The following is a 53,137-nucleotide window of genomic DNA, read 5'->3' on the forward strand; positions in this document are numbered from 1 at the left end:
AAGGCACGGCAGATCATCCTCGACTTCGGGCAGGATATCGGGCGCATGACGGTGCTCAAGACGCTGCGGAGCCGACTGCGTTATCCACGAGGAACGCCATGCTGACCGTCAATCGGCGACACTCTATCCACAAGCAGTTCCAAGCGACACGCGATCGCCAGATATGTCGTGCCTGGCGGGTGGAAAGGCATGACAAAACGGGCCGTCAGCACCGATCAGCACGGTGGGTTTTGGCAATAATGGGCTTGCGAAAGCCAACTTGCACGGGGCGAATGGTCAAAAAATGCTCGCTGGCGGTGATAGGGGGAGTGTCGGCGCCGGCTTCACGGATTCAGGAAGAAGCCCGCCGCGAACAGCCCGAAGGAGAAGCTGTTGGCATAGGCGGCGAATTCGTCCACGAAATGCTGTCGCTGGCGAAGGGTCACGAACAGGATCGGCAACACCGTCAGGCTGACCATCAGCTGCCAGGCCCCGTCGAACACGTAGGCATCCAGCAGGGCGTCCTGCTCGCGGATCAGCGAAGCCAGCAGAAACCCGAACATCAGCAGGCTGATGTTGGGCAGGATGCGGATCACCAGCCGGCTATAGAGCAGCAGAGCGGCGGCGAGAGCCAACAGGGTGGTCTGGGTCAGCTCGGTGAAGCTGAGCTCGGAGAAGCGCGAATCCGGGAAATGGAGGGCCTCGTAGAAGACCCCCTGGGCGAGGCCCGCCACCAGCAGGATATAGAGCGTGGCACGCAGGCAGGTAGCACGGAAGCTGATGGGCCAGGCAGGCGGAGGCAGAGACTTATGTGACATGGCGAAATTCGGATATACGAGTAAGAGTTGAGAGGTATTTTAACCGGTCCGCCGGGGGGTAGCTAACCTTGTCGCTTAATTGTTTGCAAACTATTGAATTTTAGGGGTCTACACCATTAGTCGCGTTTTTATGCCGGCCCTATTGCCGAAGCAGGATCCTTTCTCTAGCTTACGTTAACGTAAAGCCTGGAAATAACGACAACAGTACCAAGGCGGGTCGAATAGCGACCCCAAGAGGAAGATTCATGACCCAGGAGTTCATACTGGAAACTCGCGGGTTGACCAAGGAGTTTCGTGGCTTTACCGCCGTGGACGACGTCAACCTCAAGGTCCGGGAAGGGCACATCCACGCCCTGATCGGCCCCAACGGGGCCGGCAAGACGACGGTCTTCAACCTGCTTACCAAGTTTCTGCCGCCGACCCGCGGCGAGATTCTCTATCGCGGCAAGCCCATTACGCGCATGAAGGCCAACGAGATCGCGCGTCTCGGCCTGGTGCGCTCCTTCCAGATCTCCGCAGTGTTCGGCCATATGACCGCCCTGGAAAACGTGCGGGTGGCGCTGCAGCGCAAGTTGGGTACGTCATTCCATTTCTGGAAACCCGAACGCAGCCTCGATCATCTCAACGACCGCGCCATGGAGCTGCTCGATGAGGTTGGCCTCGCCGAGTACGCTGATGTGCTCACCGTGGAGATGCCCTATGGCCGCAAGCGGGCCCTGGAGGTGGCCACCACCCTGGCCCTGGAGCCGACGATGATGCTGCTCGATGAGCCCACCCAGGGGATGGGTGCCGAGGATGTCGACCGTATCGTCGAGCTTATACGCCGGGTCTCCAGGGGGCGCACCGTGCTGATGGTAGAACATAACCTCAGCGTGGTGAGCCGGCTGTGCGATCGCATTACCGTACTGGCCCGCGGTGCCGTGCTCGCCGAGGGGAGCTATCAGGAAGTGTCGCGCAATCCTCAGGTCCGCGAGGCCTACATGGGCAGCGACGCCGCGGAAGAGGAGGCCAGCGCATGAGTCAGACAGCCGAAGCGCAGCAGGATCCCGTGCATCAGTATCAGGATCTCGACGGCGCCGAGATGCTCAGGGTCAGCGACCTGCACGCCTTCTATGGCGAGTCGCACATCCTTCATGGCGTCGACTTCAACGTGAAGCGCGGGGAGCTGGTCACCCTGCTGGGGCGCAATGGCGCCGGGCGCAGCACCACCCTCAAGGCGGTCATGAACATGGTGGGCCGGCGTACCGGTTCGATCATGGTCAATGGCAATGAGGCCATGGGGATGAAGTCCCATCATATCCCGCGACTGGGTATCGGCTATTGCCCCGAGGAACGCGGGATCTTCTCCAGTCTCGACGTCGAGGAGAATCTCCTGCTGCCGCCGACGGTGCGCTCCGGCGGCATGTCCATCGACGAGATCTATGCGATGTTTCCCAATCTCCACGAGCGCCGGCGCAGCCAGGGGACCCGACTCTCCGGCGGCGAGCAGCAGATGCTCGCCATGGCGCGAATCCTGCGCACCGGAGCACGCCTGCTGCTGCTCGACGAGATCACCGAGGGCCTGGCACCGGTCATCGTCCAGGCGCTCGGCGAGGTACTGATCAAGCTCAAGGAGCGGGGCATGACCATCGTGCTGGTGGAGCAGAACTTCCGCTTCGCCGCGCCCCTGGCCGACCGTCACTTCGTGATGGAGCACGGCCGCATCATCGAGGAGATCACTGCCGCCGAACTGCCGTCGCGGCGCGATCACCTCAACGGCCTGCTGGGCGTTTGACGGTACGCTCATTATTCGGCCACTTCCCTACCGTCAACCGTATCGACAACAACAAACCGCCCTGCGTGGGCGACGGAGTCAAGCATGACCTTCAACCGCAAGATTCTCGCTTCCAGCGTTGCCTTTGCCGCCGCGACCCTGATGGCCACCGGCGCCCAGGCCGAGATGAGTGACGATGCCGTGCGCATCGGCTATCTCGCCGACATGTCCGGCACCTATCGTGATCTGGCCGGCCCGGGTGGCCTCGAAGCCCTGCAGATGGCGATCGAGGACTTCGGGGGCGAGGTCAATGGTACGCCGATCGAAGTATTGAGTGCCGACGACCGTAACAGCGCCGACGTGGGTGCCAATACGGTGCGCGAGTGGTTCGATACGCAGAACGTCGACCTGGTGTCCGGGCTGGTCGCATCCTCGGTGGCCATTGCCGCCACCAAGGTGGTCGAGGAGAACAATGGCCTGGCCATCGTCTCCGGTTCCGCCGCCTCCAGCATTACCAACGAGCACTGTGCTCCGACCCATATCCACTGGGTCTATGATACCTATCCCATGGCCAACGCCACGGCCAAGGCCGTTGTCGACCAGGGGGGAGACAGCTGGTTCCTGCTCACCGCCGATTACGCCTTCGGTCATGCGATGGAGAAGGACGTGACCGAGGTCGTGGAAGAGAGTGGTGGCACCGTCGTCGACAGCGTGCGTCATCCCTTCCCCACCACCGACTTCTCCTCCTATATCCTCCAGGCACAAGGCTCCGGTGCCAAGGTCGTCGGACTTGCCAATGCCGGCGGCGATACCGTCAACGCCATCAAGACCGCCAGCCAGTTCGGCCTGACCCAGTCCGGCCAGCAGCTCGCCGGCCTTATCGTCTTCCTCAATGATATCTATGCCATGGGGCTGGAAGCGACCCAGGGCCTGCTGCTGACTACCGGCTGGTACTGGAACATGGATGACGAAAGCCGCGAGTGGGCCGAGCGCTACTACGAGCGTGTCGGCAGCATGCCGGGCATGGTGCATGCCGGTATCTATTCCAGCACCACGCACTATCTGAATACCGTGGAGGAGATCGGCAGCGACGATCCCGAGGCGGTACGTGCGGCAATGGCCGAGAAGCCGATCGACGACTTCTTCTCCCGCAATGGCCGCATTCGCGAGGATGGTCGCATGATCCACGACATGTACCTGGTCCAGGTGAACGCTCCGGAAGATGCCACCCACGACTGGGACCTCTACGAGGTGCTGTCCACCATCCCCGCCGAGCAGGCCTACCGTCCGCTTTCCGAAAGCCAGTGTGACCTGGTCAACAACTGATCGGATGCAGAACCGGCGGCGGCTGCGGCCGCCGCCACCTGCCGGGAGGCTTGATACATGACGATGATTTTCGGAGTGCCGTTGATGGTGTTCATGGGCCAGCTGATGCTGGGCCTGATCAACGGCGCCTTCTATGCCCTTCTCAGCCTCGGGCTGGCGGTGATCTTCGGCCTGCTGAAGATCATCAACTTCGCGCATGGTGCGATGTACATGCTGGGTGCCTTCGCGGCGCTGCTGGGGCTGCAGTACCTGGGGCTCAACTACTGGGCGGCCCTGCTGGTGGTACCGCTGGTGGTAGGCGGTCTGGGCATGCTGATCGAGCGCTTCATCCTGCGCCGCATCGCCCATCTCGACCATCTCTACGGGTTGCTGCTGACCTTCGGCCTGGCGCTGATCTTCGAAGGCTCGCTGACCAACTTCTTCGGTGTCTCGGGGTCGAGTTATCCCACACCCGAGGCCCTGCAGGGTGGTGTCAACCTGGGCTTCATGTTCCTGCCCATCTATCGTGGCTGGGTGCTGATTGCCGCTCTGGCCGTCTGTCTGGCGACCTGGTTCATCATCGAGCGGACGCGCCTGGGGGCCTATCTGCGCGCCGGCACCGAGAATCCGGCGCTGATGCAGGCCTTCGGCGTCAACGTCCCCCAGCTGATCACCCTGACCTACGGCTTCGGCGTGGCGCTGGCCGCCTTCGCCGGTGTGCTGGCCGCACCGCTCTATCCGGTCTCGCCCACCATGGGCTCGAGTCTGCTGATCGTGGTCTTTGCCGTGGTGGTGATCGGTGGCATGGGGTCGATCATCGGCGCGGTCATCACCGGCCTGGCCATGGGTCTGATCGAAGGCCTGACCAAGGTCTATTATCCGGAAGCCGCCAATACCGTGATCTTCGTGGTGATGGTGGTGGTCCTTATGCTGCGTCCCGCGGGACTCTTCGGCAAGGAGGCTTGACGTCATGTCGGCAACTCGGACCCTGACGCCCGCAATGAAACTTCGCCGCAAGGCCAAGGTGCGTCGCAATATTCTCTATCTGGTGCTACTGGCCATCGCCCTGGTGGCCCCCTTCGTGGCCTATCCAGTCTTTCTCATGAAGCTGCTGTGCTTCGCGTTGTTCGCCTGCGCCTTCAACCTGCTGCTCGGCTATGCGGGCCTGCTCTCCTTCGGGCATGCCGCCTTCCTGGCCACCGGTGGCTACTTTACCGGCATCATGCTGGCCAGCTACCCGGGGCTGACGCCGGAACTGGGGATCCTCATCGGTACCCTCGCCTCCGTGGTGCTGGGTACCCTGTTCGGCGCCCTGGCGATTCGCCGCCAGGGCATCTACTTCGCCATGGTGACCCTGGCGCTGTCACAGATGATGTTCTTCTTCTTCATCCAGGCGCCCTTCACCGGCGGCGAGGATGGCCTGCACGGCGTACCACGTGGCGAGTTGTTCGGGATCATCAGTCTCGACAACAACATCAACATGTACTATTTCGTGCTGGCGGTATTTTTGATCGGCTTCGCGATCATCCGGCGTGCCGTTCACTCGCCCTACGGCCAGGTACTCAGGGCGATCCGCGAGAATGAGCCGCGCGCCGTCTCGCTCGGCTACAACGTCGACGCCTACAAGCTGGTGGCCTTCGTGCTCTCCGCCGGCCTGGCGGGCCTGGCGGGCTCCACCAAGACCGTGGTCTTCCAGCTCGCCTCGTTGACCGATGCCCATTGGCACATGTCCGGCGAGGTGATCCTGATGACCCTGCTGGGCGGGGTGGGGACGCTGTTCGGCCCCCTGGTGGGAGCCGGCGTGGTGGTCAGCCTGCAGACCCAGCTCGCCCAGTCGCCGCTCGGCAACTGGGTCAGCGTGATCCTCGGCGCCATCTTCGTGATCTGCGTGCTGAGTTTCCGCAGTGGGATCGTCGGCGAGATCCAGAAGGTCGTGAAGAAGAACTTCAAGTGAGTCCCGTCTTGCCATGCAAACTCGAGGCGCCCCGCGGGGCGCCTTTTCAATGGACGGAAGGCAGGCTTTTCGGCAGGTGTTCGACCAGGTGGTCGAGGAAGCGGTGCAGCTTGGGGGAGCGCTGTCGGTGACGCGGGAACACCGCCCACACGGCGTTATCGTCGTGGCGGTAGGCGTCGAGCACCGAGACCAGGTCGCCGTTGGCCAGGTGCTCCTTCACGTAATAGTCGGGTAGCTGGGCCAGCCCCAGGCCCTTCAGGGCGGCATCGAGCAGGGCGGGTCCCGAGTTGGCGCGCCAGGGGCCGTCGACGCGCACCTCACGGCGGACGCCGTCCACGGCGAAGCGCCAGTGGTCGCGTGAGCCCACCAGGCAGCGGTGTCGGGAGAGCTCGGCCAGGGCATGGGGTTGGGAAATATGGGCAAAATACGCCGGGGCGCCGACAACGTATTCGCGGCGCTCGCACAGGCGCCTGGCGACCAGGCTCGAATCCTCCAGGCGGCCCATGCGGACCGCCACGTCAAAGCCCTCATCGATGATATCCACCTGGCGGTTGGTAAAGTGCATGCGCACCTCCAGCTGTGGATGTTCGAGCTGGAAGTCGTTGACCAGAGGCGCGATGAAGCGCTCACCGAAGGTGGTGGCCGACGTCAGGGAGAGCCGTCCCTGGGGACGGTCCTGAAGGTCACCGATGGCGGACTCGGCCTCGCGGAAACCATCGAACAGGTGGCGGCAGTGGCGGTAATAGAGTGCCCCGGCGTCGGTCAGGTGGATCTGGCGAGTGGTGCGGTAGAGCAGGGCACTGCCCAGCTGCTGCTCCAGCTGGGCCACCAGTCGGCTGACGTGGGAGGGGGATACCGACAGCTCGCGCGCCGCGGCGACGAAGGTACCCAGCCGTATGACCTCCACGAAGGCCTCGATACGATCCCAGCGTTGCATGGACTCTCCCTCGCAGGATTCAGGATTATTGCTGTGTAGCAATAATGTTGTGCTTTTAGTGCGGTTTATCTCGAGTGACGCTTTTGACTAGACTGGGCAACAGAACGTTCACACCCGGCACCACCGCTACGGTGTTGAGCGAGGGGCCTTCGACTCATCGTGGGTCGACCCCGGGCGGCCTCGGTTGGCCGCACAGAGACTTTCATCCAAGCGAGGAGAACGAACATGAAATCACGTGCCGCCGTTGCCCTGGAAGTGGGCAAGCCCCTTGAACTGGTCGAGATCGACGTCGAGGGCCCCAAGGCCGGTGAAGTGCTGGTGAAGATGGCCGCCACCAGCGTCTGTCATACCGATGCCTTTACCCTCTCGGGTGCCGACCCCGAAGGGCTGTTCCCCTCGGTGCTGGGCCACGAGGGGGCCGGCATCGTCCAGGAGGTGGGCGAGGGCGTTACCAGCCTGCGCCCCGGTGACCATGTCATCCCGCTGTATACCGCCGAGTGTGGCCAGTGCAAGTTCTGCCTCTCCGGCAAGACCAACCTGTGCAGCTCGGTACGCGCCACCCAGGGCAAGGGCGTCATGCCCGATGGTACGTCGCGCTTCTCGCTGGATGGCCAGCCGCTGCACCACTATATGGGCTGCTCCACCTTCAGCGAGTATACCGTAGTCCCCGAGGTGTCCCTGGCGGTGGTCTCCAAGGAGGCGCCCCTGGACAAGATCTGCCTGCTGGGATGTGGCGTGACCACCGGCATCGGCGCGGTGATGAATACCGCCAAGGTCGAGCCGGGCTCCACCGTCGCCGTGTTCGGCATGGGCGCCATCGGCCTGGCGGTGATCCAGGGCGCCGTCATGGCCAAGGCCAGCCGCATCATCGCCATCGACGTCAATCCCGAGAAGTTCAAGCTCGCCGAGCAGTTCGGCGCCACCGACTTCGTCAACCCCAAGGATCACGCCGCCAGCATCCAGGAGGTGATCGTCGACATGACCGATGGCGGCGTCGACTACTCCTTCGAGTGCATCGGCAACGTGAATGTCATGCGCTCGGCCCTGGAATGCTGTCACAAGGGCTGGGGCGAGTCGGTGATCATCGGCGTGGCCGGCGCCGGCGAGGAGATCAGCACCCGCCCGTTCCAGCTGGTGACCGGCCGGGTCTGGAAGGGCTCTGCCTTCGGCGGCGTGAAGGGTCGCTCGCAACTGCCGGGTTACGTGGAGCAGTACATGAACGGCGAGATCAATATCGACGACTTCATCACCCATGACATGCCGTTCGAGAAGATCAACGAGGCCTTCGAGCTGCTGCACAAGGGCGAAAGCATTCGTACCGTGCTGCATTATTGATGCGCGCCTGCCAGGAGAGATACCCATGACCATGACCGAGAACCTCGAGCTGGTATCGGCCAACAAGAGTTTTGGTGGCTGGCACAAGCGCTACCGCCATCGCTCCCGGACGCTGGACTGCGAGATGGTCTTCGCCATCTATCTGCCGCCCCAGGCCGAGACCGAGCGAGTGCCGCTGTTATGGTGGCTCTCCGGCCTGACCTGCAACGACGAGAACTTCATGCAGAAGGCCGGTGCGCATCGCATGGCCGCGGAGCTGGGCATCGCCATCATCTGCCCGGATACCAGTCCGCGTGGCACCGACCTGCCCGGCGAGCACGACAGTTATGACTTCGGTTCCGGCGCCGGCTTCTACGTCAACGCCACCCGGGAGCCCTGGAAGCGCCACTACCGCATGTATGACTATGTGACCGAAGAGCTGCCCTCGGTGGTGCGCCAGCACTTTCCGGTCAATGGCCGGGAGTCGATCAGTGGCCACTCCATGGGCGGTCACGGTGCCCTGGTAATGGCGCTGCGCCGGCCCGGTCATTATCGCTCGGTGTCGGCCTTCGCCCCGGTTGTCAATCCTGCCGAGTGTCCCTGGGGGCAGCAGGCCTTCACCGGCTATCTCGGCGAGGACCGTGGCAAGTGGACCCAGTACGATGCCTGTGAGCTGGTGGCGCGTGGCGCCTCCAGTCAGCCGCTGTTTATCGACCAGGGCGAGGCGGATGACTTCCTCGAGGAGCAGCTCAAGCCCGAGCGGCTCGAGGCGGTGTGCGCCCAGCACGACCATCCGCTGACCCTGCGTCGCCAGCCGGGCTATGATCACAGCTACTACTTCATCGCCTCCTTTATCGAGGAGCACCTGCGCTACCACGCCAAGCATCTGCACAAGACGCGCTGATACGAGGCGCTGGCGTCGAATCTCTCCCCGTGCGGCGTGCCGGGCCCTTATACTGCCATCATATAAAGGGCCGGTTTGGCACAAGGGGAGAGAGATGATGCGCAGAGGTTCGCCATGATCGGGGCGCTGCTGGGCAAGTTGCGAGGATGGCTATGGCGTGCCGTCCTGGGCTTCGTGGTGCTGTCGGTGCTGCTGGTGCTGTTGTTCCGTCAGGCACCGGTATTCGGCTCCATGGTGATGGTCGAGCGCAAGGTGCACTCCTGGATCGTCCGGGAGCCCATCGATATTCAGCATCGCTGGCGCTCCTGGGAGGCACTCTCCGACCATGCCAAGCTGGCGGTGATCGCCGCCGAGGACCAACGCTTCCCGGTGCACCACGGCTTCGACCTGGTGGAGATTCGGCGTGCCTGGGAGGCGAGCCGCAACGGCGGACGGCTGCGAGGGGCCAGCACCCTCAGCCAGCAGACCGCCAAGAACCTCTTCCTGTGGAGCGGGCGCAGCTGGGTGCGCAAGGGCTTCGAGGCGTGGTTCACCCTGCTGATCGAGGTGATCTGGCCCAAGCAGCGCATCCTCGAGGTCTATCTGAATATCGCCGAATGGGACACCGGCGTGTTCGGCCTGGAGGCCGCCGCCCAGCATTACTTCGGGGTCTCCGCCGATCGGTTGGGGCCGGTGCAGGCCAGCCGGTTAGCGGCGATCCTGCCCGACCCGCGGGGCCGGGATGCCGCGCGACCCTCTTCCGATGTGGTCCAGCGTAGCGCCTGGATCCGCCGGCAGATGGGCAATCTCGGCGGTGCGGCCTATCTGGATCGATTGTGAGGAGGTGCCTGTTTCCCGAGGCGCTCCATCAGATGCTGCCGCATTGCCGTCGCCGCCGGTGACAGACTGACATCGACCTGGCAGATCAGCCCGATCTGGCGCTCCACGTAAGGTTCCGACAGCGGTACGAAGCGCAGCCTGGCGCACTCCTCGGGAAATGCCAGCCGGGGCAGGGTGGTGATGCCGATACCCGCCTCCAGCATGGCATTCAGCGAAATCATGTTGGAGATATCGAAAGCGCTCTGCGCCAGCAGCGGCTCGGCGTCGGTTCCCGACAGCAGCCGCGAGGTGCCGTTGCGGATCAATACCTCCCCCTGCAGCTCTTGCCAGCTCAGCGCTTCGCGGTCGGCGAAGCGATGATCCTCGCGGCATACCACGCCGACGGCATCCCGCATCAAGGGATAAAACTCCAGTTCCTCGCTGGCCTGCCACAGGCTGGAGATGCCGAGGTCGACCTCGCCACTCGCCACTAGCCGGCCCACGAAATCGGCGTTGCCGTCGTGGAGGCTGACCCTGAGATCCGGGTAGCGTTGGATGAAGTCGCTGAGCAGGTGCGGCATCAGCCGACTGGCCACCGAGGGGACGGCCGCCATGTCGATATGCCCGGCGCGCTTCTCCACCCGGGCCGCCAGGTCTCGACTCAGGCGATCATGATGTGTCACGAGCTCGCGAAAGCGCGGCAGGCAGTAGGCGCCGAAGGGCGTGAGTGTTGCCTTGCCCCCCTTCTCGAACAGCGGCTCGCCGAGCCTCTGTTCGAGTTCACGCACCGCCATGGAAAGCGCCGGCTGAGTGCGGTGAAGATGGCGGGCGGCGGCATGAAAGCCACCCTCATCGACGATGGCCAGCACATAGCGGAGGGGCTGTGTCTTGAGTTCGGGGAGCATGGCAACCTCGCGCTTTCTCTGGGAGGTAGTAAGATAAGGCGAGTTTATCATTTTATCTTTATTACTGATTATCTCTTATCTTCGAATATCGCCTAGAGTGGCGTGGATCATCTCTAGGAGGTTTCCATGTCCCACGTTCACTCTCTCTACATCAACGGCACCTGGGTCGAGGGTCAGGGCAGCATCACCAACATTAATCCCTCGGACACGAGTGATATCGTCGGCGAATATGCCCAGGCCAGTGTCGCCCAGGTGGAGGAGGCCATCGGTGCCGCCAAGCAGGGCCAGAAACAGTGGGCCAAAACCGGCCTCGAGCACCGCTATGGCGTGCTGATGGCCATTGGTGATGAGCTGATCGCGCGCAAGGCCGAGCTGGGTGAACTGCTGGCCCGTGAAGAGGGCAAGACCCTGGCCGAGGGCATGGGCGAAGTCCATCGCTCGGGCCAGTTCTTCCACTACTACGGCGCCGAAGTGCTGCGTCAGATCGACGAGCGCGCCGAGTCCGTGCGCCCGGGCGTGGAGGTCGATATCCGCCGCGAGCCGGTGGGCGTGGTCGGCATCATCAGCCCGTGGAACTTCCCCATGGCCACCGCGGTGTGGAAGATCGCCCCGGCGCTGGCCTTCGGCAATGCCGTGGTGTTCAAGCCCGCGAATCTGGTGCCCGGCAGCGCCTGGGCGCTGAGCGAAATCATCAGCCGCCAGGACATGCCCGCCGGCACCTATAACTTGGTCATGGGATCCGGCGGCTCGATCGGCGATGCACTGATCTCGAGCCCCGATATCCAGGCGCTGTCGTTCACCGGTTCGCTGGAAGTGGGCCGCCGCGTGGCCGCCGCCACCGCCGCCAACCTGGTCAAGTGCCAGCTGGAGATGGGGTCCAAGAACGCCCTGATCGTGGCCGACGACGCCGACCTGGACCTGGCCGTGGAGGCCGCCTTCAACGGGGCCTACTCCGGCACCGGCCAGAAGTGCACCGCGTCCTCGCGGCTGATCGTCACCGAGAAGGTCCACGACGCCTTCGTCGACAAGCTGATCAAGCGGCTCGAGCAGGTCAGGGTCGGTCATGCCCTGGAAGAGGGCGTGAGCTTCGGTCCGGCCGCCGATGCCCGTCAGCTGGAATCCAACCTGGCCTGGGTCGAACGCGCCCAGAAAGAAGGCGCCAAACTGGCCTTCGGCGGCGAGCGCCTCGAGCGCGATACCGATGGCTACTTCATGGCGCCGACGCTGTTCGTCGATACCACCAACGACATGCCGATCAATCGCGAAGAGGTCTTCGGGCCCATCGCCTGCGTGATCAAGGTGGCCGACGCCGATGAGGCCATCGAGGCGCTCAACGACACCCACTTCGGCCTGACCGCCGGCATCATCACCGACTCCCTGGCGCTTGCCAGCGAGTTCAAGGCCCGCGCCGAAACCGGCTGCGTCATGGTCAATCTGGCCACCGCGGGCACCGATTACCATGTGCCCTTCGGCGGGCGCAAGAACTCGAGCTTCGGGCCGCGTGAACAAGGCCGCTATGCCCGCGAGTTCTACACCGTGGTCAAGACCTGCTACGTCAAGGCCAGCTGAGCCAGGGCTCGCCACGTCAACGCCTGAGAGGAGCCGACGCCATGTCCAACGCGATGCTGACGGTCGATGGTCTGCAGTATTCCAACTGGTCGCGTGAGATCTTCGAGCAGATGCGCGAGGGCGGCGTCGACGCCGTCCACGCCACCCTGGTCTACCATGAGACTATCCGCGAGACGCTCTCGCGGATGGGCGAGTGGAATCGCCGCTTCGAGGAACACGCCGACCTGATCATGCCGGTGCGTCAGCCCGGCGATATCCGGCGCGCCCGGCAACAGGGGCGCATTGGCATCTTCCTGGGTGCCCAGAATTGCTCGCCCATCGAAGACGATATCGACATGGTCGAGATCATGCGCGACCTGGGCTTGCTGATCATGCAGCTCACCTATAACAACCAGAGCCTGCTGGCCTGCGGTTGTTACGAGGCCGAGGACAGCGGCATCACCCGCTTCGGACGCCAGGTGATTCGCGAGATGAACCGCGTCGGCATGGTCATCGACATGTCACACAGCGGCGAGCGCTCGACCCTGGAGGCCATCGAGCTGTCCAGCCGGCCGGTGATCATCTCGCATGCCAACCCGGCGAGCTTTCATCCGGCCAAGCGCAACAAGTCCGACAAGGTACTCAGGGCCATCGCCGAGTGCGACGGCCTGCTGGGGTTCTCGGCCTATCCGTTCCACCTGAAAAACGGCCCGGACTGCACGCTGGCCGAGTACTGCGAAATGATCGCGCGCACCGCCGACCTGATGGGCGTGGAGCACCTGGGAATGGGCACCGACCTGTGCCAGAACCAGCCCACCTCGGTGCTTGAATGGATGCGCAACGGCCGCTGGTCGAAGGACATGGACTACGGCGAAGGCAGTGCCACCAATGCCGGCTGGCCCGCACCGCTGCCCTGGCTGCGCGACAGCCGCGACTTCCCCAGTTTGATCGGCGGCCTGCGTGACGTCGGTTTCAGCGAAAGGGAGGTCGCCGGAATCATGGGGCAGAACTGGGTGGCCCTGCTGGAGCGTACCGCCACGCCCCGGCAATGCCTGAACCAGGCCGCCTGAACGGACAGCATCACCCGTTACAACCATAAGAATGACACACAGAGGCCTCGTTCCTATCCGGTGTTCGGGGTCCTCTCGGGAGCTTCGAGATGATCGACCGTGTTTCTCCGCTCGAGGAGAGTCTGCGCCTGCGTGCCCCGGAGCGGGTCATGGACCTGGAGCGCCTGGGCAGCCTGCACCCCAGCCGCCTGAGCTTCGTGCGCAGCCTGATGCGTCAGATGGCGCGTCAGCGCTGGCAGATCAGCACCACGCGTTTCGATCTCGATGATGATGGCCATGGCACGGCCATCTATCGTCTGCAGACACCGCGCGGGCGTTATCATGGCGTGATCTTCTCCCAGCCGCTGCCCGACACGGCGCGCTCGGACCGCGTCATCGCCGAGGCCTGGGACGTCACCTTCGGCGTGGTCGAGGGCGATGTGGACGCCGCCCTGCTCGAGCAGATGGCGGCCAACGTGCCGCTGCAGGAGGCCGGCCGCCAGCACCCGCGCCTGCTGGTGCTATCCCGGGCCAACCGCAGCCTGCGCAACTTCGCGGCCTTCACCGAGGCGCTCGGTGCCGGCCGCCAGCCTGACCCGCAATGGATCACCCGGGTCGGCTACCTGTATCGCACCACGGCGGTCTATGGTAACGGCAAGTTCGGCATCGCCGACTTCGACCGCCTGCGTGACAACCCGGACTTCCAGCGACCCTTCTCGGCTCAGATGCTGGGGGTCTACCTGCTGCGCCACTTCTCCATCGAACAGATCGAGCACATCGCCAGGCGCCGGCCACCGCCATCGGCCTGGCCGCCTCGCTGAAACGCTATCTGGGCATCGGTAACTCCACCGGACTCGGCATGGCCCCGTTTCTGATCAACCATCCTCAGTTGATCGAACAATGGGTCGAGAGCCGCGAGCAGGCGCTGGCCCAGATCAGTGCCCAGCAGCCCGATGAGGCACAGCGTGCCGCGCTGATGGCACTGATCAGCCGGGCCCAGCGCCACCTGGAGCAGACCGTCACTGAAGACGAGGAGCAGAGCGCGCGCAACGTCGAAACGGCGGCGGCCCTGCCCGAGGTGCGCATCTGGCTCGAGCAGGTACCGCTGACCGACGATCTCTGGCAGGAGCTGATCGAGTGGGGGCACCGAAGCCTGTCGCTGGAGACCCAGGAGCTGATCAATACCCTGCTGCTGGAGATCTATCCGGACATCGTCGAACCCTTCGAGGATCGCATGGGCGTCGATGAGCGTCTGGAGTTGACGCCGGAAATGCCGCTGGTGCGCCTCAAGCAGCTGATCGAGACCCACTATGACTGGGCGCTTTCCTACGACTTCGATGATCCCGAGAATCGCTACTGGTTCTGGTACCGCTCCGTCGAGAAGGAGGAGCCGCGGCTCGGGGTGCGCGGCAGCGAACCCGGTGCCGACCGCGAGCTCAAGCTGGCCATCGCCCCGCGGGTCGCGGACACCCATCGGGTCATCACCGATTATCTGAGCGATCACCCCCGTGCCACGACGGTGGATTTCCTGATCCAGCATTCGCGCCACAAGGACATCGTGCGTCGCATTCAGACCATGGTCGAAACGCCTTTCGGCGAGATTCGCGCCAACCTCTGGGCCCGCGACATGAAGCCCATGCATCTGTTGCGTACCAAGTTGTCATTCTTCGGCGCCAGCCGCTTCGATCCCAAGTCGGATCGTTGGGTACGCATCACGCTGTTCCAGGGCGCACCGCTGATCGAGGAGCTCAACGCCGAGCCCGAGGATCTGCGTGCCTTCGACGACTGGAGCTTTCCGCTCGAACCATCGACAAGCCACGCCGAGGACATACCCACCACCATTACCACCGGAGTCGTGACATGAAGGTCTCCTACAACGAGCTGCAGGGGCTGTGCCGCAAGGCCTTTCTGGGCATGGGCTTCGAGGACGGCGACGCCAGCGACGCGGCCGACATGGTCGCCTGGATGCAGCTTCACGAGCTTGACGGGCTGGAGGCCCTCAACCGCGGCCTCGATTACCTGCTGGCCGAGCAGCATGCCCAGGAGCAGGCGCCGGTGCAGCTCTATGCCGATGGTGATCTCGCGGTACTCGATGGCCAGGGGCACAGCGTCCTCAGGAGCTCGAGCCTGGCGCTGGAGCTCGGTTTCGCCAAGGCACGCGCCCGGGGATTTTCGGTGATCAAGATCCGGCGCTGTCACAATCGCCAGCTGATCATGGGCTATCTGGCCCGTATCGCCGGGCGGGGCATGAACGTTACCGCCTTCTGGCGCAACGCCCAGGCCCCGCAAGGCGACGGCAACGGAGAGCCACCGCTCACCGAGCAGGTCGTCGGCTTTCGCGCCAACAGCTCGGTGCCCGAGATCCGTGTCTACGCGGTGACCCAGGTGCCCGAGGAAAACGAGCTCAATGACGGCATCACGCTGGTCTTTGCCAACCACGTGAACCTGCTGCCCTCGATGCGCTCCGAGTTCGACTACGACCTGTTGGCCCGCCACGAGGAGTCGACGCTGCTGGCCTGCCGCGAGCGGGCCATGCTGGATGGTATTCCCATCAATGATGGCGTGTGGAACCGACTCAAGGATCTGGCAGCACGCATTCTGGTCGAGTCCACCGATGCCTCTCGCGGCGGCGCCGGGGCCGGAACCACCGACAACGATTGAGCGGTCATCATTTAGAGGCGCATGTCACTGCTCGGAGATTGTCCAGGCTTGGGGCAAGTGCCACTATGATAGGGATGATGCACACCGGCATCCGAGATGCGGGAAGCTGCCGATACTCGAGGCCCCATAACAACCATGACAATGAGCTCGTTATGACCGTGGAAAACTCTCAAGCGAAGCGTCGCCGCGGCAGAACCCGCGGCCGGGAGCTGGCCCCGTTGGCGCTTGCCGGGCTGCGTAGTCTGCTGGGCGACGAGCGCAGTGATTCTAGCCTGCGGCGTCGCGATCGGTTGATCGAGCACCTGCATGCCATTCAGGATGCCCAGGGGCATCTGGCCATGGCCGAGCTGCGGGCGCTGGCCGCCTACATGAACCTGCCCATGGCGGCCATCTACGAGACCGCGACCTTCTATGCCCACTTCGACGTGGTCCACGATGATCAGGCATCGCCGCCCGAGGTGACGGTGCGGGTCTGCGACTCCCTCGCCTGCCAGCTGGCCGGCGCGGCGGGACTGAAGGCCGAGCTGGAGGCCGGCGCCGACCCCGCAAGCGTGCGCGTGGTGCGGGCCCCCTGCATGGGGCGCTGTGACAGCGCCCCGGTGGTGGAGGTGGGGCATCATCATGTGCGCTATGCCACGGCGGCGGGCGTCGAGGCGGTGGTAGATACCGGTCACTTCCATCCCGAGACGATCCTCTGGCAGCGCCTGGCCGACTATCGCGAGGCCGGCGGCCATCGTCTGCTGAGTGCCTGCCGCGACGGCGAGGTGAGCGTCGAGTCGCTCAGCCAAGCGTTCGAGCATGCCGGGCTGCGTGGCCTGGGCGGCGCCGGCTTTCCGTTGTATCGGAAGTGGCAGGCGGTCCGCGCCGAGCCCGGCCCCCGCTATGCGGTGGTCAACGCCGACGAGGGCGAGCCCGGTACCCTCAAGGACCGCGTCTATCTCGAGCGTGAGCCCCATCGCTTCCTGGAGGGGGCCCTGGTCGGCGCCTGGGTGGTGGAGGCCGAGGCGCTCTATATCTATCTGCGCGACGAATATCCCGGCCTGCACCGGGTGTTGGCCGAGGCGATCGAGGAGCTGGAGACCGCCGGACTGGTGGCGCCGGGCTATATCGTGCTGCGTCGCGGCGCCGGCGCCTATATCTGCGGCGAGGAATCGGCGCTGATCGAGTCCCTGGAGGGCAAGCCCGGCAAGCCCCGTCATCGTCCGCCCTTCGTGGCCCAGAAGGGGCTCTTCGACCGTCCGACCCTGGTCAACAACGTCGAGACCGTCTATTGGGTCCCGCGAATCTGGGAGCAGGGGGCCGAGTGGTTCGCCGCCCAGGGCCGCCACGGCCGGAGTGGGCTACGCAGCTTTTCGGTCTCCGGGCGAGTCAGGCGCCCCGGGGTGCATCTGGCCCCGGCGGGCATCACCCTGAGCGAGCTGCTGGAGGAATATTGCGGCGGCATGACCGAGGGGCATCGCCTGCTGGGCTATCTGCCCGGCGGTGCCTCCGGAGGCATCCTGCCCGCCAGCAAGGCGGATATCCCACTGGATTTCGATACCCTTCAGGAACACGGCTGCTTTATCGGTTCGGCGGCGATCGTCGTGTTCTCGGACCAGGATGACCTGCGTGCCCTGGCCACCAACCTGCTGGCCTTCTTCGCCGATGAATCCTGCGGGCAGTGCACACCCTGCCGAGTGGGAACCGAGAAGATGCTCACCCTGCTCGAACGCGACAGCTGGGATGTCCCGCAGCTCGAACGCCTCGCCCGGGTGATGATGGACGCGTCCATCTGTGGCCTGGGGCAGGCGGCGCCCAACCCGGTGATCAGCCTGCTGCGTGACTTCCGCGGCGAGCTTGCCGGCCGCAACCTGATCGCCAAGGGGTGAGGAGGCAGAGATGAGTGACCCGAATGTAATGGAGCGCTTTACCCTGAGCCTGGACGGCACCGAGGTCAGCGCCTGGCCCGGAGAGACCCTCTGGCAGGTGGCCAAGCGTGCCGGCGAGACCATTCCCCACCTGTGCTTCAAGGACGCCCCCGGCTATCGTGCCGATGGCAACTGCCGCGCCTGCATGGTCGAGATAGAGGGTGAGCGGGTGCTCGCCGCCAGCTGTATCCGCCAGGCCGCCCCCGGCATGGTGGTGAAAAGCGCCGGCTCCGAGCGGGCCCGCGAGGCGCGGGAAGAGGTGCTGGCGCTGCTGCTGGCCGACCAGCCCGAACGCGATGCAAGCCCCGACCGGTCGAGCCATCTCTGGGCCATGGCCGACGGGCTTGCCATCGATGCCGCGGCGGTGCGCGAGCGCCTGCCGGCCCGGGCCGAGCGGGCGTCGCCAACGGTGCATCATGTTGCCGAGCGGGCGAGCTCACTGCCCCATGCCCGGGGGCATGACGCCAGCCACTCGGCGATGAACGTCAACCTGGACGCCTGCATCGAGTGCGGCCTGTGCGTGCGTGCCTGTCGTGAGGTGCAGGGCAATGACGTGATCGGCCTGGCCCATCGCGGCGCGGCGGCCAAGATCGTCTTCGATTTCGATGACCCCATGGGGGAGAGCACCTGTGTGGCTTGTGGCGAATGCGTCCAGGCCTGTCCCACCGGGGCGCTGATGCCGGCGACCCTGGTCGACGACGCGGGCCGCGGCGACTCCGCCGTGGCCGATCGCCGCGTCGACTCGGTCTGCCCCTACTGCGGGGTGGGCTGTCAGCTGACCTACCACGTCAAGGACGAGCAGATCCTCTTCGCCGAGGGGCGTGACGGCCCTTCCAACCAGGGGCGGCTCTGCGTCAAGGGCCGCTTCGGCTTCGACTACCCCAATCATTCGGCGCGACTGACCCGGCCGCTGATCCGCCGGGAGGGCGTCGCCAAGAGGGTCGACCCCGATTTCGACCCGGCCGACCCCCTGACCCACTTCCGGGAGGCGAGCTGGGAGGAGGCGCTGGACCTCGCCACCGAGGGGCTCACCGCACTCAAGGCGAGCCAGGGTCCCGAGGCGCTGGCCGGCTTCGGCAGCGCCAAGTGCTCCAATGAAGAGGCCTGGCTGTTCCAGAAGCTGGTGCGTACCGGGTTCGGCTCCAACCACGTCGACCACTGCACCCGGCTGTGCCATGCCAGCTCGGTCGCCGCCCTGATGGAGTGCCTGGGTTCCGGCGCCGTCACCGCCTCCTTCATGCAGGCGCTCGAGGCCGATGTGGTGATCCTCACCGGCTGCAATCCGGCGGTCAATCATCCGGTAGCGGCCACCTATTTCAAGCAGGCGGCCAGGAACGGCACCCGGCTGATCATCCTCGACCCCCGCGGCCAGGCGCTGGATGCCTATGCCTGGCGCAGCGTGCGCTTCTCGCCGGGCGGCGATGTGGCGCTGCTGAATGCCATGTTGAACGTGGTCGTCGCCGAGGGCCTTTACGACCGGGCCTATATCGATGCCCATACCGAGGGCTTCGAGGCGCTGGCGACGAGCGTGGTCGACATGACCCCCGAAGCCATGTCGCCGCTGTGCGGCGTGGAGGCCGCCACCATCCGCGAGATCGCGCGTGCCTACGCCACCGCCGACGCGGCGATGATCTTCTGGGGCATGGGGATCTCCCAGCATGTCCATGGCACCGACAACGCGCGCTGCCTGATCTCCCTGGCACTGGCTTGCGGCCAGACCGGGCGGTCGGGAACCGGCCTGCACCCGCTGCGTGGCCAGAACAACGTCCAGGGGGCCTCGGATGCGGGCCTGATTCCCATGGTACTGCCCGACTATCAACCGGTAGGCGACGCTCAGCTACGCGCCGCCTTCGAGGAGCTGTGGAACACCGAGCTTGACCCCGAGCCGGGGCTCACCGTGGTGGAGATCATGGATGCCATCCAGGCCGGCACCATCAAGGGCATGTATATCCTCGGCGAGAACCCGGCGATGTCCGACCCGGACCTCAACCATGCCCGCCAGGCGCTGGGGGCCCTCGAGCACCTGGTGGTGCAGGACCTGTTCGTGACGGAGACCGCCCAGTTCGCCGATGTCATCCTGCCGGCCACCGCCTGGGCGGAGAAGGATGGCACCGTCACCAACACCAATCGCCAGGTACAGCTGGGGCGTGCCGCCGTGGCCCCGCCGGGAGAGGCGAGGCCCGACTGGTGGATCATCCAGGAGGTGGCGCGGCGCTTCGGCCTGGGCTGGAATTACGAGCACCCGCGGGAGGTGTTTGCCGAGATGAAGCACGGCATGCACTCCCTGGATCATATCAGCTGGGAGCGGCTCGAAAGGGAAGGCTCGGTGACCTACCCCTGCCCCGGCGACGATGTGCCGGGCGCGGACGTGGTGTTCAGCGACGCCTTCCCGCGTGCCGGCGGCCGGGCGGCGTTCTCGCCCACTCGGCCGCTGCCACCGGATGAGCCGGTGGATGCCGACTACCCGACGGTGCTGACCACCGGACGACTGCTGGAGCACTGGCACACCGGCGCCATGACGCGGCGCAGCCGAGTGCTCGATGATCTGGAGCCGGAAGCCGCGGCCAGCCTGGCGCCCGCCGAGCTGGGGCGTCTGGGGGTGGCACCGGGAGAGCCGATCACCATCGCCACCCGGCGCGGCACGATCACCCTGATGGCGCGCTCCGACCCGGGCATGCCCGAGGGCATGGTGTTCGTGCCCTTCGCCTTCGTGGAGGCGGCGGCCAACCTGCTCACCAACCCGGCGCTGGACCCCTTCGGCAAGATACCGGAGTTCAAGTACGCGGCCTGCCGGCTCTCGCCGGCGGCGTCCTGACCACCAGCACCACGCCGGCGATGGCGATGGCCATGCCGGCCAGCGATGCGGGCGGCAGGGATTCCTCGAACAGCCACCAGGCCTGCAGGGCGGTGACCGGGGGCACCAGGTAGAACAGGCTCGCGACCCGGGAGGCCTCGCCGCGCTGGATCAGCGCCATCAGCAGCAGGATGGCGCTGATCGAGAGCACCAGCACCAACCACCCCAGGGTCAGGGCGAAGGTGGGCGTCCACACCACGCTGCGCTCCTCGAAGAGCGCCGCACCCAGGCCGAACAGCGCCACCGTGGCCAGGTACTGAACCACGGTGCCCGAGAGCAGTGGCATGCCGGTGCAGTAGCGCTTCTGATAGAGCGTGCCGCCGGTAATGCCCAGCAGCGCGACCAGCACGGCGCCCAGTGCCCCCAGGCCGAAGCCCTGGAAGAGGCCGTCGCCCGGGTCGAGCTTGCCGCCCAGCACCAGGACGACCCCGGCCAGTCCCAGCAGCAGTCCCAGCCACTGACGCGGCGCCAGCCGCTCGCCCAGCAGGGGGCCGGCGAGGCCCGCCGTGAGCAGCGGCTGCAGCCCTACCAGCAGCGAGGCGAGCCCCGCCGGCATGCCCAGGTAGATGCCGTAGAAGACGCCCCCCAGATAGGCCCCGTGCACCAGCAGCCCCGAGACGGCGATATGCCCCCATAGCCGCGCGCCGTGGGGCCACTCGCCGGAGAGCCAGTGGGCCAGGGGGGCCAGCAGTACCAGGGTCAGGGCAGAGCGAATGAACAGGAAGGTGAAGGGCTCGCTGTAGGGCAGGCCGAACTTGGCGCCGATGAAACCGGTGCTCCATAGCGCCACGAACAGCAGCGGCATGGCGGCGAGCCACAGGCGATGGGAGGGCATGGCTGACATTCGAGCATCCTTGCGTTGGGGAAGGGGCATTTTCGCCTCTCGCCTTCGAGATTGCCAAGCCTCTGGTCGTTGCGCCGGGCATTGGTCCTTTGGTCGTAGGCTATTATTTTCTGGAAAATTGGTCAGACCAACATTTTGTCATTGCTTACAATATATTGGCGCCGATATCCGTGAAGATGCTGGCGGGTGACGGTCGCGGCAGCGTTGAATCGTGTCGTTGGCCGAGCACGGGGCTTTCGCTAGTTTTCCACAGAGCGCACGTGCGCTTCTCGTTCCGTGCTCGATGGAGTCGAGCGTGGGTCTTCGGGGTCGCTGCAGCGCCTCCGAACGGCGAATCGATCCAGGGAAGATAACAACAAGACTCGGTCGTGTCCCCGCTGGGCCGGCCACCGTCATCTGGAGTTTATCTCATGCAAGACGACAAGCAGCCGTCACGCATCATGACATCACCCGGCGATACAATTACTGGCCAGCGCGAGCCAGACCGTCGCCGCTTCCTCAAGGCCGCCGCCGTCGGTTCTGCCGCCGCGGTGGCGGCTCCCTGGATCGGTAACGCCCAGGCCCAGGAGGGGATTCGCATCCGCATGCAGTCCTCGTGGCAGCCGGGTACCGTCGGCTATCGAACCTTCGAGGCCTGGGCCAAGGGGGTCGTCGAGTCCACCAGCGGCGAGGTCAATATCGAACCCTTCCCCGCGGGTGCCGTTGCCGGGGCCTTCGAGGTCGCCGATGCCGTACGCAACGGTGTGCTCGACGGCCAGAACTGGTTTACCGTCTACTGGCCAGGCAAGATGCCGGCCGGCGTCTTCCTGACTGCCTATCCCATGGGGCTATCCTTGCCTCACCAATGGGACATGATGTTCGGCGCCTACGGCGGCCTGGATATCGCCAAGGACCTCTACCGCAAGCAGGGCCAGGAGCTGCTGGGCTATGTCCACCACGATCTCAACCTGATCCACTCCAAGGTGCCGCTGCGCAGCTTCGATGACTTCGACGGCGTCAAGATTCGCATGCCTGGCGGGATCGTCGCCGAGACCTTTGCCGCCATGGGGGCACGCACCACGCTGTTGCCCGGTTCCGAGGTCTACCCGGCACTGGAAAAGGGCACCATCGATGCCGCCGACTTCACCGGTGCGGCGGTCAACTTCGAGCTGGGCTTCTGGCAGGTGGCCGATTACATCATCATGGGCCCGCCCTCCACGCCTTGCCTGCACCAGTCAGTCGACCTGATGGATATTGCCGTCAATCGTCGCGTTTTCGAGCGCATGTCCTCCCAGACCCAGGACCTGATGCATGACCTGGTAGCCGCTTACTCCCGCGAGCACTATGCGGCGATTCAGAAGGCCAACGCCGAGGCCTGGCCCCAGTATCGCGAGAAGGGCGTGGAGATCATCCACCTGTCGGAGGAAGATGCCACCCGCTTCCGCGAAGTCTCCATTCCGCTGTGGTTCAAGTGGGCCAACAAGGACCCGGATGCCGCACGCCTGTTCAAGGCGCATCTCGATACCATGATGGATCCCGCGGTGGCACTGATCACCCCTGAAGACATCAAGGACTACGAGCTCAACGTCTGAGCTGCCGGCTCGACACTGCCGGGTGTTGCGGTCCGGGGACCGTAACACCCGGTGTCCCGGGCATATCGTTCAACCCCGCATTGGTCGGGTCGCCGATCCGTCGCTATCGCCGGGAGGTGATGGCATCGCGGAGGAGTCTTCATGAATCTAGAGATCAACTTCATCCTGCCGCACTGGCTCTACTGGTCGGTGCTGGTCCTCCTGCCGCTGGCGGTCATGTTCTTCGTCGACCGCAGCTTCCGCCGGGGAGCCAGCATCGATGGCGGCGAGATCGCCGAGGTGCCGGCCGGTGAGGAGGTAGAGGTCGGCTACCGGCCTCCCGGCAACGTCTTTACCCTGCTCATCGATCGCGTTTCCGGCTTCTTCGGCCGTTACGTGGCCTACTGGTCGCTGATTGCGCCCTTCGTGTTCGCCTATGAAGTGCTGATGCGCTATGCCTTCAACTCGCCGACCAACTGGGCTCATGAGTCGATGACCCTGATGTTTGGCATGCAGTACCTGATGGCCGGCGCCTTCGCCCTGCGCGAAGGCGGCCACGTGCGCGTGGATATCCTCTACCAGCGCGCACGGCCGCTGACCCGGGCGGCCCTGGACCTGCTGACGTCGGTGTTCTTCTTCATCTTCACCCTGGCGCTGCTGGTCACCGGCTGGAAGTTCTTTTCCCAGTCGGTGAGCGACCGCCTCTTCTTCGGTTCCAGTTATGCCAACGAGGTCTCCTTTACCGAGTGGGCCGTGCAGTACTACCCGGTGAAGTTCATGCTCTTCTTCGGGGCACTGCTGCTGTTGCTGCAGGGCATTGCCCAGCTGATTCGCGACGTCCAGGCATTTCGACATCACCGCGCACGGGAGGGGCGGGGGCGTGGCTTCGCCCATCTGCTGGTGGCCCTCGGCGTGGTGCTGGCCGCCTGGACCCTGTTCGAGATGGTCAATATCGCCGTCACCGACTATGAGAGCCTCGCGGGCAGTCTCGAGAACAGCTTGAGCCGCGTGGGCATCGGCGGGCTGACCCTGCTGATGTTCGGCACCCTGATGGTGGTGCTGGTGGCGGGTCTGCCCCTGGCCTTCGTGACCGGCGGCCTGGGAGTCGTCTTCCTCTACCTGGTCGGCGACCAGGCCATGCTCAACCTGATGCCCTCGCGTATCTTCCCGATGATGACCAACTACCAGCTGTCGGCGATTCCGTTATTTATCTTCATGGCGTCGGTGCTGGAGAAGGCGGGGATCATCGAGGAGCTGTTCGATGTCGTCTACAAGTGGATGGGGGGACTCAAGGCGGGCCTGGCCATCGCCACGGTCATCGCCTCGACGCTGCTGGCCGCCATGGTGGGGGTGATCGGCGCCGCGGTGGTGACCATGGGGCTGATCGCCCTGCCGGCGATGCTCAAGCGAAACTATGATCCCGAGATCGCCATTGGTTCCATCATGGCCGGCGGCACCCTGGGTATCCTGATTCCCCCCTCGATCCTGGCCATCATCTACGGCGTCATCGCCCAGCAGTCGGTAGGGGAACTCTATCTCGGCTCGCTTCTCCCCGGCCTGCTGCTGGCCTCCATGTATGGTTTCTACTGCTGGATGCGCGGCACCCTGAACGTCAACATGGCACCGCCGATGCCGGTCGAGGACCGGGTCGACATGGGCGAAAAGCTGCGCCTGCTGCGCAATATGCTGGCCCCCATCGTGCTGGTGGTACTGGTGCTGGGAATCATCTTCACCGGCATCGCCACGCCGGTGGAGGCGGCCGGCATCGGCACCTTCGGGGCCCTGGTGGTGGCCGCGATGCACCGGCGCCTGACATGGCCCAACCTGCATGCCGCCTGCATGACCACCTTGGTGGCGTCGGCCATGGTGATGTGGATCATCTTCGGTGCCAGCATCTTCGTCGGCTTCTATATCCTTCAGGGGGGTCAGACCTTCGTGCAGGAGCTGATCACCGGCGCGGGCCTCGGCCCCTATGCGGTGCTGGCGGTGATGATGGTGTTGCTGGTCGCGCTGGGCATGTTCCTGGACTGGGTGGGCATCCTGCTGCTGGCGGTGCCGATCTTCGTGCCGCTGATCAAGGGGCTCAGCTTCGATGGCGTATTCGGCCTTCCCGGGGTGGCGCCCGCCGATGTCTCGCTGTGGTTCGGGGTCATCTATCTGGTCAATATGCAGATGTCCTTTCTCAGCCCGCCGTTCGGCTACGCACTCTTCTATATCAAGGGGGTGTGTCCCCCCCATATCACCATGGCGCAGATCTTTCGTTCCTCGTTCCCCTTCCTGGCGCTGCAGGCGGTGGGCCTGTTGCTGGTGATCCTGTTCCCGGCACTGGTGACCTGGTTGCCCAATCTGGCCTATGGCTGAGGGTGTTTTGTTACATTCCCACACAAAATGATCTGAACTCCCTCGGCCGAGGGTCGTCACAGGGAGGCACATACATATTGCAGTACCCTTGGAGGTATCTATGAAACGCATGACTGCTCTGTTCTCCGCCGCCCTGCTCAGTGCCGGCCTGCTAACCGCCACTGCCCACGCCCAGGAGGACTCCGCAGCCAATGCCACCGGGCAGGCCCAGGCCACTGCGCCGGCTCAGGACTTCTCCGATGCCCAGCTCCAGCAGTTCGCCGACGCCTCTCAGGAGATCGCCGTGTTGTCCCAGGACTACACCGAGCGCCTGCAAGCCGCCGAAGGGGAAGAGGCACAGCAGGAGGTGCGCATGGAAGCCAACGAAGAGATGGTCAACGTGGTGGAAGACAGCGGTCTCGACGTGGATACCTTCAACGCCATCGGTCAGGCCATTCAGCAGAATCCCGAGCTGATGAAGCGCGTTCAGGAAATGGCCCAGTCGTAAGACTCGCCCGATCTACTGCCGACTCCCATCGGCATTCCTGGCCACCCTACGGGGTGGCCTTTTCATGGTACGCCAGGCAGGGCGGCCATGACTCCCGCGATGACCGCGCCTGATAGGGCCGTCGCCCAGGCTGACTACGCGGACGCCACCCCGTGCCATCGTCGTGCCCGCTATTCGGCGGCGTTGTCGTTCGCCATGTCGCGAATATCGAATTCATTGAAGGCGTCGAGCGGGTCGATGAAGGCGATGAAGAGCGTACAGGCTTCCTCGGACCGGCAGGTGACGCTATGGGGCTTGCGTGCCGGGCCATGGGCATAGGTGCCGGGGTTAAGCATGACCGGCTCCTGGCCATCATAGGTCACCTCCATCTCGCCCGAGACCAGCACCATGCGCTCCGGCGAATTGTGCCAATGGCGGGCGACCTCCGCTTTGCCGGGCACACGATAGAAGATGTCCACGTTCGGTTCGGCCGGCTCGCCATGGAGCACGGCGATTTCGCAGCCGTCGGGCATGAAGGCCGGACAGCCGCCCCACTCGAGCGAGGAGGCATTGGCGGTACGAGCGATGGCCTGTTCCTGCGCCCAGGACGAGGGAGCGGCGGTGATCACTAGCAGGGCTCCCAGTGCCAGGAGCGGATGCCTTGCAATATGCAGTGTCATGTCATCCTCCTTCGAGTCGTTAGTGTCTCTGGTGCGATCGAATGAGACCCGATGCATGGGAAAGGCTCGCACCGAGGGCGGCCTCACAGCTAGTTCACGATCTGAACCCGGCCGATATAGTTTCTGAACTCCCCGTTGAGCAGTGGATCTGCCAGACTTGGAGGAAGACCAGGGTAAGAAAAGAGCCCACGATGACGAATGCGAGCTATCGGCAGTTCTGTCCCGTCGCCATGGCGGCGGAGACGTTATGCACGCGCTGGACGATCGTTCTCTTGCGGGAGCTGGTCGCCGGCTCCACTCGCTTCAACGAGCTGCGTCGCGGCGTGCCGCGGATGTCACCGGCACTCTTGTCGAAACGCCTTTACGAGCTCGAGAGCGCCGGGATCATCGTGCGCGAGCCACTGTCGCCGGGGGCGGATATCAATGTGTATCGACTGACACAGGCTGGCCGGGACCTTCAGTCGGTCATCGAGGCCATCGGCATCTGGGGCCAGAAGTGGGTCGAGACTGAGCCGTCGCTCGACAATCTCGATCCCGAACTCTTGATGTGGGATATGCGTCGCAATCTCGACACCGAGCCGGTGCCGGCGAACCGGACGGTGATCAAGTTCGTCTATCCCGAGTTGCCGGCGTCCCAGCGTAAATGGTGGCTCCTCGTCGAGCCTGATAGCAGCGTTGATCTCTGCCACATCGACCCGGGCTTCGATGTGGATCTCTACGTCTCGGTTGATCTACGCACGATGACCGAGATATGGATGGGACTGAAGCCAATCTGGCGAGCGGTCGAGGAGGGAAAGCTTACCATCGTCGGCCGTAGAGACCTGGCCGATTCCATGCAGGCATGGTTGGGATTCAGTCCCTTCGCCAAGGTGGAAAAGCTGGCCACTCGATAATCTCGTTATCCATCGGCGAGGCATTCGAACTTGAGGCCGAATCTAAGTCGGGTCGGGCGTTTCCATGGAAGGCGGCGAGGACCTCCAATTGATGCAAGTTGATGACACTCCTCCCACCTGAATCACCCTTTTGAATCAGCCATTTCGTGTTTCGCGGCCAGGGAACGGAAGGCCGTGCGGCCGAGGTGGTGCACTTCGACGGCCTCTGGAAAATCGGAAAGGGTGGCGGCCTAGGCGCTGTCGGCGTTCTTGTGAGCGTAAAAGGGAGTAGAGCATTTGCAAGCTGACAAGAAATGGACTTCAAGTACCCACAATTCACCAGTACAGACCTTGTACCATCCGCAGTACAGATCTTGTACTGGAAGCAAGGGCCATTCTTTCACAGGCTGATGGGTACAGGAGCGGGACGAAAAGGAAACAGCCACAGGTGCAGCGCTAATCCGGTTCACCAATATTGCTGCACCTAGCGGATAACGTCGTTATCCGAGGAGCAGGAGTCATGACTTCCCTTACGACAAGTTCCTCCTTACCCGAACAGGCCGTCACCGAGCTGCGCCAGAGTTTGCGCGGCGTCGCCTTGCTACCCGAGGATGTATCTTACGATCAGTCGCGAGCGGTATGGAACGCCATGATCGACCGACATCCGGCGATTATCGTGCGCCCTCGGGGGGCGGCGGACGTGATGGCGACGGTAGCCTTCGCCCGGGAGCAGGAGCTCGAGATCGCCATCAAGGGCGGGGGGCATAGTGTGGCGGGCAATGCCGCCTGCGAGGGTGGCATGATGCTCGACTTCACCGACATGACCTCCATCCGGGTCGATCCGGAGAAACGTGTTGCCCGGGTCGAGCCCGGCACCCTGATTCACGATCTCGACAAGGAAACCCAGGCCCATGGGCTGGCCACTCCCGGCGGGTTCATTTCTTCCACCGGTGTCGCCGGGTTAACCCTGGGCGGTGGCTTCGGCTATCTTTCGCGCAGATGCGGCTTGACCGTGGATAACCTGACGTCGCTGGATATGGTCACCGCCGACGCTAGATTTCTCCAGATCAGCCGTGATCGGCACCCGGAACTCTTCTGGGGGCTGTGTGGCGGCGGCGGCAACTTTGGCGTGGTGACTGCCTTCGAGTTCGCGCTACACGAACTCGGTCCTCAGGTGCTCGCCGGTCCGGTGGTACATGACTTCGCGGACGCGCCCCGGGTGCTGCGCGAGGTCGCTGATGTATTGCGCGAGGCGCCGGATGAAGTTTCCTGCCTGCCGGTGCTACGTTACGCACCGCCGGCGCCGTTCATTCCCGAGGCCTTTCACGGCAAGATGATCCTGCTATTGGCAATGATTCATGTCGGCGATCCCGCCGAAAGCGAGGCAGCGCTGGCTCCGCTGAGGCGGATCGGTAGGCCCATCGCCGATGCGGTCGGCCTGAAATCCTACACCGCCTTTCAGGCGATGTTCGACGCCACCGCCAACGCCGGTGCACGCAACTACTGGAAGGGCCACTATCTCAGCGAGCTGAGCGGGGAGGGTATCGACGTACTCTGCGAGCATGCCGGACGGATGCCTTCCAGGGAGTCGGTGGTGGGCATGCTGTCCCTGGGAGGTGAAGTTGCCCGCCGGCCCGCCGAATCGACACCCTATCCGCATCGCGACGCGGCCTGGGTGCTGAACGTTCAGGCCCGCTGGCGCGACGCCGCAGAAGACGAGCGCCATATCGCCTGGGCTCGGGAGACCTTCGATGCCATGGCGCCCTTCACCACCGGTGGCGTCTACGTCAACTTCATTAGCGGCGATGAAGGTGCGGCCCGGGTGCAGGCGGCATACGGCGATGTGACCTACACACGATTGGCGACACTAAAACGTGACTGGGATCCGGACAATGTCTTCCATCTTAACCAGAATATCGTGCCGACAAGCCAGGCAACATAAGTCTTCCCCGCAAGCCTCCACTGACTGCCGATGTCGAGCACCATGATGGAGGTCCGGTTATTACCTATCACAGCGGCAGGGAATGGCGGATATCACATCTCTGCCGCCATCCTGCTGGTGGCGGCGCATCTGCCTTGAAGATACTTGCTTTACAGCATGCCGGCACTCTTACAGACTTGCCGGAAAATGCCTGAGAGGGGAGAGGACGCATGGAAGTGGAATGGCTGGAGGTTCGGCAGCACATGGGGCGCTTCCCGCCCTTTGAGGCCTTTTCGGATGAACTGCTCGACGAGGTGGCCGCTCAGGTCGAGGTGGCCTACTATCGGGCCGGCAGCGATATCTGCGTCTCCGACCAGGAAATCGAGGCCCTGGGCTATGTGCGCAGCGGCGCCGTAGAGGTGCGGCGCCGCAACGGCGATCTCTACGATCGTCGCGGCGAGGGCGATATTTTTGGCCACTTCAGCCTGCTGCGAAAGCAGCGCGTGCGCTTCCCCGTACGCGCTCTGGAAGACTCCCTGATCTACTTTATTCCCGATGCCGTTTTCCAGCGGCTGTGCGAGGAAGACGAGCAGTTCGCCGACTTTGTCGAGGTGGAGCGGCCGCGGCTGGAAACCGCGGTGAAGCATCAGCAACAGCAGAACGACATGATGGTGACCCGGGTGCGCAAGCTGCTCACTCGCTATCCGCTGATGCTGGAAGTGGCCACCACGCTGCAGGAAGCCGCCGCCCAGGTCACCGACTTCGGCGCCTCGGCGGTGCTGGTTCTCGATGCTCCGGAAGAGAACGCACGCTATGTCTTTCGCGACAGCGAAGAGCGTACCTGGCAGGTGAGCGGCATTCTTACCGACAGCGATTTTCGTCGCGCGGTGGCCAAGGGGCAGGCGCCGGATACGCCGATCGGCGACGTGGTGGGGCCGTGGCTGGTGGCGATTCAATCCAATGAATCGGTACACGAGGCGATGCTCACCATGCTGCGCAACAACATTCATCACCTGCCGGTGATGCACCGCCGCGGCCCGGTGGGTATCGTGCACCTCTCCGATATCATTCGCTACGAGACCCACTCCAGCCTCTATCTGGTCAGCAATATCTACAGCCAGTCCAGCGCCGAGGGGTTGGCCAGGCTGGCGCCGGATGTGAAAGGCACCTTCGTGCGCATGGTCGAGGACGGTGCCGACTCGCGCATGATCGGCAGTGCGCTGTCCACCATCGCGCGCAGCTTCACGCGCCGACTGCTGGAGCTGGCCGAGGAGGAACTCGGGCCGCCGCCGGTGGAGTACTGCTACATGGCCATGGGCTCCATGGCGCGCAACGAACAGACCCTGGTCACCGACCAGGACAATGCCCTGGTGCTCGCGGACGACTTCGACCCCGAGCGCCACGATGACTACTTCCTGGCGCTGGCCAAGCGGGTCAGTGATGGCCTCGCCGCCTGTGGTTATGCCTACTGTACCGGCGATATCATGGCCACCAACCCTCGCTGGCGGCAGCCGCTGTCGGTGTGGAAGGGATACTTCCGGGACTGGATCCAGGCCCCGACCCCCGAGCGGCTGTTGCATAGCTCGATCTTCTTCGACCTGGATGCGGTCTACGGCGAGAACCGCTTCGTCGAGCAGCTTCAGGACCTGGTGGCATCCCAGGCCCCCCAAAGCAAGCTGTTCCTGGCGGCCATGGCGCGCAATGCCCTCAACCGCACCCCGCCACTGGGCTTCTTCCGCACCTTCGTGATGGAGAAGGATGGCAAGCACAATAATTCCATCAATCTCAAGCGGCGCGGCACCGCACCGCTGACCGACCTGATACGCGTCCATGCCCTGGCCTGTGGTTCACGATCCCAGAACAGCTTCGAGCGGCTGAACGACATCGGCCAGACCCGGCTGCTGCCGGATGGGGTCGAAGAGAAACTGCGTCACGCCCTGGAGTTTTTGACCCTGACCCGCATCCACCATCAGGTGGTCGATATTCAGGCGGAGGGAGAGCCGGACAACAATATCGAGCCGGAAAGTATCAGCGACAGCGACCGCCACACCCTGAAAGATGCCTTCCAGGTGTTGAGCAACGCCCAGAAGTTCCTCAAGTTTCGCTATCCGATCCCCAGTGCCGCCGAGCGGGGGCGGCGCTAGGTGGCCTTGCGTCGCTCACGCACCTCGCCCCCGGGCTGGCCCGAGTATCTCGCCGACCGCGCCGGCCGAGTCCGTCATCCGCTGCTGGGCGATTACTTTGCCGCCGGTTGTCCGGCGCCCGACACGCCCATCGGCGAGGCGCCGCTGGTGGCACTGGATATCGAAACCACCGGCCTCGACCCGCGTCGCCACGCCATCGTCAGCATCGGCCTGGTGCCCTTTACCCTGGCACGCATCCCGCTGCGCGAGGCGCAATACTGGGTGCTGAAACCCTATCGCGAGCTGACGGCGTCCTCGGTCACCCTGCATCACATCACCCATAGCGAGGTGAGGGGTGCACCCGATCTGGCCAACGTCTTGCCGGAGGTGCTGGCGGGTCTGAAGGGGCGGCTGGCGGTAGTGCACTATCGCCATATCGAGCGGTCCTTCATCGATTCGGCGATCCAGCATCGGTTGGGGGAGGGCCTGCTCTACCCGGTGATCGATACCATGTCGCTGGAGGCGCGACTGCATCGTCAGTCGCCGTGGGCGCGCTTTCGACGCTGGCTGGGGCGCCCGCCGGTGTCGATTCGCCTGCAGGCGAGCCGCGACCGCTATGGCCTGCCTGCCTACCAGGGGCATCATGCCCTGGTGGATGCCCTGGCCACGGCCGAGTTGTTTCAGGCCCAGGTGGCCAACCGCTTCTCGGCGGAGACGCCGCTGGGCGAGTTGTGGAGCTGAGGAACCGGAGGCCGCGAAGCCAGGGGTCGTGACACCCGACGCTGTGAAAACAGGCGTTGTGAAGTCAGGCGTTGTGAAAACAGAGTACCGGTGCAGGCCATTGGCCACAAATGCAGAGAGGCGGCCCAAGGGCCGCCTCTCTGCGTCTTGCCAAGCCAACGATCGGCTTGTTGATGACCGGCTTACTTGGCCTTGGGCTCCGTCATCAGGCCCTTGACGATGGCGTAACAACCCGCCAACAGGACCAGCGTGAAGGGCAGCCCGGTGGTCAGTGCCGCCGTCTGCAGCGCGCCGAGGCCGCCACCCAGCAGCAGGGCGATGGCGATGCCGCCTTCGATCAGCGCCCAGAACACGCGCTGGGGCTTGGGAGCATCGACCTTGCCGCCGGCCGTGATGGAGTCGATCACCAGCGAGCCGGAGTCCGACGAGGTGATGAAGAACACGATCACCAGCACGATCCCCACGAAGGAGGTGATGGAGGCCAGGGGCAGGTGTTCCAGCATGGTGAACAGCTGCAGCTCAAGAGCCGCATCCTGGACATCGGTGATGCCGGAGCTGATCACCTGATCGATGGCGGTAGTACCGAAGGCGGTCATCCACACCACCGAGGCCAGGGTGGGAACCACCAGCACGGCGATCAGGAATTCACGCACGGTACGACCACGGCTGACGCGGGCGATGAACATGCCGACGAAGGGCGACCAGGCAATCCACCAGGCCCAGTAGAAGGCGGTCCAGCCCTGGGTGAAGCTGGCGTCCTCGCGCCCGAAGGGCATGGAGAGCGCCGGCAGGTTCTTCACGTAGCCCATCAGGTTGTCGAGCACGCCGCTGGCGATCATCAGCGTCGGTCCCACGGCGATCACGAACACCAGCAGCAGCAGGGCCAGCCCCATGTTGAGCTGCGACAGGCGCTGAACGCCCTTGTCGACGCCGAGCATGATCGAGCCCAGGGCAACGATCGTGATACCCAGAATCAGCAGTACCAGGGTGACGTTGTTGTCGGGGACGCCGAACAGATAGTTGAGACCGGCCGAGGCCTGGGTGGCCCCCAGTCCCAGCGAGGTCGCCAGACCGAACAGCGTGGCGAACACCGCCAGGATATCGATCAAGTGACCGGGCCAGCCCCAGATGCGCTCACCCAGGATCGGGTAGAAGATCGACCGCATGGTCAGCGGCAGGCCCTTGTTGAAGGCGAAGATCGCCAGCGACAGGCCGACAATGGCGTAGGCGCCCCAGGGGTGCAGGCCCCAGTGGAAGATGGTGGCGGCCATGCCCAGCGAGATGGCGCCGGCCTGGTCACCCTCGGCGCCGCCCAGCGGTGCCCAGTCGGTACGCAGGCCATCCTCGCCCATGCTGATGCCGCCGAAGGCGGTGCCATAGTGGCCCAGCGGTTCAGACACGCCATAGAACATCAGGCCGATGCCCATGCCGGCGGCGAACAGCATGGCGAACCAGCCGGCGTAGCCGAAGTCCGGCTTGGCGTTGGCCCCGCCGATACGCACCCTGCCCATGGGGGTGAAGATCAACACCAGCGCCAGTATCACGAAGACGTTGGCACCCAGCAGGAATACCCAGGTCAGCTTGGTGGTCAGGAAGCTGAACATGGCGTCGAAGATCGGCTCCATCTGAGCCTGCATGGCCAGCGTCATGATCACGAACAGCAGGATCACGACCGAGGAGACCATGAAGACCGTGCTGTGTAGGTCGACGTTGATCCCCAGCGGGGATGCCTTGATATTATCCTGACCGATCACGTAATCCGTATCGATCAGATTCGCTGCCCCCTCCGGGGCCGGAATCCCCTCGGAACCCTTTTGCGGCTCCTGGGGGTTGTCATCGTTGGTCGAATTGGCCACGAGACGTCTCCCTTGCGGTTAATGGTAAGCGCAGATTCGAATTGTAGGTATGTGCAACTCTCGTTATCGGCGCGATTAGTCGTCATCCTCGGGGCGCACCAGGAAGACCGAGGCGTCGGTACGGCTGGCGACCTGGCTGCCGTTGGCAGGAATGACGATATCCAGGTGGTTGGGCGCATGGGTCGGCATCACGACCAGGTCGGCATCCACCTCATCGATGGCCTTGACCAGCGTGTCGACGAGGTCCGCCACGGGGTCGACCCGACTGATGGTTCGGCTGCTGACCGGCTGGCCATGCACGTCGCCACGCTGCTGGGCGAAGGCCTCCAGTTTCTGGGCATACTCCTCGGGCGTGCGTGCCACACTGCCGGGCGTATTGGCAGTAACGCCCACGTAGCAGACTTCGGCCTGATAGTGACGCGCCATGTCCGCGGATACCTTCAGCGAAGGTTCAATCTGCGTGATATGTGCCAGATCGACCGGCACCATGATCTTGTTGAACATGCGGTGGTCTCCTTTATTGCCACGGGATCTTCTTGCCACGAATCGTTAACGGCTGATGCTCGCCCGGGATGTCGACGGTAATGCCCTTCATTGGCGTGCTTCGGGACATGTCATTGTCGTGCTTCGGGACATGTCATTATCGTGCTTCAGGACATGAAAAGGGGAGGCACTGCGGTGCCTCCCCTGTGCATGGTCAAGCCTCATCCAGGGAAGAGCCTAGGTACGCGGCAATCAGGACGCAGCGTCGATCCACTCCTGCACGATGTCCTGGTTGTCCTCGACCCACTTCTGGGCTTCCTCGTAGGGGTCGTCGCCTTCTTCCTGCATCAGCATGACTTCGCCCATCGTCTCGTTGTCCCACTCGAAGGCGTCGAGAATGGCGAAGGCCTCGGGCATCTCTTCCTCGAGGTCCTGGCGGGCGATGGTGTGGATTTCCTCGGCGCCGCCGTAGGTCTCCTTGGGGTCGTCGAGGAACTTGAGATCCCAGCGAGCGAGCATCCAGTGCGGCGCCCAGCCGGTCACGGCGATGTCTTCCTCGTTGTTGATGGCGGTCTGCAGTGCCGCGGTCATGGTCGCGCCGCTGCCGCTGACCAGCTCGTAGTCCAGGTCATAGTCGTCGACGACCTTCTCGGTCAGACGCATGACGCCCGCGCCCGGGTCGATGCCGGTGATCTTGCCATCGAAGCTGTCGACATGGTCATTCATGTCGGCGATGGAATCGACTTCGCTGTAGGCGGGCACCACCATGCCGAGCTTGGCGCCTTCGAGGTTGGCGCCGAGGTCGACTACCTGGTCCCCGAGCTTGGCGAAGTAGTCTTCGTGGGTGATCGGCAACCAGCCGGCCAGGAAGGCATCGGTGTCACCCGTGGCGACCGATTGCCACATGGCGGCGGCGGACAGCGAGGACGTCTTGACGTCGAAGCCGGCCTGTTCAAGCACTACCTGCATCACGTTGGTCGAGGCGACGGTTGATGCCCACTCAACGTAAGACAGGTGAACGGTACCCTTGTCCTGGGCCTGGGCGGCACCGGCAGCAAGTGCGGTGCCGGCCGCGAGTGCGACGCCGGCCATACGAATACGACGGTTCAGAAGATGCTTCTTCATCGGATACCCCTTATTTGTATGCTTCGCTTACTTACCTTGACGATATCCCCCTTGAGTTTCAAGGGGCGGCAAGGCGTCAGGACTTGCGACCCTTGCGCAGGGACTGGGTGATACGGTCCAGCAGCATGGCCAGAATGACCACGGCGATGCCGGCTTCGAAGCCGTCGCCCGGGCGCAGGCGCTGGATCGCTCGCCACACTTCGCTGCCCAGACCATCGGCACCGATCATGGCGGCGATCACCACCATGGAGAGCGCCAACATGATGGTCTGGTTGATCCCTGCCATCAGCGTAGGCAGAGACAGCGGCAGTTGCACCTTCATCAGCTTCTGGCCCCGGGTGGCACCGTAGGCGTCGGCGGCCTCGATCAGATCGACGGGCACCTGACGGATACCCAGGGTGGTGAAGCGAATCGCCGGCGGCATGGAGAAGATCACGGTAGCGAAGATCGCCGAGACCGAGCCGATGCCGAAGAAGGGGATCGCCGGAATCAGGTAGACGAAGGCCGGCATCGTCTGCATGAAGTCGAGCACCGGCATGATCATCTTGTAGAGCCGCTCGGAGAGCGCGGCGGCGATGCCTACCGGCAGGGCGATCACCACCGCCACCAGGGTAGCGATCACCACCAGGGTGAGCGTCTCGATCATCGGGTCCCACAGGCCCATGTTCCAGACCAGTGCCATGCCGGCGGCGGCGCCGATCGCCAGGCGCATGTTGGCCACCCACCAGCACAGGCCGACGATGATCAGCAGCAGCGCCCAGGGCGGCAGCCACATCAGCGCATCGTTGAGGCCGTCGATGCCGGTCTGGGTGACGCGGGAGATGCCGCGGGTCACGATGGAATATTCGCTGGTCAGCCAGTCGAGGCCGCCCTCGATCCACTGGCCGAGGGGGATACGGGGTACGTCGATCGCCATTACTGGTCTCCTGCCGCTGCCGTGGGATTGTCGTCACTTGCCGCCGTGGGCTCGGTGGTCCGGGCCAGCTGGTCGATGACCGCGCCCTTGACGACCACGCCGAGCAGCCGCTCGTCGTCGTCGGTCACCGCGATGGGGAAGCCTTTCTCGCTGAACATGGCAAACAGGTTGTGCATCGGTTCCTGAAGGCCGACCTTGCGGAAGTCCTGGGTCATGAACTCGCCGATGCTGTCGGCACCCTGCTTGGCCGCCTGCTCCGCGGCATCCACCTCGAGCAGCCCCTGCAGCGTGCGATCGCGACCAACCACGTAGATGGAGTCGACGTTGTTTTCACGCATCTTGTGCAGTGTGGTGCGCGGGCCGTCGGTATCCCGCGCCACGGCACGCACCTTGCGCATGGCGTGCTCGGCGGTCAGGATCTTGGACATATCGACGCCCTCGATGAAGCGCTCCACGTACTCGTCGGCCGGCCGGGTCAGGATCTGCTCCGGGGTGCCGATCTGCACGATCTCGCCGTCCTTGAGCAGGATGATGCGGTCGGCGATGTTGAGTGCTTCATCGAGGTCGTGGGTGATGAACACCGTGGTCTTCTGCATGCGGCTCTGCAGTTCCTGCAGCTCCTGCTGCATGTCGCCGCGAATCAGCGGGTCCAGGGCCGAGAAGGCCTCATCCATCAGCAGCACGGTGGCATCGTTGGCCAGCGCCCGGGCGAGGCCCACGCGCTGTTGCATGCCGCCGGAAAGCTGGTTGGGGTAAGCGTCTTCCCAGCCGTCCAGGCCCACCTGCTTGAGCGACTTGCGCGCGATATCGGCGCGCTCCTGGGGGTCGATGCCGCGAATCTCGAGGCCGAACTCGGCGTTTTTCTGCACCGTGCGGTGCGGAAACAGCGCGAAGTTCTGGAATACCATCGAAAAATGGCGGCGGCGGCACTCCAGCAGTGCCTTGTCATCCAGCTGGGGAATGTCCTCGCCATCGATGACGATCTCACCCTCGGTGGGCTCGATCAGCCGGTTGAGGCAGCGGATCAGGGTCGACTTGCCGGAACCCGACAGCCCCATGATCACCAGCAGCTCGCCCTCGTAGACGTCGAAGTCGATATTGGACAGGCCCAGGGTCTGGCCGGTTTTTTCGAGGATTTCGGGGCGCTTTAGCCCTTCGTTGCGCATTTCGAGCGCCTTCTTCGGACTATTGCCGAAGACCTTGCTCAGGTTGCGAACCCGTATCTTGACGTTTCGGTTCTCGTTCATTGGCTTGCCTTCTTGTCAGTCCCTGGCGTAATACGAGCGGCACAGTATGTACCGGGCCGATGTTGCCTAGTGTGGCATGAGGGAGCGTTGACGGTTGCGAAAGGTCCTACACCCTACTTTTATTTGAACGGCTGTTCAAATAAAAGGCCCGGCCCGGTATCGGGTCCCATCTTGTCGCCCCGAGGATACGCTATCTGTCAGCCAGTGCCAGCGAGCGGCGCGGTGTTCCGGGCCAGGTGGGAGGCGTGGGCGCGCTCGGCCTGACGCGTCAGGGCGAAGTCCAGGCGTTCCACCAGCCCGGCGATCAGGGTCCGGTCGCGTTCGCTTAGCGAGGGCTGATGGTCCACGGCCTCGATCAGCGTATCGCCGGCCTGGCGGACCCCGCGTGGCGGCCGCCCCCGGGCGCTGTCGGCGTAGGCATCGGCCAGCGCCAGGATGAAGCGCCGCTTGGCCTGTTTCAGATCGTCTCCCGGCAGGCCATCGAGCCGTCGACGTATCCGGAGACAGGCGTGGCCGACATCCAGGCCGGCCAAGCCCAGGCTGAAGAGGTGGCGCTGGTCGTCCGGCAGCACGTCGTCATGCTTGGCCAGGCGCAGCATGCGGTCGGCCATGGCGCCCATGAAGCGTGCCTCCTCCTCTTTCACCGGATGAGTCGCCAGGCGTTGCAGGTCGCCGACGATGGCCGTCATCAAGCGGCGCTTGCGCAGGGTGGCACCCAGGCCGGGCAGCAGGCGAAACCCCGATACCACCGTAGCGAGCCCGATCATCACGGCGATGACTCGGTTGATGAAAGGCGCGAAGGAGAGGTCCATGCCGTTGCCGGGCATGGTCAGCAGGATATTGCCAATGGTAAAGGCCAGGCAGTAGCCCAGCAGTCGCGGGTTGGCCGAGCCCAGCAGGCCGAGAAACAGCGGGGTGAGAACGAGCATCGCCATCAGCGGAAAGCCGCTGGCCTGGGCCAGTAGTATATGGCCGAACAGCAGGGAGCTGGGGATCGCCACCAGCATGCCCTTGGCAAACATCATGCATACCACCACCGGGTTGTCCTGGCTGGCGAAGAGAGCCGACAACAGGGTGCCCAGGAGCATGGCCATCTGGCCGTTGTTCCAGCCGGTGGCCAGCCAGAAGGCGGCGAGTGAACAGAAGATGGCGCCGGCCCGGAGGGCGTTGAGCCCGGCGACCAGGGGGTCGCGATGCCAGGCCAGGGCGGCACCGCGCAGGCGTTTCCCGCCGGGGCAGATAACGGCGTCGCGGGCATCGAGCATCACCAGGGCGTGGCCCAGGACCTCGCGCATGCCCAGCAGGCAGCGCAGCTCGATGGGGGAGAGCGACTCGTCGGGCCACGCCAGCAGGCGATGGCGCAGTGTGTGCAGGCGTCGATCGGTCTCGGCATCGCCGTCCCGGGCCGCGTCGCGAAAGCCGTCGGCGAGGTCGCCGGCCAGGGCATGGATCGCCGGCGACAGTCGCTCGGCCGCGTGGTGCAGCAGCTGCTGCAGGGCGTGGAGGGTGGCCATCATCATCAGGGTGCGGTGGGTCAGCACATGGCTGGCGCGAATCCGGGCCGGCCCCTCGGGGCCCTCATAGCGGGCCGCCTGGCTGTCTCCCTCGAGCAGGGTCAGGGGCTCCAGGCTGCCGGTCAGAGTCGCCTGGAGCTCGGCCGGCGTGGTCGTGTCGGTCAGTCGTTGAGCCGCATGCAGGAAGACCTGGTTAACGACGGTGTCGGCCTGGTGGCCCAGGTGATCGCCGACCTTGATCGGCCACAGCAATGCGCTGACAAGGGTGGCACACACCGCCCCCAGGGCCAGTTCCGACAGGCGGGCCACGGCGATGGCGAAGATGGCGTCGGGCTGGCTGGCGCCGATGACCACGATCAGCATCGCCGTGACGGCCCCCATGATGCAGCCATAGGCGGCGTTGTTACGCAGGAGAGAGCTGCCGTAGGTGCACAGCATGATCCACAGGGTCAGGCTCGTCAGCGCCGGCACGGGAGCCTGGGCGAACGCACTCATGATGGCGATGCCGGCCCCGCAGCCCACCAGGGTGCCGGTGATCTGGCTCAGGCCCTTCTCGACCACCATGCCGCTCATGGGTCGAATCTGCAGGAAGGCCGCCGAGATCAGCGCCCAGTAGGGGCGCTCCAGGTCGCACCACAGCGCCACATAGAGGGCCAGCAGCATGGCCAGCGTCGCCTTGATGGCGAACCGTACGGCTGCGCCGCTGGGCGTTAGATAGGCCTGCAGCCAGGGCGACATGCGGGTTACTCCCGTGGCTCGATATGCACCGAAGCGGTCATGCCGGCGCTCAGCGAGATGTCGGCGGGGAGCGCGTCGAGCGCGATGCGCACCGGGATACGCTGGGCCAGGCGCACCCAGCTGAAGCTGGGTGCCACCTGGGGCAGCAGCTGGGCGTTAGGCGTGGTGTGAGGATCGGCGATGGCGCGGCCGATGCTGTCGACATGGCCATGCAGTTCGGTATCGCCACTCATCAGGATGATTCGAGCCGGGGCCCCGATTTGGATGCGGGGTAACTTGGTTTCCTCGAAATAGCCGGTCACGTAGAAGGAGTCGGCCTTGACCAGCGCCATCGCTGGGGTGCCGGCATTCACGTAGTTGCCTTCGGCCAGCTGCAGGTTGAGCACATGGCCGCTTACCGGGGCCTCGACCGTCGTGCGTTCGAGGTCGAGGCGGGCACTGGCGAGCTGGCTTTGTGCCTGGTCGAGCTGGGCCTGGACCACCCGGCTTTCGAGGCGTGCCGTTTCCTGGCTCTCGGCGCTGATCGCCTGACGGCTCAGGTGGCTGCGGCGTGCGGCTTCGTGCTGGCGTCGTTCGAGTTCAACCTGGCGCTGCGTGACCAGGGCCTGCGCCCGATCCAGCGTTGCCTGATAGTGTTCGGTGTCGAGCCGGAACAGGGGCTCACCCGCGGCGACGCGCTGGTTGTCCTCGACGGCCAGGGAAACGACACGACCGGAGATATCCGAGGCAACGGTGATGACCTCGGCCCTGATCCGGCCGTCCCGGGTCCAGGGCGTATAGAGGTAGTAATGCCAGAGCCACAGGCCGGCGGCGATGGCCAGGGCGACGATCGTGAGGGTGACGAGACTGCGAAGCAGGGTGCGCATCATGAGAGGGCTCCGGTGACCACGCAGGAGAGATAGGCCGCGGCAGCGGTGCAGATGACGAACAGGGAGACATCGAACCAGGCCTCGAACCACAGGCGGTTGGCGCCCAGCACTTTAAAGAGCAGGCTGCGAATCAGCAGGGTGGCGCCGAATCCGGCCAGGGCATACAGCAGCAGTGGAGAAAGATAGAGCCCGCCAATGGCGACTTCACGAAGAGGCATGTTGGCTCCTGGCGTGCCGGTCGAGTCGGGCCATGGTAGCGGCTTTTCTGCTTCGCTATCTACATTAGCCAGCTACATCAGCCCTACATCAGCCAGCTACATCAGCCAGGCCAGCAGCAGCGGCAGGTAGAACAGCGAGAGCAGGGTCGAGCAGAACACCAGGCTGGCGACATACTCCGGTTCACGCCGGGCCTTCTGGGCGAACAGGTAGTTGAACACCGCCACCGGCATGCTCATCTGCAGTACCACGATGGCGTGGGCCAGCGGTGGCAAGTCCAGCAGTGCACCGATGCCCCAGGCCAAGGCCGCGGCGACCGGGATGCGCAGCAGGCTGAAGCCGATGCCGGAACGCAGGCTTCTCACCTGAATGCTGGCCAGCGAGACGCCCAGGGTGATCAGCATCAGGGGCACGGTAAAGCCCGAGATCAACTCGACGCTGTTGGAAAGCCAGCGAGGCAGGGCGGTGTCGGTCAGCACCAGGGCCAGCGACAGCAGAATGGCATAGACGGTCGGCGTGCGTGCCAGGGTGCGCAGCGGATTGCCGCTTTGGCTGGCCATCATCGACCCCAGGGTGAACTGGAACAGCGAGACGGTGACCATCACCGTGATGCCGTAGGCGAAGCCGGCGCTGCCGAAGGCATAGAGCACCACCGGCAGGCCCATGTTGCCGGTGTTGGGGTACATGGCCGGGGCCAGCAGCACCCGCCAGTCCTGGCGCAGCAGGCGCGCCAGGGGCCAGGTCATCGCCGCCATGGTGCAGATCACCAGCGCCGTGGCCAGCATGGTGCGGCCGAAATTGCCGGCATCGATCTCGGCGCCGGAGAGCGAGGCGATCACCAGCGCCGGCGTGCCGATATTGAAGACCAGCCGGGTCACGAACTCTACCGGGTAGGGTTGGCCCAGGCGAACCCAGAAAAAGCCCAGGCCCGCCCCGGCCAGTACCGGGGCCATTACAGCGAAGAGTTCGGCAAGCATGCAAGCGTCTCGGAGAAGTGAAGGGCCCGCCATTGTCTGGAATCGACACACCGTCTGGCAAGACGGTGTGTCTCTAGGAGGGAGTGCGCCATGCCGCCGGCACCGCCTGGCGCAGCGCCTCGAGCAGGGCATCCAGGCGCCGGGGGCGCTGACCATAGGGGTAGAGCAGGGTAGCCGCCAGCGGCGTCGGTCGCCACTCGGGCAGGCAGGCCACGAGTTCCCCGGGATGATGCTCCTCGCGCGCCGCGACGAGCCACGCCGGCAGTACCCCGATGCCCTGGCCCCGGGCGATGGCATCCACATGCAGCATCGGCAGGTCGACGCGAAGCCGCGAGCGTGGCGGGCGAAAGCAGAAGGCGTCCCGCTCGGCGTGATGCAAGGTCAGCCCGTCATGGGTGGTACCGAGCAGATCAACCCAGGAGTGATCTGCTAGCGCCTGGGGGTGTGTCGGTGCTTGATGGTGTGCCAGATAGTCGGGGCTGGCGTAGAGCCGCTGGGTGAGCTGGCCCAGCGGCTCTGCCTTGAGACCGGTCTCGGTGGGCAGTTCCCCCAGCCATACCTGCACGCACTGGCTCTCCGGCGAGCATTCCGGGTGCTCGCGTGCCTGCAGGGTCAGTTCCACCTCGGGGTGACGCTCCAGGAAAGCTTCAACCACTCTGGCCGCCCAGCTGCGCGCCAGGCTGCAGTGCACCCCCAGGGTAAGACGTCCGCGGATCACTCCGGACAGGTCGGCCAGCGCCTCGCGGCTGCGGCTGGCCAGACTCAGCATCTCGCGGCAGTAGTCGTGAAACACCAGCCCCGCTTCGGTGGGGATCAAGCGATTGGCCTGGCGGCGCAGCAGCGTCTGCCCGAGCCGCGACTCCAGCTGGGTGATGCGACGGCTGAGCGTCGACTTTGCCAGGCCCATCTTCCGGGCGCTGCGAGTCAGGCTGCCCGAGGCCAAGACCGCATCGAACGCGGCCAGCTCGTCAAAGTCGTGCATATGAAGTATGTGAGGCTCATGGGAAACAAGGTCGGGATGATATATCAAATACTAACTATTTGTATTCTCGTTGCTGTTTTGGGAACGGGGCGTTCCTCCACAAAGGGCGGGTGATATGAAAAGATTGGCAAAAGATAACGATTTACATTCACCCGGAGCTCGAGGATCAAGGAGGTCGGTATGTCTCGTTCCATGCATCTCACCCTGCTGGCGGCTGCCATTGCAGCTACCTCAACTGGCACGGCTTACGCCCAGGAAGCCCGGCAGCTGGATGATGTGGTGGTTACGGCGGCCGGTTACGAACAGCAAACCAAGAATGCCCCGGCCTCGATCAGCGTGATTACTCGAGAAGACTTGAAAGGTCACGCTTACCGTGACATGACCGATGCGCTTCGCAACGTGCCGGGCGTGACCGTCACCGGCGGCGGATCATCCCAGGACATCAGCATTCGCGGCATGGGGGCTAAATACACCCTGATGCTGGTCGATGGCAAACGCCAGGGCTCGCGGGAGACACGTCCCAATAGCGATGGGCCAGGCGTCGAGCAGGGCTGGATGCCGCCGCTGTCAGCCATCGAGCGTATCGAGGTGATCCGCGGGCCCATGTCATCGCTGTACGGGTCCGATGCCCTGGGCGGCGTGATCAACGTCATCACCCAGAAGGTGCCTCGGGAATGGCGGGGCGAGGTCTCTACCAGCATGACGATCCAGGAGGACTCCGATTCAGGCAACGAGCACAACAGCCGTTTCCACGTCGCCGGCCCGCTGATCACCGATCGTCTCGGCCTGCAGGTCTATGGTCAGTACGACCAGCGCGACGAGGATGCCATCATCGGCGGCTACGCCGACCAGCGCCTGGCCAGCGGTACAGCGAAGCTGACCTGGACTCCCGACGAGACCCACGAGATTGGCCTGGAGGCAGGCTACAGCGAGCAGCGTCGAACCACCAACCCCGGTGAGTCGGCAGCCCTGACATTTCGCGGCGAGCCTAACGAGCGTTCCGAACAAGAGTACGACCGCCGTCACGTCGCGCTGAGTCACGACGGCTACTTCGACTTCGGCACCACCACAAGTTATGTGCAGCAGGAGGAGATCGACAATCCCTCGCGGGACATGAATTTCCGCAGCACCGTGATGGATTCCAAGGCGGTGCTGCCGCTTGGCGCCCATGTCCTGACCCTGGGTGGTCAGTACGAGGATCAGCGCCTCGAGGATGGTGGGAACGAGTCCAAGACCTCCAACCTGAGTGAGCTGACGCGCTGGCGCTGGGCACTCTACGCCGAGGACGAATGGATGCTGACCGACGACGTCTCGCTGACCGGCGGTGTGCGTCTCAATGAGGACGAGCAATATGGCAGCCACTGGTCGCCGCGCCTCTATGGTGTCTGGCACCTGGATGACCGCTGGACCCTGAAAGGGGGTGTGTCTTCTGGCTTTCGAGCACCTGACCTGCGCCATACCAGTCCCGGCTGGGTCCAGATAAGCAAAGGCGGCAACATCCATGGCAATCCGGATCTGGAAGCGGAAACCTCACTGAGTCGTGAGCTGGGCTTACACTATGCCGATGCGAGTGGCCTGATGGCCGGCCTGACCCTCTTCCATACCGACTTCGAGGACAAGATCACTCGAATCGATTGCCCAGCGTCTGTCTGTACCGACGGCGCCAACAGGTTCGGTGCCGATCCGACCTATCGAGTCAACGTCGACGAGGCGGTCACCCAGGGCGTCGAGTTTTCCTTGTCCACGCCGCTGTCCGACACCCTGGATCTGAGTACCAGCTACACCTATACCGACTCCGAACAGAAGAGTGGGGAATATCGGGGTGAGCCGCTCACCCAGCTGCCCAAGCACCAGGTTACCGCTTCGCTCGACTGGCAGGCCACCGAGCGCTTGAATCAGTGGACTCGCCTGACCTATCGAGGCGAGGAGAGTCAGCCCAATACCGGCCCCTCCCGGAACGCTATCATCGCGCCATCCTACACCTTCGTGGATGCCGGACTCGGCTATCAGTTGACCCCTCAGACCACGCTCAATGCCGGCCTCTACAACCTGTTTGACGAGGAAGTTACCGAGGAGGAATACGGCTATATCGAGGATGGTCGTCGCCTGTGGCTGGGCATTAACGTCGAGTTCTAAGCATCGGAGACCAAGGAGGTCCCTGCCCATGTTGCACGTCACACGTCTCGCCGCCGCCATGGCCGGCCTGACCACGCTCTTGACCCTCTCTACGGCCCAGGCCGCCAGCGTTGCCACCGCCCATGGCGAGGTCGAGGTACCCGATTCCCCCGAGCGGGTGGTGACCCTCTATGAGGGCGCCCTGGATGCCGCCCTGGCGGTGGAGGTGACGCCCGTGGGCGCCGTCACTACTCGTGGCGGCGATGGTGTGGCCCGCTATATCGAGGCCTATCTCGATGAAGAGACCCGCCCGGCCATTGTCGGGGTGGTGCGCGAGATCAACCTGGAAGCGGTGCTGGCCGAGCGGCCGGACTTGATCCTGGCGGCCCCGCAGCTGTCCGACGAGCAGTACACGCTGCTGTCGAAGATCGCGCCCACCGTGGTGCCTGAGGCCCGGGAACTGGCCCCCGACAACTGGCAGCAGGAGGCGCGCCTCTTCGGCGAGGCCCTGGGCCGCGAGGAGGCGCTGGACAGCGCCATCACTGAGGTGGAAGAGCGCGCCTCGGCATTGGCCGGGGCGATTGCCGAGGCAGGTGAGGGCGGCAGCGCCAATCTGGTGCGCTGGATGCCCCAGGGCCCGCTGGTAATGTCCGATGCGCTGTTTTCCACCGGCATGCTGGCGGCGGTTGGCCTCGAGGTGACCGATGCCGGTCTGGTCAGTCCAGGTGGGGCGCACAGCGACCCGCTGAGCCTCGAGAATCTCTCGCGGCTGGAGGGCGACTGGCTGTTTCTGGCCACCTTGAATGAAGAGGGCGACCAGGCCCTGGACGCGGCCCGGCAGTCGGCCGCCTTCGCCCGCCTGCCGGTCGTGGAGAACGATCGGGTGGTTCCGGTGGATGGTCAGCTGTGGACCAGCGCCAGTGGCCCGCTGGCCGCCCAGGCGATCCTGGACGACATCGAAGCCGCGCTGTTGCCCTGATGGCGGCGAGCGGCTTGTGTCTTCGGCCCCGCCGACCGGCGGGGCTTTGGCGCGTCATGATACTCCTGCTGACGCTGTTGGCAGCGGTGGCTATCGTCAGCCTGATGCTGGGCGCCGGCGAGGTAACCCCGGGCCGCGCCCTGGCCGTGCTGACAGGGCACGGCGATGACGAGGCCACCTTCGTGGTGGGCGCGTTGCGTGCACCGCGCACCCTGATCGGCATCGTCGTCGGTATCTCATTGGGGCTGGCCGGGGCGCTGCTGCAGGCGGTATCGCGCAATCCGCTGGCCGAGCCCGGACTGCTGGGCGTCAGTGCCGGTGCGGCATTCGCCGTGGGCGTGGCACTGTGGCTGGGCGCCAGCGCGGCGACGCTGCGCATCGCGGTGGGGCAGGTAGGAGCACTGCTGGGTTGCCTGGCGGTGCTCAGCGTGGTGCGTCTGCGTGGCATGGGCGGTGATCCGGTGCGCCTGGTGCTGGCCGGTGCCGCCTTCTCGGCGCTGCTCGCCTCGCTTACCTCGCTGCTGCTGTTGTTCGATCAACGCACCGCCGACGAGATCCGCTTCTGGGTCGTGGGCAGTCTGGCGGGGCGCCGCCTCGAGGACCTCCTGGCGGTGCTGCCCAGCCTGGGCCTGGCGCTGGTGATCATCGTCGCCATCGCCCGGCCCCTGGCGGCCCTGGCGCTGGGCGAGCGGGTCGCCTCGGGCCTGGGCCATCATCCGGGCCGTGTCCGCCTGCTGGTGATTCTGGCGGTGGCTCTGATGGTGGGGGCGGCCACGGCGGTGGCCGGCCCCATCGCCTTCGTCGGCCTGGTGGTGCCCTTCGCCGCTCGCGCCCTGGCCGGCCCCGATATCCGTCGCACCCTGTGGCTCTGCCTGCCGCTGGGGCCGTTGATGGTGCTGGCGGCGGATATCATCTCGCGCCTGGTCGTGGCGCCGTCGGAGCTGCCTATCGGGGTGCTGACCGCTCTACTCGGCGCCCCGGTGCTGGTGGCCGTCGTGCGCGCCCGGCGCCTGCCGACGCTATGAGGAGGCGAAGCGCATGAACATGGAGAGCCTCGAACGGTTCACTCCCTGGAGATCCATCCTGGCCGAAGCAAGAACCGCCCCCGCGGAGGACGTTCTGCCGCCGCTCGGGCACTGGCGCCTGGCGGTGGGGGATATCAGCCTGCTGGTCGAGCGCCGTGCCCTGTGGGTCGGCGCGCTGCTGCTGCTGGCCCTGCTGGTGGTATCGCTGGCTTATCTGGCGCTGGGGACCGGGCGGCTGACGCCACCGGCGGTCTGGTGGGCGCTTGTCGGCCATGGGGACCCGGTCGCCACCTTCCTGGTGCAGGAACTGCGCCTGCCGCGCCTGGTCGCGGCATGGCTGACCGGCGCCGCCTTCGCGGTGGCCGGCTGCTTGATGCAGACCCTGGCCCGCAACCGCCTGGCCACGCCGAGTATCATCGGCATCGATAACGGCGCCACGGCCTTCGCGGTGGCCTCGGTGGTGGGGCTCGGCACCTCCCTGGCGCCGCCTGCCATGGCCCTGGTCGGCGCTGCCACCGCGGCAGCCATCACCTTCGGCCTGGCCAGCGGCGGCGATACCCGCGGCTATCGCTTTATCGTGGCTGGCATCGGGATCGGTGCGGTGTTCGGTGCCGTGACCCAGCTGCTGCTGGCCCAGGTGCCTATCGACAGCGCCAATGCGGCTTACCCCTGGACCGTGGGCACGCTGAACGCTCGCTCCGGCGGCGCGATACTGACGCTGGCCGGCGGCTGCGCCGTGGGGCTGCCCCTGGCGCTGGTGCTGGCTCGCTCGCTGGGCAATATGCGCTTCTCCGATGCCATCGCCCAGGGCTTCGGCGTGCCCTTGAGGCGCCGCCGCATTCAGGTGCTGAGCCTCGCGGTCGTGCTGACCGCCCTGGCCGTGGCGGTGGCCGGGCCGGTGGGCATGGTGGGCCTGATCGGCCCGGAAATCGCGCGCTCGCTGTCTTCATCCCGGGGCGTGCCCCTGATAGCCTCGGCACTGGCCGGTGCCCTGGTGATGGTGCTGGCCGACCTGGTGGGCCGGCTGCTGCTGGCGCCCATCGAGCTGCCGGTCGGCATCGTCACCGCCATCGTCGGCGGCCCCTGGCTGCTGTGGATCCTGCTGCGACCCTCGAGGAACCCCGCATGAACGCCCCCGCACCTCCCGCCAACCTGCTGCAGGCCAGCGAGCTTCGCCTGGCCCACGGCGGCACGACCATCATCGAGAACCTGGCCCTGACCCTGCCGCCGGGTCGGGTAACCGCCATCGTGGGGCCTAACGGGTGCGGCAAGTCGACCCTGCTGGCGGGCCTGGCTCGGCTGCACGCCCCGGGCGGCGGCGCGGTGCTGCTCGACGGCACCGATGTCCAGCGCCTGCCGACCCGGGAGATGGCTCGGCGCCTGGCGCTGCTGCCCCAGGAGGCCGGCGCGCCGGAGGGCCTGACGGTGGGGGATCTGGTGCGTTTCGGTCGCCAGCCCCACCAGGGCTGGCTGCGCCAGTGGTCGTCCGATGATCGGCGGGCGGTAGACGAAGCGCTGTCCGCCGCCGGCCTCGAAGCCCTGGCGGAACGCCCGCTGGAGTCGCTGTCCGGGGGGCAGCGCCAGCGCGCCTGGATCGCCATGACCATCGCCCAGCAGACGCCACTGCTGCTGCTGGACGAACCCACCTCGGCGCTGGACCTGGGACACCAGCTGGAGGTCTTCGAGCTGGTGTGCAGGCTGGCGACCCGCGGGCGCACCATCGCCGTGGTGCTCCACGACCTGGCCAGCGCCTGTCGTTACGCCGACTACCTGGTCGCCATGCGCGATGGCGCCATCATCGCCCAGGGCCCGCCGGCGGAGGTGGTCACCGAGACGCTGGTGGCGGAGCTCTACGGCGTCGCCTGTACCCTGATTCATGACCCGGCGAGCGGCGCGCCGCTGCTGACCGATCTGCGTCGTCTATCCTGAGTCGGTTATCCTGAACCGCCTACCCTGAACCAACTATCCTGAGCCGCGATCCCTTATGATCCAGAGCGTGACTCCAACAGCCTTCAACGCCGCCAGCACGTGGCTGGCCGAGACGGCGTCCCATGCGTGAGCGTCTCGAGCGCCACCAGGTATGGCTCTACCTGGCGGCGATCATCATGGGGCTCGGCCTGGGGCTGATGCGCCCCGACGCCACCGCCACCCTGGAGGGCGGGCTCTGGCCATTGCTCGGGGTACTGCTCTACGCGACCTTCACCCAGGTACCGCTGGGGCGGCTTGCCCCGGCCATGCAGGACTGGCGCTTCGCCACGGCACTGGTGGCGGGCAACTTCCTGATACTGCCGCTGATGGTGGGCACGCTGGTGTCGCTGCTGCCGCTGGCGCCGGCTATCCGGCTCGGCGTCTTGCTGGTGTTGCTGGTGCCCTGCACCGACTGGTTTATCACCTTCACCCATCTGGGCAAGGGAGACGCCGGGCGAGCCATCGCCGCTACGCCCCTGCTACTGGTATTGCAGCTGATAACGCTGCCGGCCTATCTCTGGCTGTTTCTGGATATGCAGTGGGCGCGGCTCGCCCTGGGCATGCCGCTGCTGAGTGCCTTCGTCGGATTGATCCTGGTGCCGCTGGCGGCGGCCTGGCTGACCCGGCGGCTGGCACGACATGTCGCCCCGGCGCGCCGTCTGGTGGAGGGGCTGGGTTGGCTGCCCGTGCCGCTTCTGGCCATGGTGCTGCTGGTGGTCGCGGCGACCCAGATCGTTGGCATGCAGGGCTTGAGCGGCGTGGTATGGCAGGTGTTGCCGCTGTTCATCGGTTACCTGGTTCTGGCCGCGTTGCTGGGCTGGGGCCTGGGCCGGGGGCTCGGCCTGGCGTCGCCGGTCGCGCGAACGCTGACGTTCAGCTTCGGCACCCGCAATTCCTTCGTGATGTTGCCCATCGCCCTGGCGCTACCCGAGGGGTGGCAGGCCGCGGTGGTGGTGGTCGTCTGCCAGTCGCTGGTCGAGCTGTTCGGCATGCTGGCCTATCTGCGCTGGGTGCCCGGTCGGCTGATTCCCGACCGTTAGGCCGGGCCGCTGGGGCCAGCCTACGCCTGGTCCCGTTTCTTGAGGGTCTTGGTCCAGCGCTGGCGGGCGTACTTGCGCAGGTTGGCGACGTTGTCGGTCTCATCCACGATGTCCTGGCCGAGGATGGTCTCGATGATGTCTTCCAGGGTGATCAGGCCCACCCAGGTCGCCAGGTCGTCATACACCACACAGAGGTGCTGGCGGTTCAGCACCATGGTGGTAAATATCTGCTTAATGCTGTCGTCGGCGAGTACCGACCTGACCGGGTGCATCAGCGACTTCAGGTCGGCGTCATCATCGGCGCTATAGGTATCGGCCTTGTGCACATAGCCTAGCGCCTGCTCCCCCCCATCCATTACCGGGAAGCGGGTAAAGGGCGAGGGGCCTAGCTCGGCGCGGAACTCGCTGACCGTCATGGCGGGGGCCGCCGTGACCGAGACGGTACGCGGGGTCATCACGTTCTTCACCCGGATGTCATGCAGGTTGAGGATGTTGACGATGACGCGGGTTTCCTCCGGGGCCAGCGCCTTTTCCTCCTGGCCGATCTGCGCCAATGCCTTGATCTCGCCGCGCATGTCGGTATCCATGGCGTCCTTGCCGATGCGCTTGGTGATCTGCTCGGACACCCAGATAAACGGCTTGAGGATCCACACCATCACGGCCAGGGTGCGGGCCAGCATGCCAGCGAGCTGGCGCCAGTAGGTGGCGCCGATGGTCTTGGGAATGATCTCGGAGACGAACAGGATCAACAGGGTCATCAGCGCCGAGGCGACGCCCAGCCAGGTCTCGCCGAACACCACCGCGACCTGGGCGCCGACACCGGTGGCGCCTACCGTATGCGCGATGGTGTTCAGGGTGAGAATCGCCGCCAGGGGCTGGTCGATATTGCGCTTCAGCTCGTTGAGCCTGGCGTGCAGCCTGGGGTTGGTCTCGCGCACCTGGGCCACATAGCTGGGGGTCATCGACAGCAGCGCCGCCTCGAGCAGCGAGCACAGGAAGGAAACGCCAATGGAGAGGGCGGCAAAGGCTATCAACAGGAGCATGAGGTCTCGGGTAGTGGCCAGGAAAGATCCGCGTGTGGCGGTCTCGGCATAATCGCCGATGGCATCGCATCACTGCAAGGCATCTCGCTCTGGTCTCGGCCAGCGGCATTCGCTATCATACGCCGGCGTCTTTGGCGCACCCTCCGTATAAGGGCCTATAGCTCAGTTGGTTAGAGCAGGGGACTCATAATCCCTTGGTCGCTGGTTCGAGTCCAGCTGGGCCCACCATCAAGATCAGTGTTTAAGACAGCATGGTAGCTGTTATCTTTTTCCCAAAAGCATCCGCGATCAGCCAGTCCCTGAACAGGGTCGCGGCGGTCGAAAGCGGCTGACTGCGATCGTGCACGATATGCTCGGCAAGGCCGGTGTTGGTGCGATACTCGGTAACACGTACGAGCTTGCCGCTGGCAATGGCGTCGGCGGCCATGAAGTGCCACGCCAGGCCGATGCCCGCACCTCGCTGAATGGCGGCGTAGGTGAGGGTCAGTTGGTTGAAGGTGAGATCAGACTTGGGTGGATGATAGCGAATGCCGAAGTGCGCAAACCAGCCAGGCCAGTCCATGCAGTTCCATGAGGAATCCAGTTGAATCAGTGGTTGCTGGGCCAGAGCTTCCAGCGATGTCACCTCATCCTGGACAACCTCCGGGCATGCAACTGGGTAGATGTCTTCCTGAATCAGTGGGGTAGCCGCGAGCGCCGGCCAATCCCCCTCGCCGTAGAGAATCGCGAGATCGTGATCCGGCACCATAAAGGGTTGCATCTCGTTGCTGGCGTGAATGTGCACAGTGATATCTGGATGCTCGGCACTGAAGCTCAGTAAACGTGGGAATAACCAGAATTGTGATACGGCATGAATCGCCAGCACGCTGACAGTATCGGGGTGTTGCCTCGCACGCAGACGTTGGCCGGCAACCTCCAGGCCTTGAAGCGCCGAGAGAACGTCATGCTGATAGACCGCCCCCGCGCTGGAAAGCTCCACTCCGCGTGCCTTGCGTACGAACAGTCGTACGCCGAGCGACGCCTCCAGCGCACGAATCTGCTTGCTGACTGCACTCTGGGTCAGGCATAGCTCGTCCGCTGCGCGGGTCAAGCTTCCTAACCGACTGACCGCCTCGAAGGCTGCAAGGCTCTCCAGCGGCGGAAGGTGACGAAAGCGTCCAGCCATGTGGTCTTCCTGTTGATGTGGGCACGTGTACGGATACGGCTTTTTGTTGAGTGGACGGCTTGTCGACTAAAAGGCATTCCATGTGGGAATGCCTGGATGCGGTAATGTCGTTACTCAATGCGGGTAGTAATGCATTAAAGTGGCTCTCCAATCAACAGGAGGGCTGCAGATCATGAAGAAAGCAGTAGTCCATGCAGGCATGGCTGGTGTCTTGTGGGGCGGCGTCATTGTCTTGCCATCGCTATTCCCGGATGTCCACCCCGTGGTAATCAGTTGTGCACGCTTCTTGCTCTATGGCCTGTTTCGGTAGTTGTCAAGAAATCTGTCGCCTCTGAGATCATTCAGGCCACCTGTTTTTCCGGTTCAGCGACGGTGACCTGGAGCTCCCGCTCCGGGTTAAGAGACACGGTGCCAATCGGCGTCCAATTGCGGGTCTTGCCGCTCCAACGAGCGGGGTTGGCCGCACGCGCTGCCTGATTGATGGCATGCCGCTTTGCCAGCACGCCGGTATCCTCGCCAGCATGTCGCTGTGCCGGTGTCACCAGGCGGATCCCGCTGTGGCGATGCTCGTGGTTGTACCACTGCACGAAGCTGGCCACCCACTCACGGGCGTCGTCGACCGTGGCGAACCCATC

Annotated in this window: 46 protein-coding genes and 1 tRNA gene; 29 read left to right on the top strand and 18 right to left on the bottom strand. The window is 64.6% G+C overall.

The window, feature by feature from the left end; all coding sequences use genetic code 11:
- Positions 1-323: 323 nt before the first annotated feature.
- Positions 324-797, bottom strand: a complete 474-nt coding sequence (locus Q358_RS17350; protein ID WP_051530351.1) for a hypothetical protein — start codon at positions 795-797, stop codon at positions 324-326.
- 245 nt (positions 798-1,042) lie between these two features.
- Between Q358_RS17350 and Q358_RS0111745 the strand changes: the two genes are divergently transcribed.
- The 5 genes from Q358_RS0111745 to Q358_RS0111765 all read left to right on the top strand — a co-directional run bounded on the left by Q358_RS0111745 (position 1,043) and on the right by Q358_RS0111765 (position 5,809).
- Positions 1,043-1,816 (top strand): ABC transporter ATP-binding protein, encoded by a 774-nt coding sequence (locus Q358_RS0111745; RefSeq protein WP_027962186.1) that lies wholly within the window; start codon positions 1,043-1,045, stop codon positions 1,814-1,816.
- Between the two features lie 62 nt (positions 1,817-1,878).
- The gene (locus tag Q358_RS0111750) at positions 1,879-2,571 is read left to right on the top strand and encodes an ABC transporter ATP-binding protein (protein ID WP_051530355.1); all 693 of its coding nucleotides are present in this window, start codon (positions 1,879-1,881) and stop codon (positions 2,569-2,571) included.
- An 84-nt stretch (positions 2,572-2,655) separates the two neighbouring features.
- On the top strand, positions 2,656-3,876 hold the full coding sequence (locus tag Q358_RS0111755; protein WP_027962188.1) for an ABC transporter substrate-binding protein: 1,221 nt from the start codon (positions 2,656-2,658) through the stop codon (positions 3,874-3,876).
- 57 nt (positions 3,877-3,933) lie between these two features.
- A complete protein-coding gene (locus Q358_RS0111760; protein WP_027962189.1) occupies positions 3,934-4,821 on the top strand; it encodes a branched-chain amino acid ABC transporter permease in 888 nt (295 codons plus the stop codon).
- Positions 4,822-4,825: 4 nt separating this feature from the next.
- Positions 4,826-5,809, top strand: a complete 984-nt coding sequence (locus Q358_RS0111765) for a branched-chain amino acid ABC transporter permease (RefSeq protein WP_027962190.1) — start codon at positions 4,826-4,828, stop codon at positions 5,807-5,809.
- 46 nt (positions 5,810-5,855) lie between these two features.
- Here the strand turns inward: Q358_RS0111765 and Q358_RS0111770 are convergent, their stop codons facing one another.
- The gene (locus tag Q358_RS0111770; RefSeq protein WP_027962191.1) at positions 5,856-6,746 is read right to left on the bottom strand and encodes a LysR family transcriptional regulator; all 891 of its coding nucleotides are present in this window, start codon (positions 6,744-6,746) and stop codon (positions 5,856-5,858) included.
- Positions 6,747-6,971: 225 nt separating this feature from the next.
- Between Q358_RS0111770 and Q358_RS0111775 the strand changes: the two genes are divergently transcribed.
- From Q358_RS0111775 to mtgA, 3 genes are all read left to right on the top strand, one after another.
- Positions 6,972-8,081: an S-(hydroxymethyl)glutathione dehydrogenase/class III alcohol dehydrogenase gene (locus Q358_RS0111775; RefSeq protein WP_027962192.1), complete on the top strand. Its 1,110-nt coding sequence runs from the start codon at positions 6,972-6,974 to the stop codon at positions 8,079-8,081.
- A gap of 25 nt (positions 8,082-8,106) precedes the next feature.
- Entirely contained in the window at positions 8,107-8,964 is an 858-nt protein-coding gene (gene fghA / locus Q358_RS0111780; protein WP_027962193.1) for an S-formylglutathione hydrolase, read from the top strand.
- Positions 8,965-9,078: 114 nt separating this feature from the next.
- Positions 9,079-9,783 carry a monofunctional biosynthetic peptidoglycan transglycosylase gene (gene mtgA / locus Q358_RS0111785; protein ID WP_027962194.1) on the top strand — a complete coding sequence of 235 codons (705 nt, stop codon included), beginning with the start codon at positions 9,079-9,081 and terminating at the stop codon, positions 9,781-9,783.
- On the opposite strand, the gene Q358_RS0111790 is transcribed toward mtgA, so the two are convergent.
- On the bottom strand, positions 9,765-10,667 hold the full coding sequence (locus Q358_RS0111790; protein WP_027962195.1) for a LysR family transcriptional regulator: 903 nt from the start codon (positions 10,665-10,667) through the stop codon (positions 9,765-9,767). The genes mtgA and Q358_RS0111790 overlap by 19 nt on opposite strands.
- Positions 10,668-10,793: 126 nt before the next feature.
- Here Q358_RS0111790 and Q358_RS0111795 point away from each other — a divergent pair, with 126 nt between their 5' ends.
- From Q358_RS0111795 to fdhF, 7 genes are all read left to right on the top strand, one after another.
- Positions 10,794-12,236, top strand: a complete 1,443-nt coding sequence (locus Q358_RS0111795) for an aldehyde dehydrogenase family protein (RefSeq protein ID WP_027962196.1) — start codon at positions 10,794-10,796, stop codon at positions 12,234-12,236.
- Between the two features lie 41 nt (positions 12,237-12,277).
- Positions 12,278-13,285, top strand: coding sequence for a dipeptidase (locus tag Q358_RS0111800; RefSeq protein ID WP_027962197.1), 1,008 nt, complete (start codon positions 12,278-12,280; stop codon positions 13,283-13,285).
- Between the two features lie 89 nt (positions 13,286-13,374).
- Positions 13,375-14,085 (top strand): hypothetical protein, encoded by a 711-nt coding sequence (locus tag Q358_RS18945; protein WP_245598319.1) that lies wholly within the window; start codon positions 13,375-13,377, stop codon positions 14,083-14,085.
- Positions 14,086-14,123: 38 nt separating this feature from the next.
- On the top strand, positions 14,124-15,128 hold the full coding sequence (locus Q358_RS18950; RefSeq protein ID WP_245598320.1) for a hypothetical protein: 1,005 nt from the start codon (positions 14,124-14,126) through the stop codon (positions 15,126-15,128).
- Positions 15,125-15,925 carry a DUF3726 domain-containing protein gene (locus tag Q358_RS0111810; RefSeq protein WP_027962198.1) on the top strand — a complete coding sequence of 267 codons (801 nt, stop codon included), beginning with the start codon at positions 15,125-15,127 and terminating at the stop codon, positions 15,923-15,925. The genes Q358_RS18950 and Q358_RS0111810 overlap by 4 nt, the downstream gene beginning before the upstream one ends.
- Positions 15,926-16,077: 152 nt before the next feature.
- Entirely contained in the window at positions 16,078-17,793 is a 1,716-nt protein-coding gene (locus tag Q358_RS0111815; RefSeq protein ID WP_027962199.1) for an NADH-ubiquinone oxidoreductase-F iron-sulfur binding region domain-containing protein, read from the top strand.
- Positions 17,794-17,803: 10 nt separating this feature from the next.
- Positions 17,804-20,647, top strand: coding sequence for a formate dehydrogenase subunit alpha (fdhF, locus tag Q358_RS0111820; protein ID WP_027962200.1), 2,844 nt, complete (start codon positions 17,804-17,806; stop codon positions 20,645-20,647).
- Here the strand turns inward: fdhF and Q358_RS0111825 are convergent.
- Complete coding sequence (locus tag Q358_RS0111825) at positions 20,607-21,530, bottom strand: DMT family transporter (RefSeq protein WP_084286547.1); 924 nt, start codon at positions 21,528-21,530, stop codon at positions 20,607-20,609. The genes fdhF and Q358_RS0111825 overlap by 41 nt on opposite strands.
- A 410-nt stretch (positions 21,531-21,940) precedes the next feature.
- Here Q358_RS0111825 and dctP point away from each other — a divergent pair, with 410 nt between their 5' ends.
- The 3 genes from dctP (at position 21,941) to Q358_RS0111840 (ending at position 25,928) form a co-directional block, all read left to right on the top strand.
- On the top strand, positions 21,941-23,101 hold the full coding sequence (gene dctP / locus Q358_RS0111830; protein ID WP_084286548.1) for a TRAP transporter substrate-binding protein DctP: 1,161 nt from the start codon (positions 21,941-21,943) through the stop codon (positions 23,099-23,101).
- 141 nt (positions 23,102-23,242) lie between these two features.
- Entirely contained in the window at positions 23,243-25,441 is a 2,199-nt protein-coding gene (locus tag Q358_RS0111835) for a TRAP transporter large permease subunit (RefSeq protein WP_027962203.1), read from the top strand.
- A 100-nt stretch (positions 25,442-25,541) separates the two neighbouring features.
- Positions 25,542-25,928 carry a DUF4168 domain-containing protein gene (locus Q358_RS0111840; protein WP_027962204.1) on the top strand — a complete coding sequence of 129 codons (387 nt, stop codon included), beginning with the start codon at positions 25,542-25,544 and terminating at the stop codon, positions 25,926-25,928.
- 170 nt (positions 25,929-26,098) lie between these two features.
- Here Q358_RS0111840 and Q358_RS17360 read toward each other — a convergent pair whose 3' ends face one another.
- Entirely contained in the window at positions 26,099-26,587 is a 489-nt protein-coding gene (locus Q358_RS17360) for a cupin domain-containing protein (protein WP_051530352.1), read from the bottom strand.
- Positions 26,588-26,778: 191 nt separating this feature from the next.
- Here Q358_RS17360 and Q358_RS0111850 point away from each other — a divergent pair, with 191 nt between their 5' ends.
- The 4 genes from Q358_RS0111850 to Q358_RS0111865 all read left to right on the top strand — a co-directional run bounded on the left by Q358_RS0111850 (position 26,779) and on the right by Q358_RS0111865 (position 32,244).
- On the top strand, positions 26,779-27,480 hold the full coding sequence (locus Q358_RS0111850) for a winged helix-turn-helix transcriptional regulator (RefSeq protein WP_027962205.1): 702 nt from the start codon (positions 26,779-26,781) through the stop codon (positions 27,478-27,480).
- 499 nt (positions 27,481-27,979) lie between these two features.
- A complete protein-coding gene (locus tag Q358_RS0111855) occupies positions 27,980-29,401 on the top strand; it encodes an FAD-binding oxidoreductase (RefSeq protein WP_027962206.1) in 1,422 nt (473 codons plus the stop codon).
- A 209-nt stretch (positions 29,402-29,610) separates the two neighbouring features.
- Complete coding sequence (locus tag Q358_RS0111860; protein ID WP_027962207.1) at positions 29,611-31,524, top strand: DUF294 nucleotidyltransferase-like domain-containing protein; 1,914 nt, start codon at positions 29,611-29,613, stop codon at positions 31,522-31,524.
- Positions 31,525-32,244, top strand: coding sequence for a 3'-5' exonuclease (locus Q358_RS0111865; RefSeq protein ID WP_043488228.1), 720 nt, complete (start codon positions 31,525-31,527; stop codon positions 32,242-32,244).
- Positions 32,245-32,426: 182 nt separating this feature from the next.
- On the opposite strand, the gene Q358_RS0111870 is transcribed toward Q358_RS0111865, so the two are convergent.
- From Q358_RS0111870 to Q358_RS0111915, 10 genes are all read right to left on the bottom strand, one after another.
- Positions 32,427-34,100 (bottom strand): BCCT family transporter, encoded by a 1,674-nt coding sequence (locus tag Q358_RS0111870; protein WP_027962209.1) that lies wholly within the window; start codon positions 34,098-34,100, stop codon positions 32,427-32,429.
- Positions 34,101-34,175: 75 nt separating this feature from the next.
- Positions 34,176-34,604 (bottom strand): universal stress protein, encoded by a 429-nt coding sequence (locus tag Q358_RS0111875; RefSeq protein WP_027962210.1) that lies wholly within the window; start codon positions 34,602-34,604, stop codon positions 34,176-34,178.
- A 231-nt stretch (positions 34,605-34,835) separates the two neighbouring features.
- A complete protein-coding gene (locus Q358_RS0111880) occupies positions 34,836-35,708 on the bottom strand; it encodes a glycine betaine ABC transporter substrate-binding protein (RefSeq protein WP_027962211.1) in 873 nt (290 codons plus the stop codon).
- Positions 35,709-35,784: 76 nt separating this feature from the next.
- Complete coding sequence (locus tag Q358_RS0111885) at positions 35,785-36,618, bottom strand: ABC transporter permease (protein ID WP_027962212.1); 834 nt, start codon at positions 36,616-36,618, stop codon at positions 35,785-35,787.
- A 5-nt stretch (positions 36,619-36,623) separates the two neighbouring features.
- Positions 36,624-37,871, bottom strand: coding sequence for a quaternary amine ABC transporter ATP-binding protein (locus Q358_RS17365; protein WP_051530353.1), 1,248 nt, complete (start codon positions 37,869-37,871; stop codon positions 36,624-36,626).
- 197 nt (positions 37,872-38,068) lie between these two features.
- Positions 38,069-40,123 carry an FUSC family protein gene (locus tag Q358_RS0111895; RefSeq protein ID WP_027962213.1) on the bottom strand — a complete coding sequence of 685 codons (2,055 nt, stop codon included), beginning with the start codon at positions 40,121-40,123 and terminating at the stop codon, positions 38,069-38,071.
- A 5-nt stretch (positions 40,124-40,128) separates the two neighbouring features.
- Positions 40,129-40,989, bottom strand: a complete 861-nt coding sequence (locus Q358_RS0111900; protein ID WP_027962214.1) for an efflux RND transporter periplasmic adaptor subunit — start codon at positions 40,987-40,989, stop codon at positions 40,129-40,131.
- Positions 40,989-41,210, bottom strand: a complete 222-nt coding sequence (locus Q358_RS0111905; protein WP_027962215.1) for a DUF1656 domain-containing protein — start codon at positions 41,208-41,210, stop codon at positions 40,989-40,991. Before Q358_RS0111905 ends, Q358_RS0111900 begins: the two co-directional genes overlap by 1 nt.
- A 96-nt stretch (positions 41,211-41,306) precedes the next feature.
- Positions 41,307-42,185, bottom strand: a complete 879-nt coding sequence (locus Q358_RS0111910; RefSeq protein WP_027962216.1) for an AEC family transporter — start codon at positions 42,183-42,185, stop codon at positions 41,307-41,309.
- 73 nt (positions 42,186-42,258) lie between these two features.
- Positions 42,259-43,167, bottom strand: a complete 909-nt coding sequence (locus Q358_RS0111915) for a LysR family transcriptional regulator (RefSeq protein ID WP_027962217.1) — start codon at positions 43,165-43,167, stop codon at positions 42,259-42,261.
- A gap of 180 nt (positions 43,168-43,347) precedes the next feature.
- On the opposite strand from Q358_RS0111915, the gene Q358_RS0111920 reads away from it, so the two are divergent.
- The 6 genes from Q358_RS0111920 to Q358_RS0111945 all read left to right on the top strand — a co-directional run bounded on the left by Q358_RS0111920 (position 43,348) and on the right by Q358_RS0111945 (position 50,294).
- Positions 43,348-45,303 carry a ligand-gated channel protein gene (locus tag Q358_RS0111920; RefSeq protein WP_027962218.1) on the top strand — a complete coding sequence of 652 codons (1,956 nt, stop codon included), beginning with the start codon at positions 43,348-43,350 and terminating at the stop codon, positions 45,301-45,303.
- Between the two features lie 28 nt (positions 45,304-45,331).
- Positions 45,332-46,261: an ABC transporter substrate-binding protein gene (locus Q358_RS0111925; RefSeq protein WP_051530354.1), complete on the top strand. Its 930-nt coding sequence runs from the start codon at positions 45,332-45,334 to the stop codon at positions 46,259-46,261.
- Positions 46,262-46,317: 56 nt separating this feature from the next.
- A complete protein-coding gene (locus Q358_RS0111930) occupies positions 46,318-47,286 on the top strand; it encodes a FecCD family ABC transporter permease (protein WP_027962220.1) in 969 nt (322 codons plus the stop codon).
- 13 nt (positions 47,287-47,299) lie between these two features.
- Positions 47,300-48,415: a FecCD family ABC transporter permease gene (locus Q358_RS0111935; RefSeq protein ID WP_027962221.1), complete on the top strand. Its 1,116-nt coding sequence runs from the start codon at positions 47,300-47,302 to the stop codon at positions 48,413-48,415.
- Positions 48,412-49,215, top strand: coding sequence for an ABC transporter ATP-binding protein (locus Q358_RS0111940; protein WP_027962222.1), 804 nt, complete (start codon positions 48,412-48,414; stop codon positions 49,213-49,215). Before Q358_RS0111935 ends, Q358_RS0111940 begins: the two co-directional genes overlap by 4 nt.
- A gap of 122 nt (positions 49,216-49,337) precedes the next feature.
- A complete protein-coding gene (locus Q358_RS0111945; RefSeq protein ID WP_027962223.1) occupies positions 49,338-50,294 on the top strand; it encodes an arsenic resistance protein in 957 nt (318 codons plus the stop codon).
- Positions 50,295-50,314: 20 nt separating this feature from the next.
- On the opposite strand, the gene Q358_RS0111950 is transcribed toward Q358_RS0111945, so the two are convergent.
- Positions 50,315-51,337 (bottom strand): CNNM domain-containing protein, encoded by a 1,023-nt coding sequence (locus Q358_RS0111950; protein WP_027962224.1) that lies wholly within the window; start codon positions 51,335-51,337, stop codon positions 50,315-50,317.
- Positions 51,338-51,488: 151 nt separating this feature from the next.
- Here Q358_RS0111950 and Q358_RS0111955 point away from each other — a divergent pair.
- Positions 51,489-51,565: transfer RNA gene (locus Q358_RS0111955), tRNA-Ile, on the top strand.
- Positions 51,566-51,578: 13 nt separating this feature from the next.
- Here Q358_RS0111955 and Q358_RS17370 read toward each other — a convergent pair.
- Positions 51,579-52,502 carry a LysR substrate-binding domain-containing protein gene (locus Q358_RS17370; protein ID WP_043488230.1) on the bottom strand — a complete coding sequence of 308 codons (924 nt, stop codon included), beginning with the start codon at positions 52,500-52,502 and terminating at the stop codon, positions 51,579-51,581.
- Between the two features lie 341 nt (positions 52,503-52,843).
- A partial coding sequence (locus Q358_RS0111965) for an integrase core domain-containing protein (RefSeq protein WP_027962225.1) occupies positions 52,844-53,137 on the bottom strand: 294 nt, incomplete at its 5' end.

The organism is Halomonas halodenitrificans DSM 735 (assembly GCF_000620045.1).
Lineage (GTDB): Bacteria > Pseudomonadota > Gammaproteobacteria > Pseudomonadales > Halomonadaceae > Halomonas > Halomonas halodenitrificans.

Bases quoted from the DNA above. Each gene is read 5' to 3' on its own strand.
- Q358_RS17350 (WP_051530351.1), bottom strand. From the start codon at position 797: ATGTCACATAAGTCTCTGCCTCCGCCTGCCTGGCCCATCAGCTTCCGT.
- Q358_RS0111745 (WP_027962186.1), top strand. From the start codon at position 1,043: ATGACCCAGGAGTTCATACTGGAAACTCGCGGGTTGACCAAGGAGTTT.
- Q358_RS0111750 (WP_051530355.1), top strand. From the start codon at position 1,879: ATGCTCAGGGTCAGCGACCTGCACGCCTTCTATGGCGAGTCGCACATC.
- Q358_RS0111755 (WP_027962188.1), top strand. From the start codon at position 2,656: ATGACCTTCAACCGCAAGATTCTCGCTTCCAGCGTTGCCTTTGCCGCC.
- Q358_RS0111760 (WP_027962189.1), top strand. From the start codon at position 3,934: ATGACGATGATTTTCGGAGTGCCGTTGATGGTGTTCATGGGCCAGCTG.
- Q358_RS0111765 (WP_027962190.1), top strand. From the start codon at position 4,826: ATGTCGGCAACTCGGACCCTGACGCCCGCAATGAAACTTCGCCGCAAG.
- Q358_RS0111770 (WP_027962191.1), bottom strand. From the start codon at position 6,746: ATGCAACGCTGGGATCGTATCGAGGCCTTCGTGGAGGTCATACGGCTG.
- Q358_RS0111775 (WP_027962192.1), top strand. From the start codon at position 6,972: ATGAAATCACGTGCCGCCGTTGCCCTGGAAGTGGGCAAGCCCCTTGAA.
- fghA (WP_027962193.1), top strand. From the start codon at position 8,107: ATGACCATGACCGAGAACCTCGAGCTGGTATCGGCCAACAAGAGTTTT.
- mtgA (WP_027962194.1), top strand. From the start codon at position 9,079: ATGATCGGGGCGCTGCTGGGCAAGTTGCGAGGATGGCTATGGCGTGCC.
- Q358_RS0111790 (WP_027962195.1), bottom strand. From the start codon at position 10,667: ATGCTCCCCGAACTCAAGACACAGCCCCTCCGCTATGTGCTGGCCATC.
- Q358_RS0111795 (WP_027962196.1), top strand. From the start codon at position 10,794: ATGTCCCACGTTCACTCTCTCTACATCAACGGCACCTGGGTCGAGGGT.
- Q358_RS0111800 (WP_027962197.1), top strand. From the start codon at position 12,278: ATGTCCAACGCGATGCTGACGGTCGATGGTCTGCAGTATTCCAACTGG.
- Q358_RS18945 (WP_245598319.1), top strand. From the start codon at position 13,375: ATGATCGACCGTGTTTCTCCGCTCGAGGAGAGTCTGCGCCTGCGTGCC.
- Q358_RS18950 (WP_245598320.1), top strand. From the start codon at position 14,124: ATGGCCCCGTTTCTGATCAACCATCCTCAGTTGATCGAACAATGGGTC.
- Q358_RS0111810 (WP_027962198.1), top strand. From the start codon at position 15,125: ATGAAGGTCTCCTACAACGAGCTGCAGGGGCTGTGCCGCAAGGCCTTT.
- Q358_RS0111815 (WP_027962199.1), top strand. From the start codon at position 16,078: ATGACCGTGGAAAACTCTCAAGCGAAGCGTCGCCGCGGCAGAACCCGC.
- fdhF (WP_027962200.1), top strand. From the start codon at position 17,804: ATGAGTGACCCGAATGTAATGGAGCGCTTTACCCTGAGCCTGGACGGC.
- Q358_RS0111825 (WP_084286547.1), bottom strand. From the start codon at position 21,530: ATGTCAGCCATGCCCTCCCATCGCCTGTGGCTCGCCGCCATGCCGCTG.
- dctP (WP_084286548.1), top strand. From the start codon at position 21,941: ATGCAAGACGACAAGCAGCCGTCACGCATCATGACATCACCCGGCGAT.
- Q358_RS0111835 (WP_027962203.1), top strand. From the start codon at position 23,243: ATGAATCTAGAGATCAACTTCATCCTGCCGCACTGGCTCTACTGGTCG.
- Q358_RS0111840 (WP_027962204.1), top strand. From the start codon at position 25,542: ATGAAACGCATGACTGCTCTGTTCTCCGCCGCCCTGCTCAGTGCCGGC.
- Q358_RS17360 (WP_051530352.1), bottom strand. From the start codon at position 26,587: ATGACACTGCATATTGCAAGGCATCCGCTCCTGGCACTGGGAGCCCTG.
- Q358_RS0111850 (WP_027962205.1), top strand. From the start codon at position 26,779: ATGACGAATGCGAGCTATCGGCAGTTCTGTCCCGTCGCCATGGCGGCG.
- Q358_RS0111855 (WP_027962206.1), top strand. From the start codon at position 27,980: ATGACTTCCCTTACGACAAGTTCCTCCTTACCCGAACAGGCCGTCACC.
- Q358_RS0111860 (WP_027962207.1), top strand. From the start codon at position 29,611: ATGGAAGTGGAATGGCTGGAGGTTCGGCAGCACATGGGGCGCTTCCCG.
- Q358_RS0111875 (WP_027962210.1), bottom strand. From the start codon at position 34,604: ATGTTCAACAAGATCATGGTGCCGGTCGATCTGGCACATATCACGCAG.
- Q358_RS0111880 (WP_027962211.1), bottom strand. From the start codon at position 35,708: ATGAAGAAGCATCTTCTGAACCGTCGTATTCGTATGGCCGGCGTCGCA.
- Q358_RS17365 (WP_051530353.1), bottom strand. From the start codon at position 37,871: ATGAACGAGAACCGAAACGTCAAGATACGGGTTCGCAACCTGAGCAAG.
- Q358_RS0111895 (WP_027962213.1), bottom strand. From the start codon at position 40,123: ATGTCGCCCTGGCTGCAGGCCTATCTAACGCCCAGCGGCGCAGCCGTA.
- Q358_RS0111900 (WP_027962214.1), bottom strand. From the start codon at position 40,989: ATGCGCACCCTGCTTCGCAGTCTCGTCACCCTCACGATCGTCGCCCTG.
- Q358_RS0111905 (WP_027962215.1), bottom strand. From the start codon at position 41,210: ATGCCTCTTCGTGAAGTCGCCATTGGCGGGCTCTATCTTTCTCCACTG.
- Q358_RS0111910 (WP_027962216.1), bottom strand. From the start codon at position 42,185: ATGCTTGCCGAACTCTTCGCTGTAATGGCCCCGGTACTGGCCGGGGCG.
- Q358_RS0111915 (WP_027962217.1), bottom strand. From the start codon at position 43,167: ATGCACGACTTTGACGAGCTGGCCGCGTTCGATGCGGTCTTGGCCTCG.
- Q358_RS0111920 (WP_027962218.1), top strand. From the start codon at position 43,348: ATGTCTCGTTCCATGCATCTCACCCTGCTGGCGGCTGCCATTGCAGCT.
- Q358_RS0111925 (WP_051530354.1), top strand. From the start codon at position 45,332: ATGTTGCACGTCACACGTCTCGCCGCCGCCATGGCCGGCCTGACCACG.
- Q358_RS0111930 (WP_027962220.1), top strand. From the start codon at position 46,318: ATGATACTCCTGCTGACGCTGTTGGCAGCGGTGGCTATCGTCAGCCTG.
- Q358_RS0111935 (WP_027962221.1), top strand. From the start codon at position 47,300: ATGAACATGGAGAGCCTCGAACGGTTCACTCCCTGGAGATCCATCCTG.
- Q358_RS0111940 (WP_027962222.1), top strand. From the start codon at position 48,412: ATGAACGCCCCCGCACCTCCCGCCAACCTGCTGCAGGCCAGCGAGCTT.
- Q358_RS0111945 (WP_027962223.1), top strand. From the start codon at position 49,338: ATGCGTGAGCGTCTCGAGCGCCACCAGGTATGGCTCTACCTGGCGGCG.
- Q358_RS0111950 (WP_027962224.1), bottom strand. From the start codon at position 51,337: ATGCTCCTGTTGATAGCCTTTGCCGCCCTCTCCATTGGCGTTTCCTTC.
- Q358_RS17370 (WP_043488230.1), bottom strand. From the start codon at position 52,502: ATGGCTGGACGCTTTCGTCACCTTCCGCCGCTGGAGAGCCTTGCAGCC.